Origin of the sequence: Streptosporangium sp. NPDC004379, assembly GCF_042873875.1 — a bacterium.
GTDB lineage: Bacteria > Actinomycetota > Actinomycetes > Streptosporangiales > Streptosporangiaceae > Streptosporangium.
This window is the reverse complement of sequence record NZ_JBIAMC010000016.1, coordinates 57,672-114,554: the sequence shown is the minus strand read 5'-3', so window position 1 is coordinate 114,554 and position 56,883 is coordinate 57,672. Positions and strand designations below refer to the sequence as shown.

Here is a 56,883-nt window from a genome sequence, read left to right as displayed (position 1 = left end):
CGAACCTCCGCGAGCCGGAAAAGAAACCCTCGGAGTCTGCTCCCCCGCGCCTTTGGTTTCGCTGAGAGGCGCTGAGAACCTCCTCAGCCGCCTCGGGCACCGCATGCGGAGGCGGGCCTGCCCGCCTCCGGACAGGGCCGTGGTCACCGTTGAACCCACCGGTGATCCCTTCTCCAGAACGGGCCGCGCCGCCGGGGCCGGACGAGTGGGTCCGATCCCGGCGACGCGGCGGGGTTCAGGCGGGCGTCAGTACCGGCGTCAGTACTGAACCTTCAGGGTGGCTCCGCTGAAGGTCTGCGCCGCGTGGAGGCTGATGTAGACGTAGCCGGCGGGCGGGTTGTTGACGGTCAGGGTCTCGGCGTTGCCCGCGTTGGCGGACCGGGCCGTGTAGTTCGCGGTGGTGGCCCAGGAGGCGGGGCTGTAGTAGAGGTCGGCGTTCCCGGTGCCCCCGGAGGAGGTGATGGTCAGCTTCGTGGTGCCCGCGGGGACGTTGAGGTAGAAGTAGGCGTAGTCGCCGGCGGTCGCCGACACGTTGCTGCGCTGGCAGTTCCTGCCCAGCTCGTCGGTCCGGGGGGCGGTGCACTCCGGGGTGCTGCTTCCGCCGGTGGTCACCGTGACCTGCTGCGTGCTGGTCCCGGTGGCGCCCGCGTTGTCGGTGACGGTGAGCTTCACCGGGTAGGTGCCCGCGGCGGCGTAGGTGTGCGAGGGGTTGGCCGAGGTCGCCGTCGTCCCGTCACCGAACTCCCAGCGGCGGGAGGCGATGGTCCCGTCGGGGTCGGAGGAGGTGTCGGTGAAGTTCACGGCGAGGCCGGTGGCGGTGAAGGTGAAGCTCGCGCTCGGCGTCTGGTTGCCGCTGCCGCCGCCCGCGCAGGAGCCGGACGCGCAGGCCGCCAGCCACGTCTGCCAGTCGCTGTCGTAGCGGCTGCCGATGGTGCCGGTCAGGAAGGTGCGGGCGGCGTTCCAGTTGCCGGTGCGGTAGTAGCCGAGGACGGTGGTGACGTCGGCGGGGTGCCTTTCGAACATGTACCGCACGGCGAGGTAGCCCCAGCGGTAGATGCGGGTGGTGTCGTGGGAGTAGGTGGTGTTCCACAGTGTGCTGAGCGCGTAGGTGCGCCTGGCCGCCTCGGTGATCGCGGCGTCGTAGACGACCCCGCGGTAGGAGTAGGAGACGTACTCGGCGAAGCCCTCGATCCACCAGATGGTCGGCGTGGTGACATTGGCGTTGAAGTCGCCGTACATGTCGAACCGGCCGTCGAGGTAGTGGGTGTACTCGTGGTTGAGGTTCCAGATCTCGAAGGCGGGCCGCACCCATTCGGCCTCGTAGGCGATGAACCTCGGCTGGTTGCCTGCGGCGGACGGGTCGCCCTCCAGGTACATGCCGCCGTTGTTGGTGTCGATGCCGAACATCGCGCCGGCGTAGGTCTGGTAGTCGGTGCTGGAGTCGAAGACGCAGACCTCGATGGTGGTGTTGTTGTCGCCGGAGACCGGGCGGTTGCCGTCCTTGACGAGGTTGTGGAAGTAGGCGTCCTGGCTGGTGAGGCTGCGGCAGCTGTCGGCGAGCTGGGTGGACGTCATGTCCTGGGCCCGGATCTTGATGCTGGAGCTGCAGGTGTAGTTGATGGTCAGGACGTTGACCGCCAGGGTCTGCGCCAGGTTGCAGGTGCCGTAGGAGGAGCAGTTGGCCTTGTCGTAGGAGTCGGTCATCTCGGCCACGCCGACCCAGAGCGGGGCGGTGGGGCCGGTGATCCGGCTGCGGGAGAGCAGGTCCTTGGCCATCGGCCGGACCTTGGCCTGCAGGGCGGTGTGCTGCAGGAAGCGGCCGAGCTCGCGGCCGGCGTTGGAGGTGAGGTAGCTGCGGTCGGTGCCGAGCAGGGAGAGGTGGCTCGTCGCGAAGGCGTTGAGGGTGTCCAGGACGCTCGGGTCGGCCTGGACCGCGGTGACGAACGCCGGGACCTGGTGGCCGCGGAAGAGCACCGTGTAGACGTTGTTGACCGCGTTGAGCATCCACCAGTGGGCGTCGTAGGAGCTGTCGTAGCCGTTGAGCAGGCGCTTGATGACCCCGAGGTAGCGGTCGTTCTGCTGGGCGCTGTCGATCAGGGTGACCGCCTCGGCGAGGACCTCGCCGTTGGCGTCGCTGACCGTGAAGGCCCTGGAGTTGCCGAAGAAGCCGTCGAGGCCGGAGCGGATGGCGGTCTGCAGCGTGGGGCCGTAGGTGCCCACGGTGGCGGAGTCGTACCACTGCACGTAGTAGCCGGCGCGCAGGTACAGCACGAGCTGGGCGGTGCCGGTGCTGTTGTCACCGGGGTAGTTGACGGCGTTGTCGCGCAGCGCGTACGCGACGCTGGCCATCTGCGACTCGCGGAAGGCGTAGTAGGCGTCACCGCCGGTCAGGCTGAACAGCGTGTTGACGCAGTCGGTGGTCGAGGACTTGATCTGCTGGACGAGGGCGCTGCCGGATCTGCTGGTGAAGTCGCTCGCGTTGCACGCCGCCGCGGCTGCCGCCGTCTTCGACGACTTCGCCGAGGGGCGCGGATGCTCCGACGTGCGGGCGGGCTTGTCGACGGTGCGCCGCAGCGCGTCGTCCGACGCGGGCCGCGGAGGGCGTGCCTCGACCTTCCGTGAGGACGCGTCCGCGTGCCGGGCGTCGTCGGCCGCGTCCACGCCGACGGGCGGGGGCTTGTCGACGGTGCGGGGGGCGGGGGCGGCGATCGCGGGAACCGGGGCCGCGGCGGAGGCGGGGGACGCCGCCAGCGGCTGGAGGACGATTCCCAGGGCGAACACGGGTGTGAGGAGCGACCGCAGACGCTTCCCGAGTTCGCCGGGGGGTGGTTTGATCGACAACTGAACCTCCGGGGGGGTGTTCACGAGGGCGCGCGAGATCGGCTCGGTCAGCCGGGGCGAGGTGGTGAGGGGCAGGCGGCCCACGGGGTCGGGGGGGTCGCCGTCCTTTCGGGGGGTTCCGCTCCCGGAAGGGACCGGGGAGCACGTCTCCCGTGGCCTCGTGACCGGGCGCGGGCCGTCGCCGCAGGACGGCGTCGGCTCCCCGCTATGGGGTCCCGCGTCCCGGTGCATTCACCGGTTCGCGCGCTTATGTCGCAGTTTGCTTGGGAAGTTCATGCGATGGTCATCAGCCGTCACATAATTCTTGGCTATGGAGCTCGACATCAGGCATCTCCGTACGATCTGTGCGATAGCGGAGATGGGAAGCGTCACCCGCGCCGCCGCCCGGCTGGGCCTGTCCCAGCCGGCCATGACCAACCAGCTACGCCGGGTCGAGGAGATCGTCGGCGGGGCGCTGTTCGTGCGCAGCCACTCCGGGGTGCAGCCGACCCCGCTGGGCTGGCAGGTCGTCGCCCGCGCCCGCATCGTGCTGACGGAGGTGGACGCGCTCTTCGGCGACCTGCGCGTCCCCACCGCGGTGCAGACCCTCCGGCTGGGCTGCGCGCACCTGTCCTGCGTGGGGAGCATCGTCGACCGGATCGGTGAGCGGCTTCCCGGGCACGAGATCTCGCTGCGCATCGAACCCTCGGCGACGGTGCTGGCCACGGCGCTCGCGCAGGGGCAGCTCGACGTGGCGCTGCTCGGCATCGTCGAGGGGTTCGACGTCACGCTGACCGCGCCGGTCACCGGCCGTACGCTCGTCCCCCGGTATCCGATATTCGTCGCCCTGTCGGCGGACCACCGGCTGGCCGGACGGGAGGAGGTACGGCTCGCCGACCTGCGGGACGAGCACTGGATCAGCCCGCCGGGCGCCGACGACGGCTCGCTCGCCGCGCTGCGCGCCGCCTGCCGCGCGGCCGGGTTCGAGCCCGACGTGCGCTACGACGCCCCGAGCGGCGCGGGCCGGCCGCTGGTGGCGGCGGGCCTCGGGGTCCGCCTGGTCGATCCCACCTGGCCCGCCGCGCCCGGTACGGTCGTCCGCCCGCTCGCCGGTCAGCCGCAGACCGCCAAGCTGACCGTGGCCTGGCGCCGGGACCGGCTCGGCACCGAGCAGGCGGCGGAGCTGTACCGCGGCCTGGCCGACGCCTACACCGACCACGTGGACGACAACCCGCTGTTCCGGCGCTGGTGGGACGCCCATCCCGAGGTGCATCCGCTCATCTGACGGCCGGACCGGGGCCGTCCGGCCGGGGGCCGGAAGCCACCGGGCGGAGACCGGGGAAACCGCGGAACCGGAGGGCGGGAAAGCCGCCGGACGGGACCGGAGAGGTCGCGGATCCCGGGAGCGGGAAAGCCGCCGGTCGGGACCGGGGAAACGGAGGGAACACCGGGTCGGGCGAATTACGGATCGGTAACGCACTATTGCCGGTAATATTTCACATTACTATGTTACGTGTCACTCGCGCTCTCCCCCCACAACGACGTGGAGTGACACATGTCCGTGAAGACCACGGCGGCCCCCTGCCTTCTCGCGCTGGCGGTGCTGCTCGGCACGGCGGCCTGCGGCAGCGGCGGGACGCCCGCCGCCGGGCGTTCCGGGAACGGCTCTCAGCCCCCGGCCGGTGAGGCCACCAGGGGCGGGACGCTCACGATCCTGTCCAACCAGGACTTCTCCCACCTCGACCCGACCCGCAACTGGACGATGCCGGAGATGGACTTCGGCCTGCGCTACCTCTACCGCTCCCTCGTCACCTACAGGTCCGAGCCGGGACCGGCCAGCCTGCAGATCGTCCCGGACCTCGCCACCACCGTCGGCGAGATGTCCGACAGCGGCATGACCTGGACCTTCACCCTCAAGGACGGCCTCAAGTACGAGGACGGCTCCCCCATCGTGGCCGCCGACGTCAAGTACAACGTGGAGCGGTCCTTCGCCCCCGAGCTGCCCGGCGGCCCCAACTACGCCCGCCTGGTCCTGACCGGCGGCGAGAAGTACCGGGGCCCCTACCGGGACGGCCCGCTGAAGTCGATCGAGACGCCCGACGACAAGACGATCGTCTTCCACCTCAACCGCCCCGTCGCCGAGTTCCCGTACTACGCCACCCTGCCGACCTTCGCGCCGGTGCCCCGGAGCAGGGACACCAAGGCGCGGTACGACAACCGCGTCTTCTCCTCGGGACCGTACAAGATCGACACCTACGACCGGGGCAAGCAGCTCGTGCTCAGCCGGAACGAGCACTGGGACCCCGCCACCGACCCGGTCCGCAAGGCGCTGCCGGACAAGGTCGTCGTCAGGCAGGGCCTGCGGCAGAGCGTGATCGTGGACCGGCTCATCGCCGACCAGGGCGAGGACCGGACCGCGGTCACCTACGCCGACGTCAACGGCGAGAGCTTCGCCAAGATCCTCACAAACCCCAAGGTCAAGGCGCGCTTCCACAACGAGATCCGGGGCTGCACCGACACCCTGGCCATGAACACCGCCAAGGCGCCCTTCGACGACCCGAGGTTCCGCCTGGCCCTGCAGTACGCGATCGACAAGGAGGCGTACCAGACCGTCAAGGGCGGACCGGCCGCCGGCACGGTCGCCACCGCCTACCTGCCGCCGTCGCTGTCCGCGGGCGTCCCGCAGGACACCCTGAAGATCCCGCCGACCGGTGACGTGGCGAAGGCCAAGGCGCTGATCGCCGAGTCCGGCGTGGCGACGCCGGTCAGGATCACGCTGTACGCCTCCACCGGCGACAAGGGGGCCGCCACCGCGATCCAGGAGTCGCTCAAGCGCGTCGGCGTCGAGACCGAGATCAGCACCTTCGACCCGTCGGTCTACTACGACACCATCGGCGACACCGCCAAGTTCGACGGGCTGGCCCTCTACGGCTGGTGCCAGGACTACCCGTCCGGATCCTCGTTCATCCCGATGCTCTTCGACGGCCGCACCATCACCGACAAGGGCAACAGCGGCAACGTGTCCCTGTTCCGGGACAAGGAGACCATGGACGGGATCGACGGGATCCGGGCCATGACCGACCTCAAGGCCGCCGACCGCGCCTGGGTCGGCCTGGACGCCGAGATCATGAAGAAGGCTCCGATGATCCCGCTGCTCTGGATCCGCAAGCCGCTGCTCACCGGCTCCAAGGTCGGCGGCGCGTTCGGCCACCTGATCTGGTCAGGCCAGTTCGACTACGCCACCCTCGGGATCAGGAAGTGACCACCGCCGCGCCGCAGGGGGTCGCGACGGCCGTCGCGGCCCCCGCCGTCCGGGGCCGCTCCCCCGGGCGCATCGCCTACGAGCGGCTCCGGCGCGACCCGGCCGCGCTCCTCGGCCTCGCCATCGTGACGGTCTTCGTCGTGGCGGCGCTCGCCGCCCCGCTGCTGACCGGGCTGAACGGCTGGCAGCCCGAGACCTTCGACAAGAACGCGATCGACCAGGCGCTCGGCGGGGTGCCCAAGGGCGACTTCGGCGGGATCGGCGCCGAGCACTGGCTCGGCGTCGAGCCGGGCAACGGGCGCGACGTCTTCAGCCGCGTCGTGTACGGCGCGCGGGTGTCGCTGCTGATCGCGGTCGCCGCGACGGCCGTCACCGTGCTCGCCGGCACCGCGGTCGGCCTGGTCGCCGGGTACCTCGGCGGCAGGGTCGACACCGTGCTCAGCCGGATCATGGACCTGGTGATGTCCTTCCCGAGCCTGATCTTCATGCTGGCCCTGCTGTCCATCGCGCCGGGCACCGACCGCGTGCTGCTGCTCGTGCTGATCATGAGCGTGTTCAGCTGGCCGTACGTGGGGCGCATCGTGCGCGGGCAGACGATGAGCGTCCGGCACCGGGAGTTCGTGGACGCCGCGCGGGTCAACGGAGCGATGGGACCGCACATCCTGCTGAGGGAGATCCTGCCCAACATCGCCGCGCCGATCCTCGTCTACACGACGCTGGCGATCCCGGCCAACATCGGCACCGAGGCCGCGCTGTCCTTCCTCGGCGTCGGCGTGCGGCCGCCCACCCCCTCGTGGGGTCAGATGATCGACAACGGGCTGCTCTGGTACCAGGTCGCGCCGACGTACTTCATGATCCCCTGCGTCTGCCTGTTCCTGACCGTGCTGGCCTTCACCCTGCTGGGCGACGCGCTGCGCGACGCCCTCGACCCGAAGGGAGGCGGCCGATGACCCGCTACCTGCTGCGGCGGCTCGCCGCGGTGGCGGGCGTGCTGCTCGTCATCTGCGCGGTGACCTTCGCCGTCTTCTACGTGCTGCCCTCCGACCCGGCCACCCACGCCTGCGGCAAGACCTGCACCCCGGAGCAGGTGGCGCTGGTGCGGACGCAGATGGGCCTGGACCGGCCGGTGTACGAGCAGTTCGGCGGCTACGTGGCCGGGATCTTCACCGGCCGGACGCTGGGCGACGGCCCGGCCGCGCTGGAGTGCTCGGTCCCCTGCTTCGGCTACTCCTACCAGAACGCGCTGCCCGTCTGGGACCTGCTGACCGACCGCCTGCCGGTGAGCGCCTCGCTGGCCCTCGGCTCGGCCGTGCTCTGGCTGGCCGGCGGCCTGGCCGTCGGGCTGGTCGCGGCCCTGCGCCGGGGGACCACGCTCGACCGCTCGCTCATGGCCGCCACGCTGGCCTCCGCATCCGCGCCGGTCTACTTCACCGCGATGATGCTGCTGCTGATCCTGGTCCAGCGGCTCGAATGGCTGCCCTACCCCGACTACCGGCCGTTCGCCGAGGGCCCGGCCGCCTGGGCGGGCAACCTGCTGCTGCCCTGGATGACGCTCGCCAGCCTGTACGCCGCCATGTACGCCCGGCTCACCCGGGCCTCGATGATCGAGACGATGGCGGAGCCGTACATCAGGACGGCCCGCGCCAAGGGCCTGTACGAGCGGACCGTCGTCACCAAGCACGGTCTGCGCTCGGCGCTCACCCCCATAGTGACGATCTTCGGCATGGACCTGGGCGGGCTGCTCGCCGGGGCCGTCATCACCGAGCACGTCTTCGGCCTGCCCGGCGTCGGCCAGCTCACCTACGACGCGATCTTCAAGGCCGACCAGCCCGTCGTGCTCGGCGTGACGCTGCTGGCGGCGTTCTTCATCACCCTGGCCAACCTCGGCGTGGACCTCGTCTACGCGGTGATCGACCCCCGTGTGAGGTACGCGTGATCCTGCGAGTGAGAGACCTGCGGGTCGCCTTCCCCGCCGGGACCGCGGTGGACGGGATCGGCTTCGACCTGGACCGGGGCCGCACGCTCGGCGTCGTCGGCGAGTCCGGCTCCGGCAAGTCGGTGTCGTCGCTGGCCATCATGGGCCTGCACCGCGAGGCGGCCGTCTCCGGCTCGATCGTCTTCGACGGCGAGGAGCTGGTGGGCGCGCCCGCCTCCCGCCTCCGCGAGCTGCGCGGCCGGCGGATGGCGATGATCTTCCAGGATCCGCTGTCGTCCCTGCACCCCTTCTACACCGTCGGCGAGCAGATCGCCGAGGCGTACCGGCTGCACCTGCGCGTCCCACGCCGGGTGGCGCGGGAACGCGCGGTGGAGATGCTGGCCGAGGTGGGCATCCCCGAGCCGAGGCGCCGCGCGGGCGAGCACCCCCATCGTTTCTCCGGCGGCATGCGGCAGCGCGTGATGATCGCGATGGCCCTGTCCTGCGAGCCGGACCTGCTCATCGCCGACGAGCCCACCACCGCCCTGGACGTGACCGTGCAGGCGCAGATCCTCGAACTGATCGGGAGGATCCAGCGGGACCGCGGCATCGCCGTCATGATGATCACCCATGACCTGGGCGTCGTGGCGCGGGTCGCCGACGAGGTCCTGGTGATGTACGGCGGCCGCACCGTCGAGCACGCCCCGGTGCGGGAGATCTTCAGGTCTCCCCGGCACCCCTACACGCAGGGGCTGCTCGCCTCCGCTCCCCGTCTGCCGGCCGGAGGCGCGGAGGGCTCTCCGGATCCGGCGGCCGAGGGCTCTCCGGGCCCGGCGGGCGAGGGTACGGCGGGCGGAGGCGTGCCGGGCGGAGGCGTGGCGGGACCGGCGGCCAAGGGGCGGCTGAGGGCCATCCCCGGCAGCCCGCCGTCGCTGCTCGCGCCGCCGTCCGGCTGCCGGTTCCATCCCCGCTGCGCCCGCTACGCCGCGACCCCCGACGACGCCTGCGTCACCGAGGCGCCCGAGCTCCGCGAGCTCCGCGAGCTCCATGGGATCCGTGAACTTCACGAGGTCCGTGCGGGCCGCGCGCTCCGGCTGGTGGACCCGGAAGGCTCCCCGGCCGGGCCGGTCCACCGTACGGCCTGCCACCTGGACGAAACCCCTGGAGGCCCGCGATGACCGGGACGTCGCCCGTCCGGCCGGCCGACGCGCCGGGCGCCGTACCCGACGCGGCGCCGGAGGCCGGGCCCCGGTCCACGCCGCTGCTGTCCGTGCGGGACCTGCGGATGACCTTCGGGAGGCGGAACGGGGTCAGGGCCGTGGACGGCGTCACCTTCGACGTGTGGCCGGGAGAGACCCTCGGCCTCGTCGGGGAGTCCGGTTGCGGCAAGTCCACCACCGGCCGGATGATCGTCCGGCTGCTGGAGCCGACCGGCGGCACCGTCGCCTTCGACGGCCACGACATCACCCGGCTCGGCCCGCGCGGCATGCGCCCGTTCCGCCGCGACATCCAGATGATCTTCCAGGATCCGTTCGCGTCGCTGAACCCCCGCCAGACCGTCGAGCGGATCGTCTCCGGTCCGACGCGGCTGCTGGACCGGCGCGGCGTGATCGAGCTTCTGGAGATGGTCGGCCTGGGCGCCGAGCACGCCGACCGCTACCCGCACGAGTTCTCCGGCGGCCAGGCCCAGCGCGTCGGCATCGCCCGCGCGCTGGCGTCCCGGCCCAGGCTGATCGTCTGCGACGAGCCGGTCTCGGCGCTGGACGTGTCGATCCAGGCGCAGATCGTCAACCTGCTGGCCGACCTCCAGCGGGAGCTGGGCCTGGCGTACCTGTTCATCGCCCACGACCTGTCGGTGGTGCGGCACGTCTGCGACCGGGTCGCGGTGATGTATCTCGGCCGCGTCGTGGAGATCGGCTCACGCGACGCCGTCTACACCGCCCCGGCCCACCCCTACACCAGGGCGCTGCTGTCGGCCGTACCGGTCCCCGACCCGGAGGTGGAGCTCGCCCGCGAGCGGATCGTCCTGCCGGGCGACCCGCCCAGCCCCGCCGACCCGCCTCCGGGCTGCTCCTTCAACCCGCGCTGCGTCATGGCCCAGGACGTCTGCCGGACCGAGGCCCCTCCCCTCGAGGTCCACGGCCCGGGAGACGCGGGAGACGCGGCGGAGAGGAAGGCGGCCTGCCACTTCGCCGGCTGACGGCGTCGCGCGCTTCCGTGCGTCCGGGGTCGCCGGGCGCACGGATGCGGGGGTTCCGGACCCGGAGCGCACGGAAGCCTCGGACCCGGAACGCGAGGGAGCGCGCGACCGCGGTCGCGCGCTCCCTCCGGCCCGGTGCCCCGGCCGGCCGTCAGCCGGTCATCCGGGCTGATCGCCCGAGCTGATCACCCGGGCCGGTCGCCCCGCCGGTCAGTAGACGACCGGCACGTCCACGGAGACGGACGTCGGACCGGGCAGGGGCGTGCCGCCTCCGCCGCCGGGCCCCGTGGGGCCGGGGGTGATCGTCACCGTGGCGCGGACCGTGGACCCGGAGGCCACGGTCGCGGTGACGCCCTCGACGGTGAAGACGTTGTTCCAGATGCTCAGCGCCCGGCGCCCGGAGCCGAGAAGGGGACCGCCGACGATCGCGCCGGAGACCTCCGCGCCGACGTCACGGGGGTTGACCGGCGGCTCGGAGATGCCGAGGGCGCCGACGATCCCGTACACACGTACCTGGTCGCCGGTGACGTCCGCGCACGCCTTGACGTTCAGGCCCTGGATCGGTCCCGAGACGCTGCACGTGGTCGTCGTCGTGAGGGTCGCGGCCGACGCGGGGGCGGTCGTGGCGAGCCCCCCGGCCACGACCGTCCCCGCCGCCAGGAACGCGAGACCACGCTTGGCGATCTGGTTCATCGATTTCCTCCCATGGAACGGTGCCCGGCCCCGTGCCGAGCGCCCGCAAGGAAAAGATGTCATATGTGAAATTGCACATAAAGATCTTCAAGCCGAAGAGCAGGAAAACAGCCTGGAACGATCCCGCGACGCCGCGATGACACGGCATCGCGCAACAGAACGGCGACCCCGGCCGCGTGAATCGTGAGTTCCCCTTCCTGTCGGGCGGCACCGGTTCACACCGAGCAGGTCCGCGGGGCGGGTGGATTCGGAAGGGCGCCGTGGCCGGGTCGGCGGTTTGGAGTTCGTATGGGCAGGAAGGGGCATTTTCGTCCGGCCGGATCGCGATGGAGGGAGACGCGGGATGTTCGAGGGGTTCGCCGAGGAGCGGATCGGCACCGGTGAGGCGGAGCTGTTCGTCCGGCACGGCGGCTCCGGGCCGCCGCTGCTGCTCCTGCACGGCCATCCCCGCACCCACGCGACCTGGCATCGGGTCGCGCCGCTGCTCACGGACGGCTTCACCGTGGTCTGCCCCGACCTGCGCGGCTACGGCCGCTCGTCGAAGCCGCCGACCACCCCAGACCACGAGCCGTACTCCAAGCGGGCGATGGCCCGCGACTGCGCGGCGCTGATGCGCGCGCTGGGCCACGAGCGATTCGCCGTCGCCGGCCACGACCGGGGCGCCTACGTGGCGCAGCGGGTGGCGATGGACCACCCGGACGCCGTGACCCGCCTCGTCGTGATGGACGCGGTGCCGATCGGCGAGGCGCTCGACCGGGCCGACGCCCGGTTCGCCGCCGCGTGGTGGCACTGGTTCTTCCTGGGGCAGACCGCCAAGCCCGCCGAGCGGGTGATCAACGCCGACCCCGACGCCTGGTACCGGGCGACGCCCGAGCAGATGGGCGCCGAGGCGTACGAGGACTACCGGCGGGCGATCCACGACCCGGCCGTCGTCCACGCGATGTGCGAGGACTACCGCGCGGGACTCGGCGTCGACCGGGCCGCCGACGACGCCGACCGCCGGGCGGGCCGCAGGATCACCTGCCCGGTCCTGTTCCTGTGGGCCGAGCGGGACGACATGGAGGACCTCTACGGCGACCCGCTGGCGATCTGGCGCGACTGGGCCGACGACGTCCGCGGCGCATCGATCGACTCCGGCCACCACATGGCCGAGGACGCCCCGGCGGAGCTGGCCGCCGAGCTCCGCCGCTTCCTCGGCGCGCCACCGGCCTGAGGCTCGCAGGGTCCCCCGTCAATCCTGGAGCACCTCGCGCAGCCGGGCGGCGAACGCCTCGGGGACCGCGCCGAAGCCCCCGTGGTCGCCGGGGAACACCTCGGGCCGCCCGCCCAGCCGCTCGGCCAGGGCGAGGGCCGCCCGGTGCGGCGGCTCGCCCTCCGACGCCTCGCCCACGGCCGTCACCACCCGCGTCCCGGACGCGTGGAGCGCGTCGAGGTCGGGGGTGTATCCGGAGAACGACGGAACCTCGTAGCCGATGAAGAACTCCATGTTCCGCCCCATCCGCGCCATCATCTCCAGCGTCTCCGCGTCGGGCTCGCCCTGCGGCGCGTCGGCTCCCCCGGGGATGCGCTCCCGCTCACCGCCGCCGTCGGCGTCGGCGGCGGCGGCGGCGTTCCGTGTCGTCCCCGCGTCCGCCGCGTCTGCGGTCTCCCCCGGCGCCGCGGTGCCCGCCGCATCTTCCATGGCCCCGGCGTTGGCCGCGTATCCGGCCTCGAAGACCCGGCCCGCCGCCTCGGCCCCCTCGGCGCGGAAGGCGTCAGCCACGTCGCGGGCGAGGGCACGCCAGCGGTCGCGCTCCGGCAGCAGCTCGAAGACGGGCGGTTCATGGGCGACCAGCGTGTGAACCCGCCCGGGGTGGCGGGCGGCCAGCTCCAGCCCGATCATCGCGCCGGAGCTGTTGCCGAAGACGCGGGCCGGCTCGTCCCCGGTGACGCCCATGGCCGTCAGCAGGCGGTACGCGTCGTCGCCGTGGACGGCGATGCTCTGCGGCTCCGGCGGCCCGTCGAGAGGGCTGCGCGAGTTGCCGCGCCGGTCGTAGGTCACCACCGTGTACCGGTCGGCGAGCCGGTCCGCCAGGGCGGCGTACCCGGCGGCGTCGTAGACGCCGCCGCAGATCAGCAGCAGGACGGGGCCGGAGCCGCGGACCTCGTAGTGGAGGTTCGCACCCGGGACCGGCAGACTGTCCGTCTTCACGTTCTTCACGTCGTCACTCCAAGGATCATGCGTCGCCGTCCCGCTCGGTCCGGCCGGTACATCCGTGAGTCGTAGCCGAGGCCGCCGCCTTGACACGCCCGGCGGAGGAATCCGGAGAGACTTCCAGGTCTCCGCGCGGGACCACGGGGTGAGCCGCGCCGCGCCGCCGTACGGTCCCTGGGCGGCTCGCGCCGTACTCACCCGCGGAGCTTTCCGGACAGGTCGCGCGTGACGCGGCTTCGGCCCGGCCCGTGCCGGGGCGGCCGTGCCGTACGGCGCCCCGGCGGCGGGTCAGTCGCGGCCCTGCCAGGTCGTCACGCACGCCTCGTTGCCCTCGGCGTCGGCCAGGACCCAGAAGGCGGGCGCCTCGGAGGCGTACGCCAGCACTCCCCCGGCGGCCAGCGCGGCCCGGATGCGGTGCGGCGCCTCGTCATGGGGGACGGAGACGTCGAGGTGGATCCGGTTGCGCTGGGGCCGCGGGGCGTCCATCTGCTGGAACCAGATCGCCGGGCCCTGGCCTACCGGGTCGACGAGCGCGTCCTCGGGGCCGCTCGCGCCGGCCTCGTCGACGTAGCCCATGACGGCCTTCCAGAACGGGCGGATCGCGGCGATGTCGAGCGCGTCGACGGCGATCTCGACGAGCTGCACGGACCGCGATCCCCGCCCGGCGACCTCAGGATCGGTGCGTAGGCCCAGTTCGCTCACGGCGACCGAGATCCTGCGGGCCAGGTCGATCTCCAGCGGCGTCACCCGGGCGGCGGCAAGCGACTGCAGGGTGAGGACCACCCGGTCGGCGCGGATGTCCATCCGCAGGCTTCCGTCGGCGTCGGCACCGGCTATGGCGGCGGCGCGGACGGCGACCTCCACCGCCCGGGCCGTCGACGGCACGGGCACGGACGCGCGCACGGCTCCGAGGACGTAGCGCCAGCCGATGTCGCCGACGGCATCGGATATCTCCTGTCGGGTCGGCGTCGTGCCGGTGCCCGCGACTCCCTGTGTCATCCCGTCATGGTCGCAGGCTTCCGGCCTATGGCAACAGCGCGAAAGAGATCGGCGATCTAGGACGTACCACAGCGAAGTGGCGTCGGTCGAGAGTGGCGATGGCATCCGCACCGAGTCGCTCGGCGATCGCGAAGACGGAGGCGTCCACCGCGCCGAGTGGGAAGTCTGCGTACTTTTCCACCAACTCGACCATTCGGTCGACATCTGCGCGGGTCAACGGGATGAGGCTGATCTGTCCGGCGCTGATGGATCGCAGGAAAGCGGCCTCCGCACGCGTCCCCTGCTCCCGCTCCAGCAGGTAACAGACTTCCGTGAGAACGGGATACGGCACGATCAGAGGCCGGGGGGTATGCCGCATCAGCTCGACGCATCAAGCATGATATTGATCATCGGTATCGGCGGCGGCGATGAGCGCGCCGGTGTCCCAAATGATCATTCAGGCTTACGCCCCATCTCCTGGCGCAGGATCTCGCTCGATCGGGCGGCGAGATCTCCCTCGCCACTGGAAAGAGCACCGACGAAATCGGGGAGCGGCCATTCGTCACCGCCGTCCTCGGTCGGAGTGCTCTCACGAACGATGGCCGGGATCGGCGCCATCTGCGACTCGGGAAGCCGGTCGATGAGCTGGTGTAACTCTTCTCGCAAGGTACTCATAGAGCCCAGGATACGGACCACGGGGCGGATACGGGCAGGACTCACGAGACCCACCAGGTCGGCGTCGTACCGGTACTCGCGATTCCCTATCGGCGGCCTGCTCCTGCTCGCCGGTCACGAGACCACCGCCGGCACACTGGCGCGGATGGTGGGACGGGCCGGGCGATCGCCCGGTTCTGCGGGGACGATCGCCCGGCCCGTCGGAGGCCGTCGCGCGAGGTCCCACCGCCGGGTGACGGCGGGTCGGCTTCAGGCCGTCGCCGACAGGCGCAGCGCCTCGGCGGCGACGGCGTGGCGCAGGTCGCGGATGCCGGCGCGGCCCCGGAGCGGGTGGACGTTGTTGGTCAGCAGGACCGCCGTCAACGCCCTGTCCGGATCCACCACCACCGACGTGCCGGTGAAGCCGGAGTGGCCGTAGGCGTCGGCGAGCGGGCCGACGATGGCCGGGTCGCCGATGCGCACCCCGAGCCCGTGGCGGAAGGCCGCGCCGCGCACCCCCTGGTCGCGGGTCATCTCGGCGACCGACTCGGACCGCAGGATCGGGGCGCCGCCGGTGCGCAGGGTTTCGGCGAACCGCAGCACGTCGTCGGCGGTGGCGAAGATCCCGGCGTGCCCGGCGACGCCGCCGAGGTCGTAGGCGGTCTCGTCGTGGACCTCGCCGCGCACGCATCCGCCGCCGGGGCGGCCGGGTGTGTCCTCGGTGGCGGCGATCCGGTCGCGCAGTGACGCCGCGGGCCGGTAGCCGGTGTCGGCCAGGCCGAGCGGCCCGGTGACCCGGGCGCGGAGCAGCTCGTCCAGGGGCGCTCCCCCGGCGATCTCCGCGATCCGGCCCGCCGTGATCATGCCGACGTCGGAGTAGACGTAGCCGTGACCGAGGGGGTGCGGCGGCGGGGTGGTCAGGACGTGGTCGAGGTGCGCGGCGCGGAAGGCGGCTCCCATGCCGATGGCCTCGTGGCCGGGTGCCCGGCTGGGCGGGAAGCCCGCGGTGTGGGTGAGCAGGTGCCGCATGGTGAGCCCGGCGCGTGCGCCGGGCAGCCGGGCGGCGACCGGCTCGTCCAGGCCGAGCAGGCCGTCCTCGGCGAGAGACAGGATGACGGCCGTGACGAAGAGCTTGGTGACGGACGCCAGGTCGAAGATCGAGTCGCGGCGGGCGGGCGGGCGGTCGTCGACGAGTTTCCCGGAGGCGTCGGCGTAGCGGACCAGTTCCCCGGCCGCCGCGGCGGCCACCACGTCGCCGCCGACGGCGATCACGGCGACCGCCGCCGAGCAGGCGTCCGGTACGGCCGCCGTCAGGATGCCGTCGAGCCGGTCAGGCACGCCGCACGTCCTCGGTGGCCCGCTCCCCCGCCGGCACGCCGGCCGGCCGCGCTCCGTCGGCCCGGTCGCCGCGGTCGCCGTCGGCCCGGCTGCCGTCCACCCGCGCCCCGTCGGCCCGCGCCCCGTCCACCCGGGCACCGTCCACCCGGGCACCGCCGCCCCGGGGATCCCCGGCGGCCGGGCGCGCCTCTCGGGCGTCCTCCAGCCGGTCACCGTGTACGGCGAGCAGGTCCCGGGCCGCGTCGGCGCCGATCCCGTGCTCGATCACCAGCACCGCGATCTTGACGTTCCACTCCGCCTCCTCCAGCGCGGCGCGGGCGGCGGCGTGGTCGGCGCCGGTGAGATCGGAGACCATGCGGGTGGCCCGGCCCTCCAGCTTGGAGTTCATCGCCGACACCTCGATCATGGTGTTCCCGTAGGTGCGGCCCAGCTTGACCATGGTGATGGTGGACACCATGTTCAGGACCAGCTTCTGCGCGGTCCCGGCCTTGAGGCGGGTCGAGCCGGTCACCACCTCCGGGCCGACGACGACCTCGATCGGGTGCGCGGCGGCCGCGGACAGGGGCGTGCCGGCGTTGCACGACATGCCGACGGTCAGCGCGCCGCGGCGTTCCGCCTCTCCGAGCGCGCCGATCACGAATGGCGCCCGGCCGCTGGCGGAGACCCCCATCACCGAGTCGAGCGGGCCCACCTCCAGGCCGGCGACGGCGGCGATGCCGGCGGCCTCGTCGTCCTCGGCGCCCTCGACCGAGCGGGTCAGCGCGGGCTCGCCCCCGGCGATGACGCCCTGCACCAGCTCGGGATCGGTGCCGAAGGTCGGCGGGCACTCGGAGGCGTCCAGCACGGCCAGCCGGCCGGAGGTCCCCGCACCCACGTAGATCAGACGTCCGCCCTGCCGCATCCGGTCGGCGACGGCGTCGATGGCGGCCGAGATCGCCGGTACGGCGGTGGCCACGGCGGCGGGCACCGTGGCGTCGGCCGCGTTCATCAGCCTGGCCACCTGCTCGGTCGAGAGCCTGTCGATCTGGCCGTAGCGCGGATCGCTCTGCTCGGTTGACAGGTCGGCGAGTGGATCAATCATGACGCCCCATGTCGCTAATTTTCACCGAAGTCTTCTATTCTGCAAATTATCTTCTATGAATGGAGCGATGTCACTCGTGCGGACCGGAATCGAACGAGTTGTTCACGACCCCGCCCTCCTCGGCGGCGGACGGATCGGCCTCGTCACCAACCCCACCGGAGTGCTGCCCGACCTCACCCCGGGCGTGACCGCCCTGCTGTCGGCGGGCGTTCCGGTGACCGCGCTGCTCAGCCCGGAGCACGGGGTGCGCGGAGCCGCCCAGGACGGTTACGGCGAGGAGGCGGGCACCGACCCGGCCACCGGCCTGCCGGTCCTCGACACCTACGGCGCCGCGGGCGAGGCCCTGGACGAGCTGGTGGCGGCCTCGGGGGCCGACACCCTCGTCTTCGACATCGCCGACATCGGGACGCGGTTCTACACCTACGTCTGGACGATGTACGACCTCATGGCCTCCGCCGCCCGGCTCGGGGTGCGCTTCGCCGTACTGGACCGGCCCAACCCGCTCGGCGGGACCGTCGCGGAGGGGCCGCTCCTCGACCCCGCCTTCGCCAGCTTCGTGGGCCGCGCGGCGATCCCGCTGCGGCACGGGCTGACCGCGGGCGAGCTGGCGCGGCACGTCAACCGTTCCATCGGCGCCGACCTGCTGGTCGTCGAGGCCGAGGGGTGGCGGCGCGACATGCCGTACGCGGCCACCGGCCTGCCCTGGGTGATGCCCTCGGCGAACATGCCGACCCCGGACACCGCGCTGGTCTACCCCGGCACCGGCCTGTTCGAGGGCACGAACCTGTCGGAGGGCCGCGGCACGACCCGCCCCTTCGAGCTCGTCGGCGCCCCCTACCTCGACGAGCGGTTCGCCGCCGGGCTGAACGCCCTGGACCTGCCGGGGGTGCGGTTCCGCGACGCGTGGTTCACCCCGGCCTTCCGCAAGCACGCGGGGCGGGCCGTACGGGGCGTGCAGCTCCACGTGCACGACGCCGAGGCGTTCCGGCCGGTGCTGACGGGGGTCTCGATGTTGCACCTGGCGCGCTCGCTGCACCCGGAGGAGTTCGGCTGGCGCCGCGGGGACGCCGTGCCCGAGGAGGAGGCCGGGCAGGGCGGGGACGGCGCCGCACCGGAGCGGAGGACCGCCCGGCCGTACTTCGCCGACCTGCTGTGGGGGTCGGACACGCTGCGCCGGACCCTGGACGCCGGGCAGGACCCACGCGGGCTGTGCCCGGCCCCGGCCCACCCGGAGGCCTGGACGGGCGGCGAGCCGCTCCTGTACGGCTGAGCCCCCCGCACCGGCCGGGTCCCGCGACGCGGCGGAGCACCCGGCCGGGTGCGCGGCGCACCGGTCCCGGGCCGGGCTCGCGGCGTACGCCGCGGCCCCGGCCCGGGAGGCGGGCCGCCGGCTCAGCCGGCTCATCGGCACCCGGGACGCCGGCATCCGGCCGTCACCGCAGGGCGCGCCGGTAGAGCCAGAAGACCCGTTCGGCGCGCGCCCCCGCCGCCCGGGAGTAGAACCTGAGCGGTCCCACCCAGCCGATCTCCGCGTTCTCCTGGCCCGCGGCCCGCTGGTCGGCCAGGCAGCGGCGCAGCAGGACCCGGCCGACGCCCAGCCCGCGCGCGGCCGGGGCGGTGCCCATCGGGCCGAACCAGGCGGGCCTGGCGCCCCAGGCGGCGAAGCCGAGGATCTCCGAGCCGCGGGCGGCGTAGTGGCAGCCGCCCGCATGCTCGGCCTCCCACGCCCAGTTGTCGTTCCAGTGCTCCCGGATGAAGGCGAGCACCGTGTCGAGCCCCGCGCGGTCGCCGGGGCCGGCGGCGTGGACGGTGACGCCCGCCTCCGCCAGCCGTGCGACGTCGGCGTCGGTCGACAGGTCGGTGTCGGCGCCGAGGGAGGCGGTCATGTTCCAGGCGACGTCGTGGCGCTCGTAGCCGAGGCTCTCGGCCAGCGCCGCCGCCGCGGTGTAGCGGACGTCGATCCCGGGCCAGGCGTAGCAGGGCGGGTTCCCCGCGAAGCGCGCCTCGGCGGCACCCTCGGCCCGCAGCCAGTCCTCGGCGGCGGCGACCAGCGCGCGGCCCCGCCCCGCGTCCCGCGCCTCCGGGCGTACGGCGAGCAGGTCGATGTGCCCGACGGAGGGGTCGCGCTGGGACACGGACGCGAAGACGACACCGCCGAGGTCGGCGGTGACCAGCGCGGTCCACCTGCGCCCCGCCGGAGGCGACGACAGGCTCGCCACCAGCTCCGGGGCCTCGGGGGCGTCCAGGGTGAGGGCGGCGGCGGCGATCTCGCGCAGCGCCGCCGCGTCCGCCGGGCCGGCCGTACGGACCACGATGCCTGAGGCCCCGGCGGCCGGAGCGTTCCCTGCGTCCGGGGCGGAGGCGGCGTGCTGTCCCATGGGGTTCGTCCTCATCCGATCGGGGTGGCGATGACGTCGCGTCGCTCGGGGTGGAAGCAGGCGTACTCCTGGGGGAAGCCCTCTCCCCGGCCGAGCAGCGGCAGCTCGTTCTCGCAGCGGTCGGTGCGGAACGGGCAGCGCCGCGCGAACAGGCAGCCCGCGTCGTGGTGGCTCTCGTTCAGCGCCTCGGTCGGCACCACGGGCTGCTCGCCCGGCTTCTCCAGCCCGTGCAGCACCGGGATGGCCGACAGCAGCGACTGCGTGTAGGGGTGCACCGGGTCGGCGATGATCGTCTCCACGTGGCCCCGCTCGACGACCTGGCCGCGGTAGATGACGTACAGCTCGCCGTCGTCGCCGATGTAGCGGGCGGTCGCCACGTCGTGCGTGATGAACAGCACGCTGACGCCGAGCCGCTCGCGCAGGTCCTTCAGCAGCGCCAGGATGCCCAGCCGGAGCGACACGTCGATCATGGAGACGGCCTCGTCGGCGACGAGCATCTCCGGGTCGACGGTGAGCGCGCGGGCGATGACCACGCGCTGGCGCATGCCGCCCGACAGCTGGTGGGGGTAGCGCGGCAGCACGTAGCCCGGGTCCAGCCCGACGAGGGCGAGCAGTTCCTCGGCCCGTTCGTCGGTCCACGCGCGGGAGCGGCCGGTCTGCTTGGCCCGCAGGGACAGCGGCGCGTCCAGCGTCTGGTGGATCGTGCGGGTCGGGTTGAGCGCCGAGTACGGGTCCTGGTGGATCATCTGGATCCGCCGGAAGTACGGCTGGCGCTGCCGGTGCCGCAGCGACGACATGGCGGTGCCGTCGATGACGATCTCACCGGCGTCGTAGCCCTCCAGCCCGGCGATGATCCGTCCCAGCGTCGTCTTGCCGCAGCCGGACTCGCCGATGAAGGACGCCGCGCCTCCCTTGGGGATCGCGAAGTCGACGCCGCGCAGGGCCTTCACCTCGCGGCCGGCGAGCACGCCGCCCCGCTGCTTGAAGGTCCTGGTGATGCCCGTTCCGGTGATCATGCCTGCTCCCCCGATGCTCCCGGCGTCCCGGCGGTCTCCCGCGCTCCCACGGTCTGCCGCGCCGCGGCCTCTCCCGTCTCCCCGGCCCGGTCCGCGGCGCGGTCCTCCGCCTGGACCTCGACCCGGTCCGCGGCGCGGTCCTCGGCCTCGACCGCGTGGCAGGCCACGATGGACGTCCCCCGGACGACGACCGGCGGCTCCACCGTCTCGCAGACGTCCATGCGCAGCGGGCAGCGGTCCCGGAACACGCATCCCTGCTTCGGGATGGTGCCCAGCGTCGGGGGGCGGCCCGGCAGGGCGCTGGCCTCGCCGATGTCGCCCACCAGGCGCGGGATGGCCCGCAACAGGCCCTGGGTGTAGGGGTGGCGTGCCGCCCTCAGCACGTCCATGGTGGGGCCCTGCTCGACGATCTGCCCGCCGTACATGACGGCCAGCCGGTCGGCGACCTCGGCGACGACGCCGAGGTCGTGGGTGATGATCATCGTGGTGAGGCCGCGTTCGGCGTGGACCTCGCGGACGATCCGCAGGATGTTCGCCTGTGTGATCATGTCGAGGGCGGTGGTGGGCTCGTCCAGCACCACCAGGTGGGCGTTGAGCACCAGCGCCAGCATGATGCCGACCCGCTGGCGCATGCCGCCGGACAGCTCGTGCTGGTGGGAGTCGAGGACCCGCGCGCCGTCCAGGCCCATCCGGCCCAGCAGTTCCCTGGCGTCGGCCACGAGGCCGCGCAGGTCCTCGACGCCGTGCGAGCGGCCCAGGTCCAGCAGCTGCTTGCCGACGGTCTTGAGCGGGTTGAGGGAGTTCTGGGCGGCCTGGAAGACGTAGCCGATGTGCCGGCCGCGCGCCTTGCGCAGGTCCTCGCCACGCAGCGTCACGACGTCGCCGAGACCGTCGATCTCCACGCTGCCCTCGCTGATCCTCCCCGGAGGCTGGACGGCGTTGAGCAGCGACAGCGCCAGTGTGGACTTGCCGGAACCCGACTCGCCGACCACGCCGGTGATGGTGCCGGGCGGCAGCTCCAGGTCGATCCCGCGGATGGCGGGCAGTTCCCCGGACGGTGTCCGGTAGACGACGGTCAGGCCGCTGACGCGCACCCCCGGCGTCGCCCTGCCGGTGTTCTTGTCGGTGGTGGGCACCCGTCACTCCTCACGCAGGCGGGGGTTGAAGATCTCGTCCATCGCGTCGACGACGAGCACGATGCCCAGGGTGAGCAGCAGGATCGCCAGCAGCGGCGCCATGAGGTACGGCAGCGCGGCCGGCGACGACATCGCGCCTCCGCCGAACACGGCGAGGTTGAGCATCACGCCCCAGTTGTTGGCCTCGAACGGCAGGACGCCCAGGAAGAACAGGCCCACCTGCGCGTAGACCGCGCCGGTGACGGCGATGAGCATGTTCATCGCGATGAAGGGGGCCATGCTGGGCAGCAGCTCCTTGCCGACGATGTGCGTCGTGGACAGCCCCAGACCGCGGGCGGCCTCGATGAAGCCGCGCTCACGCAGCGACAGCGTCTGCGCGCGCACGGCCCGCGCCACGCCGCCCCAGCCCAGCAGGCCGAGCACCAGGCCCATCTCCAGGGCGCTGTTGAACTTCCAGATCGTCGACAGCACCAGCAGCAGCGGCAGGCCGGGGATGGTGAGCTTCATGTCGGTGATCCGCATGAGCACGGTGTCCCAGCGTCCGCGCCGGAACCCGGCGAACAGCCCGATGCCGGTGCCGAGGACCACCGTGATGACGGCGGTGACCAGGGCGGTCAGCAGGACGTACCGGGAGCCGGTGACCAGCAGCGACAGGACGTCGGTGCCCTCGAAGTCAGTGCCGAAGGGGTGTGCCCAGCTCGGCGGCGCGTACAGGGCGCTGGTGTCGCGGGGCAGGTGCTCGGGGTAGAACATCGGCCCGAAGATTCCCATGAACGCGAACCCGGCCACGATGACCGCGCCGAGCATGCGGCTGGGCTTGCGCTTGAGCACGCGCCAGACGCCGCGCCAGAAGTTGCGCCGCAGGGCGGCTCTGCCGCCGCCCACCGGGCCGCCGGCGGTGGCGCCGCCGGCCGCGGTGATGGTCTGCGCCGTCATGCGGCCCCCTCTCCACTGCGCACCCGCGGGTCGATCACGGTGTAGAACAGGTCGGCCGCGATGTTCGCGATGATGATCGCCCCGGTGATCAGCAGGAACGCGCCGCCCATCAGGGCGTAGTCGCGCTCGGTGATGCTGTTGATGAGCATCAGCCCCAGGCCGGGGTAGTTGAAGATCCGCTCGATGAAGATCGCGCCGCCGAACAGCAGCCCCAGCGACAACGCCAGGATGGTGAACAGCGGCAGGATCGCGTTGCGGGCCACGTAGCGGAAGATGAAGCCGCGTTTGAGGCCGCGCAACTCGGCGGCGAGGATGAAGTCGTCGCCGAGGACGGTGACCACGCTCGACTTCATCGCCAGGATCCAGCCGCCGTAGCTGGCCAGCGCGTAGGTCAGCACCGGCAGCGTGGCGTGCGAGATGAGCGAGCCGATGTACCCGGCGTTGAAGCCCGGCTCGAACATGATGTCGGCCGTGCCGCCCGCGGGCAGGATCGGGATGAGCGTGGTGAACACGGCGCCCAGCAGCAGCGCGAGCACGTACTGGGGGACGCCGTGCAGCAGCGACCCGGAGATCGCAAGGATGTCGCCGAGCTTGCCCGAGCGCCTGATGGCGGCGTAGACCCCCATGATGACGCCGATCAGGAAGCTCAGCAGCGTGCCCACCAGCACGGGCAGGATGGTCCACTTGGCGGCGGAGAACAGCACGGTCGACACGCCCACGCCCGGCACGGTCAGCGACTGGCCGAGGTCTAGGCGGAGCAGGCCGCTCATGTAGTCGACGTACTGCTGCCACATGCCGCCGGTCGGGGCGAAGCCGTAGAGGACCTCGACGGACTGCTGCGCCGCCTCGGGCGACATGCCCTGCTCGACGAGCTTCTCGTACTTGGCGGCCATCGGGTCACCGGGGATGCTCCTGATGACGAAGAAGCTGACCGTGGTGACTATCAGAACCATGACGAGCCCGCGGGCCAGGTGGCCCGCGAGCTTTCTTGCGATCATCGTCATACGCTGCTACTTCTTCTTGACCATGCCGAGCTGGATCCACACGCCCGACGTCTGGCGGAGCAGGTCGCTGTCGTTCTGCGGGAATCCGGTGAAGCGGTTGGTGTTGATGAACTGGGTGTTCACGTAGTCCCAGAGCTGGATGACCGGGAGGTCCTGGTTGGCCGCCTTGGCGAGCTGGCCGACGATGGCCTTCTGCTCGTCCTCGGGGGCGGAGTTGAGCTTGGCGGTGAGCTCACCGGGGTTGATCTTCTGGCCGTCGACCTCGATGGTCTCCGGGCCGCCCATCCAGTTGCCGTTCTTGCCGGGCGCGGAGTGCTTGACCTTGCCGCCCAGGTTGGCCCAGCCGTTGGAGGCGCCGTAGAGGCGCTGGTAGATGTTGTACGGCGCGGGGCCGAGCGCGGTCAGCCAGAACCCGACGTCGTACTTGCCCGCCGCGATCTCCTCAAGGTAGATCGGGTAGTCGGCGACGGTCAGCACCTCGGCGTCGATCCCGGCCGCGTTGAGCTGGCTGGTGATCGCCTTGGCGCCGGAGACCCAGTCGGAGAACGGCGCCGGGACGTTGATGGAGAACTTCCACGGCGTGCCGTCGGGCAGCGTCCACTTGCCGCCCTCCTTCTTGAGGCCGGCCTCCTTGAACTCCTGCTCGGCCTTGGCCACATCCAGCTTGTACGGCTCCAGCTTGCCCAGCTCGTCGCCGAGCCACTCGGCGGCGGGCTGCTGGTGGATGCCGGTGGTGGTGACCGACGCGACGCCGCCCTCGGGCGAGGCGATCTTGGTGATCTCGGCGCGGTCGATCAGGTAGGCCAGGCCGCGGCGGACGTGCACGTTGTCGTAGGGCTTCTTGGACTGGTTGAACGCCAGGCCCAGCGCCACCGGGGAGAAGCCCTTGACGACGGCGTTGCCCGGGGTGGCCGCGATGCGCTTCATCACGTCGGCGGGCACCGCGGTGAACGGCGCGTTGTCGAGCTTGCCGGCGATGAGGTAGTTCCAGATCTGCTCGTTGCCGGTGTAGTTGAGCAGCTTGACCTGGTCGGGACCGACGTTGGCGGCGTTGTAGAAGTTCTTGTTCTTGACCAGCAGCGCCTCGCCGGGGTTCATCCGCTCCAGCGTGTACGGGCCGGCGGAGACGTCCTTGGGCGGGGCGAAGGCGATGACCTTCTCGGCCAGCGCGGTGATCTCCTCGCGGGCCTTGTCGGCGTCGGCGCCCTCGCCGCGGGCGGCCTTCAGCTTGTCCCAGAAGTCGGCGGGCAGCACGCTCTCCCAGACGTGCTTGGGCACGACCGCGCTGTCCATGACGCCGCGCACGAACGTGACGCTGGGGTTCTTCATGTCCTGGGAGATCTTGACGGTCTTGTCGTCGACCACCTCGACCTCGGAGGCGGCGCCGGCCGCGCCCGGGGTGATCGCGAAGGCCGTGCTGCCCTGGGTGTAGGCGAGGGCGATGGAGAACTTGACGTCCTCGGCGGTGACGGGCTTGCCGTCGGACCACTTGTTGTTCGGCTGCAGGTGCAGCGTGATCGAGGAGTTGTCCGGCGCGATGTCCCAGCTCGCCGCGATGCCCGGGTAGAACTGGTTCGGGTCGGTCAGGTGGTTCTTCGCCCAGCCGAGCTTCATGACGTTGTAGCCGGAGAACGCGTTGCCCTTGGGGCTCCACGGGTTGATCGGGCCGTTGACGTCGAGGCCCGGCTTGGTGCCGTCGATCGTGGTGTAGAGACCACCGCCGCCACCCGTGCCGCCCGCGGCGGACTTGTTGTCGGTGTTGCCGCTGCACGCCGTGACGGCGGCGAGGCCGAGCAGTGCCGCTACGGCCGCTAGTCGCTTCATGAACCACTCCGTTGGGGCTTACGTGGCCGGGTTAGCCGGGGTTGACCGGACCCTATGTTCGGCCTGCGAGGGACGTCAATAATCTCCAGACGTTGTGAGAATCCTGTAACTTTCCTTCATCGTCCTCCGGGGGGCATGGAGAGCCGTCCTTCGGTACGGCACGCCCGCTCCGGTCGCACGACGTGCCCGCCCGTACGGTTCCGCCCCTCATCGCGCAGCGGTCCCACCCGGTCGTACGGGATGCCCAGGGAGGCTACCCGGCAATAGGTCATGCAGTGGCAAAAACCCCATCAAGGACGTGAACGGCGCCCCAGGACGCGGCATGATGCCCGCTCGTGACCGAGACGGAACGCAGTTCACCGGAAAGGGGCCGGCCGTGGCGCAGAAGGTGATCCTGGTCGACGACCTCGACCACTCCGAGGGCGCGGATGTGACGAGGCGGGAGTTCTCCCTGCTGAACCGGACCTTCGCCATCGACCTGTCCGACGACAACCAGCGGCGGCTGTGCGAGGCCCTCGGCCTGATCGAGAAGGTCCTGGAGAGCTCCCGGGAGGTCAGGCAGGCGTCGCGGTCGCGGCGGCCCGCCGACGCCCCCGTCCGCCTGCGCGGGCACACCACCACCGACGTCCGCGAGTGGGCCCGTGAGCAGGGGCTGGAGGTGCCGGTCAGGGGCCGCGTCCCGGAGGAGGTGCTCGAACGGTTCCTCACCGCCCACCCCGGCGCCGCACCGGACCGGGCGGAGGCGGAGTAGGCGGAGACGGAGCGGACGGCCGAGGCGGCGGAGACGGCGGAGGAGAGACCCGCGCCGCAGACCCGCGCTACCCTCCTTCGAGGGGGTGAGCGCGCTGGCCACGGAGGTCTCCGGCACGGGCGGGGAAGGCGGCCTCGACGTGCGCGAACTGCGCGACGCCGGGGAGTTCGAGGACGTCGTGCGGCTGTTCGACGCGATCTGGCGTCCCGACCCGGGCAACCGGCCGATCACGGCAGAGCTGATGCGGGCGCTGTCGCACGCGGGCAACTACGTCGCCGGCGCCTACGAGGGCGGGCGCCTGGCGGGGGCGTCGGTGGCGTTCCTGGCCGCTCCGATCGGCCGGGCGCTGCACTCCCACGTCACCGGCGCCCTTCCCGGCCGCGGCGCCGGGCTCGCCCTGAAGCTGCACCAGCGCGCCTGGGCGCTGGAGCGGGGCCTGGACCGCGTCACCTGGACCTACGACCCGCTGGTCCGCCGCAACGCCCACTTCAACCTCGTCAAGCTCGGCGCCCGCGCCGAGGAGTACCTGCCGTCGTTCTACGGGGCCATGGACGACGCGATCAACGCCGGGGACGAGTCGGACCGGCTGCTCGCCGTGTGGCACCTGCCGGAGCCGCGGGTGGTGGCGGCCGCGCGGGGCGAGCCGTACGTCCCGGAGGTGCCCGCGGACGCGGTGACCGGCCTGGCCTCCCTGGGCGGTCTGCCGTCGCCGGGCCCGGCGGAGAGCTGGGGTGGGGCCCGGACGGTGCTGGTGGCCGTGCCCGGGGACATCGAGGCGCTGCGCCGGACCGACCCGGAGGCGGCGCGGGCGTGGCGGCGCGCCGTACGGGAGGTGCTGGGCGGGCTGCTGGCGGAGGGCGCCCGGGTCACCGGCTTCGACCGCCGGGCCGGCTACGTCGTGGAACGGCCCGGCCCATGAGGGCGGGTCACGTCGTGGAACGGCCCCGGCCGCGAACGGCGTGAGCGCACGAGTGACATGAGTGAAGGGAGAGGCGGCGCGGGCCGCACACCATGAAGATCACCGGAATCGAGCTGCGGCGGATCGCGATGCCGCTGGTGGCGCCGTTCCGCACCTCGTTCGGCACCGAGACCGAGCGCGACGTGCTGATCGTGCGGGTCGTCACCCCCGACGCCGAGGGCTGGGGCGAGTGCGTGGCCATGTCGGAGCCGCTGTACTCCTCCGAGTACGTGGACGGCGCCGCCGACGCGCTGCGCCGCTTCCTGATCCCCGCCCTGCCCGCGCACGCCGACGCCGAGTCCGTGAACAGGGCGATGGAGCCGTTCAAGGGCCACCGCATGGCCAAGGCCGCCCTGGAGACCGCCGTGCTGGACGCGTCGCTCCGCGCCTCGGGACGCTCCCTCGGCGCGTTCCTCGGCGCCTCCCGCGACCGGGTGCCCTGTGGCGTGTCGGTCGGCATCATGGACTCGGTCCCCGAGCTGCTCGACGCCGTGGAGGGCTACCTGGACGAGGGGTACGTCCGGGTCAAGCTGAAGATCCAGCCGGGCTGGGACGTGGAGCCGGTGCGGGCCGTACGCGAGCGGTTCGGCCCGGACCTGCTCCTTCAGGTCGACGCCAACGCCGCCTACACCCTCGGCGACGCCCCCCGGCTGGCCGCGCTCGACGCCTTCGGCCTGCTGCTCGTCGAGCAGCCGCTGGCCGACGACGACATGGTGCAGCACGCCCGGCTCGCCCGGCGGATCGCCACCCCGATCTGCCTGGACGAGTCGATCGAGTCGGCCCGGCACGCCGCCGCCGCCATCTCCCTGGGCGCGTGCTCGATCATCAACGTCAAGCCCGGCCGGGTGGGCGGCTACCTCGAGGCGCGCCGCATCCACGACCTGGCCCGCGCCCACGGAGTGACGCTGTGGTGCGGCGGGATGCTGGAGACCGGCGTCGGCCGCGCCGCCAACCTCGCCCTGGCCGCGCTGCCCGGCTTCACCCTGCCGGGCGACACCTCCGCCTCGCGCCGTTACTTCGCGACCGACGTCACCGCCCCGTTCGAGCTGCGCGACGGCCACCTCGACGTCCCCACCGGCCCGGGCATCGGCGTCGACCCGCTCCCCGGCGTCCTGGACGAGGTCACCGTCTCCACGGAGTGGATCCCGCTCTGACCCGGGCCGCGCGCCGCGGCACGGGGCTCGGCAGAGGCCCCTTCCGGAGCTCCGTGGAGCCTCAGTGCTTCGGTGTTCCGACGCCCATGTCCGGGACGAACTGGGTCATGCACCCCATGGGGTCGTCCGCCGTGCCGCAGAGGACCGGCCAGCTGAGGAACGGCCCGTACTTGAGCTGCCGGTTGACCCTGGAGATGGGGCCGAACGCGCTGTCCGGGCCGTACTTGCTGCGCGTGCCGAACCTGTCGGTGAAGGGGACCTCCGCGCGGGTGTCGGCCCGGACCTCGCCCGCCCGGTCCGGCGCGGCCGCGTTCTCCGCCTGCCCGGAGGAGGGGGCCGCCTGCGTCTGCCCCTGCCTCGACGGAGCCTGCCCGCCTCGCTCCGGCCGCTCCGCGCGCCTCGACGCCGTCGGCCGTCCCAGCCGGCTGCGGTTCGTGGCCTCCCGCCCGGCGAACCGTCCCCGCCCCTTGCCCGCCGCCTCCTCGGAGGAGGACGCGTCCTCGCCCTGCGCCGGCGCGGCGGCCTGCCGCCCCGGTACGGCGTGCCGCCGCGCCGCGTCCCGCCGCTCGGCCGAGGCCCCGCCCCGCCGCTCGGAGAGGGTCTCACCCTGCCGTCCGGGGACCGCCCTGTCCTGCCGGAACCCGGCGTCGTCCCGTCGTGCGCCGGAGTCCCGCCGTACACCGGAGTCCCGCCGTACACCGGAGCCGCGGGCGCCGGGGTCGCGGGCGCTCGACCGCCGGACGCCGGGGCCGTGGACGCCGGGCGCCCGGACGCCGGTGACCGGATCCCCGGCAGTGGAGCCGGAGGCGAACCCGAAGGCGGACCCGGAGGTGTCCGCCTGGCAGACGCCCCCCGGCACGGCGAGGAGGGCGGTGCCCAGGGCGGCGAGCGAAAGCTTCGCCATTGTGCCCACCGAAGAACTCATAATTAGCCCTTTCCGGACATTTCATCCTATTAATGCGCCACACATCTTCTAAACCGCCGGTCACCAGATACCCGGTCACTTTCTGCGATAACGAGAAATAGTTAATCGTGGCATTTGATTTATGGATGGAGCCGGAAATTTACCGGTGGAATCAACGGCGATACCGCGCTGTGGCCGTCGCCCTCCGACGCCCAAGGCCGCGCAACGCGCCGGAAGCGGCCCGCCCAAGGCCGCACGGCACCACGGAGACGGCCCGTCCTTCGGCCTCCCCCTCGAAGGCGGCGTGCTTCAGCCCTTCAGCGCGGCGGGAAGCCGCTCCAGCAGGCCCTTCAGGTCGTTGGCGTGCTCCTCCTCCTGGGCGAGGAGGTCCTCGAAGACGCGGCGGGTCGTCACGTCTCGGTCGCCGAGCCACTGGACGATCTCGGTGTAGGAGGCGATGGCGACCCGCTCGGCCACCAGGTCCTCCTTGATCATCTCGACGAGGTCGAGGCTGTCGTCGTACTCGGCGTGCGAGCGCAGGGTCAGCGTCTCGGGGTTGAAGTCCGGTTCGCCGCCGAGCTGCGTGATGCGCTCGGCGAGGCGGTCGGCGTGCTCCTGCTCCTCCGCCGCGTGCTCCAGGAACTCCGCGGCCACCGGCTCCGCGTGGATCCCGGTGGCGGTGTAGTAGTGCCGCTTGTACCGGAGTACGCAGACCAGCTCCGTGGCCAGCGCCTCGTTGCACACCTGGATCACCCGCGGAAGGTCGGCGCCGTAGGCCGACGTGATCGGCCCCTTGTCGATCTCCTGGCGGGCCCGGGCGCGGATCTCCTTGATGTCGGTGAGAAATTCAGCCATGGGCTTCCTCTAACCGGTATCGCACCTTTCATTCGGATTTTTACTATTATCCGGGCGGCTCCTGACCCGGAACGGCGACCCCGCCCCGGCACCCGCGGCCCGGCATCCGAGCCGTGTTCCGGACACCGAAGCGACGGCCCGGACGTCCCGGGCGCCGGCCTCCGGCCCTCCCCGCGGGTTCCCCCGGCGGTGTCAGGACCGTTACCGGCGGGCCGGTTCGCCGTACGGCTCCCCGGGTAGTCGAACCCGACCATGGGAACAGCGACGGAAGTGCCGCAGACACGGAGCATGAGCGGTGAGGAACTGTCGGCCGACCACGCCTGGGTCACCCTGCGCAGGTACGGCCGCTGGCACCTCGTGCGCGACTCCTTCGCCAGGTTCAGGTACGGCGAGGGCATGACGAACTCACGGGCGCTGGCCTTCCAGGTCTGCCTGTCGATCATCCCCGGCGCCATCGCGCTGGTGGGCCTGAGCTCGGTGGTCAACCAGGAGCACCTCGGCCAGGTGCTGGAGCTCACCCTGAGCCGGATCGCACCCGGGGCCGGGGCGGACGCGGTCCGGGACGTGCTCGCCGACAGCCACCGGAAGGCCGGCCAGGCCGGGGGCACCCTGGCGCTGTGGCTCGGACTGGGCACCGCGCTGGTCTCGCTGACCAGCGCCATGGCCCAGGTGGAACGGGGCGCCAACCGCATCTACGGCGTGGAGCGCGACCGCCCGTTCTTCCGCAAGTACGGCAGGGCCCTGGTGATGGCGCTGACCGCGGGCGCCTTCATGACCGCGGGCTTCGTGGTGATGGTGGGCGGCGGCGCGATCGGCCGGGCGCTCGCCCAGGTCTACGGCTGGAGCGAGGCCGGGCTGGAGGCGTTCACGCTGGTGCGCTGGCCGGTGGGGTTCCTGCTGGCGGTCATGTCGGCCTCGGTGCTGTTCCGCGCCGCGCCGCGGCGCAGGCAGCCGGGCCACACCTGGCTCGCGTTCGGCGCGCTGGTCTCGATCGTCCTGTGGACCGCCCTGACGCTGCTGCTGGCGTTCTACGTCGAGGGCAGCGGCACCTTCGGCTCCACCTACGGCCCGCTCACCGCCGTCATGGCGCTGATGCTGTGGTCGTTCCTCAGCTCGATGGCGCTCTTCCTCGGGCTGGCCTTCGCCGCGCAGATGGAGGCGTGCCGGGCCGGGAACGCCCGGCCGACCGGGCCGGACCCCGGGCCCACGGCCGAGGAGGAGCGCGAGCCGCTGGTGGGCGCCGCCGGGACCGCCGTGGCGGACACCGTACGGCGGGTCACCGGGCTGCTGCGGGAGACCGTGGAGAGCGGGGCCCCGAAGAAGTCCGGGCGGCGCGCGTCCCGGGGATGAGACCCCGGACGCCCTCGGGCCGCACATGCCCCGGAGACGCCGGAGAACGGGACCCGGACCGCCCCGGACCGCGCCTCCCGGGGATGGGTCCACGGCTCAGCCGGGTCCCGCCGCGTCGTCCCCGCGCAGGAGCGACCACACCGTCTGAGGGGTGAGCGGGGTGGTGGCGACCCCGGCGGCGATCCCGGGCACGGCCGCCGCCACCGCGTTGCCGATCGCCGCGGGCGGGCCGATCGTGCCGGCCTCCCCCGCGCCCTTCATCCCGCCCGGCGTGATCGGCGAGGGCGTCTGGGTCAGGACGACCTCGATGTCCGGCACCTCCCGCGTCGTCGGCGGGAAGTAGTCGGCGGCCGGCTGCCCGTCGGCGGAGTACACGACCTCCTCGGTCAGCGCCATGCCGATCCCCTGGGCGATCGCGCCGCGCAGCTGGCCCTCGACGATCGCCGGGTTGACCAGCGTCCCGGAGTCGCCGACCGCCCAGTACCCCTCGACCTCGATCTCGCCGGTCTCCACGTCGACGGCCACCGCCGCCGCGTGCGCCCCGTAGGCGTAGGTGTAGTCGGCCGGGTCGTGGGTGACGCGCTCCTCCAGCCCCGGCGGCACGCCCTCGGGCAGGTCCCAGCCGCGCCACGCCGACAGGGCGATCTCCCGCAGGGTCAGGCGCGAGGCCGGGTCGCCCTTCACCCGGACGGCCCCGTCGGCGATCTCCAGGTCCTCGCCGGAGACCTCCAGCCGGTGGGCGGCGATGGCGACGATCCGGTCGCGCAGCAGCCGGGCGGCGCGGTTCAGGGCGCCGCCGCCGACCACCAGGGAGCGGCTGGCGATGGAGCCGATCGAGGAGTACGGCGTGGCCGCGGTGTCGCCGAGGACCACCTGGACCCGGTCCAGCGGCACGCCCACGCCGTCCGCGGCGAGCTGGGCCAGCGTCGTCTCGATGCCCTGCCCCATCCCCGCCACCCCGGCGTGCACGACGAGGGAGGCGTCGGGCTCCATCCGCACGATCGCGGTCTCGAACCCGCCCGCGGCCTGACCCGCCGCCTTGAGCCCCATGGACGGCCCCATGCCGGTGGCCTCCACGTGGCAGGAGAACCCGACGCCGCGCCTGCGCCCGTCGCGCGGCGACCCGACGCGCGCCAGCTCCCGCACCCGGCGCAGGGCGGCGGGGTAGTCGCCGCTGTCGTAGGTCTGCCAGGTGCGGGTGGCGGCGGGCAGCTCGCCGGGGCCGATCATGTTGCGCAGCCGCAGCTCGACGGGGTCCTCGCCCAGCAGCCGGGCCGCCTCGTCCACCAGCCGCTCCCTGGTCCAGGTCGCCTCGGGCTGGCCGAAGCCCCGGTAGGAGCCGGTCGGCGTGGTGGTGGTGACGGCGGCCCGCACCCTCGCGCCGGCCCGCTCGAACCGGTAGGGGCCGGGCAGCATGATGGCGGTCACGGCGAGCGGGCTGATCCCGACGTTCGACGGGTGGGCTCCCAGGTCGCCGAGGATGTCGCAGTGCAGGGCGACGAACCGGCCGTCCGCGGTGAACGCGAGGCGTCCCCGGTGGACGGCGTCGCGGGCCGGCAGGGTGGCGGACAGGTGCTCGGCACGCGTCTCCGACCACCGCACCGGGCGGCCGATCCGCAGGGCGGCCAGGCAGACGAGCGCCTCGTCGGGGTAGAGGTGCTCCTTGCCGCCGAACCCTCCCCCGACGTCGCAGCCGATCACCCGCACCGCGTTGAGGGGCAGTCCCAGGGCCTCTGCCGCGTGGTCGCGCACGTGGTGCGGGGCCTGCGTCGCGGCCCAGACCGTGAGCGTGCCGTCGGAGAAGCCGGCCACGATCCCACGCGGCTCGACCGGGCTCGGCGCGGCCCGGCCCAGGCGGAACGTCATCTCCACGACGTGGTCGGCGGCGGCGATCGCCTCCTCGCAGTCGGGGTCGCCGACCTCGAAATCGGTCACCACGTTGGTGCCCCAGCCGGGGTACAGCAGCGGGGCGCCGTCACGGGCGGCGTTCTCCACGCCGACCACGGCGGGCAGTTCCTCGAAGGTGAGGCGGATCAGGTCGGCGGCGTCCCTGGCCGCCTCCGGGGTCCGCGCCACGACGGCGGCGAGCGGCTGCCCGGCGTAGCGGATCTCCTCGTCCAGTACCGGGTAGGAGGACTCGCGCTGCCCCGGAGCGACCGTCACGCACGGCAGTCGCGCGCCCGCCGCGTCGGCGGGGACGATGACGTCGAGCACCCCCGCGGCGGAGCGGGCGGCTCCGGTGTCGCACCTGGTGAGCCGCCCGTGCGCGACGGGGCTGCGCACGATCACCGCGTGGGCGGCGTCCGGCGGACCGACGCCGCCGACGTACCTTCCGCGCCCGGTGAGCAGCCGCCCGTCCTCGCGGCGGGGGGCCCGCGCTCCGACGTAGGGATGACGATCGGTCATGGACCCGATTCTGCGCGCCGCCCGCCCCCTCGCCAAGACCGCCCTGCCGTACGGCGGCGCGTTCACCCTTCGGCGGCGGGACGTCCGGCGGTCAGCCGGCGGGACTGTCGGTCTGGCGGCCCACCTGCGTGGCCAGCTTCTCCAGGCTCTCGTCGAGGGCGCGGTCGATCTCCCCGGCGGGCGGGGCGTGCTCCTCGTCGAAGAACGACAGGTGGATGGTCACCTCGCTCCCCCCGGCACCGCTGTCGGCGACCTGGAGCCAGCCACTGTAGCTGGCGTCGTCGCGGGTGCCCCACTCCAGCCGGAGCTGCTCCGGGACGGCCCGGAACAGGCCCCGGGAGTCCTGCCCGGTGTCGTCCTCGTGGACCGTCACGGCCGGCGGCTCCTCAGCACGCACGTGCAGCTCGCGCGGCAGCCAGTCGTCGAGCCGGTCCAGGTCGCTCACCTGGTCGAACACGATCTCCGAGGTCGCGGGCATGGTGCGGGAACGCTCGTACTCACTCATCGCAATCGTCACTCCCTGTCACGGAAACATCGAACGGCCCTTACCCGTCGGCGGCCCGTCCATCCCTGGACCGCCCCTCCCCCGCGGTCTCCGTCCCAGGGGTCTCCGGGCCGCGCCGCCCGTCCGGGGCATGGCGCGCCGTGGGCGCCGGATCCCCGGGGTGGCGATCGGGAGCGGATACCGCGATCATGGGCCTTTCCGACGGCGCAGACGGCGAGGTTGACGATGACGGCGGAGCAGGCACCCCCCGGAGTGAATCCGCAGATCCCGAACGCGGCCCGGATGTACGACTACTTCCTCGGCGGGAAGGACAACTTCCAGGCCGACCGGGAACTCGCCGAGCTGGTCCTCTCGGTGCTGCCCGAGACCAGGCAGGGCACCAGGGAGAACCGGCTGCTGATCGGCCGGATCGTGGAGTACCTCGCCAAGCGGGGGATCACCCAGTTCCTCGACCTCGGCTCGGGGTTGCCGGCCCAGCAGAACGTGCACGAGGTGGCCCTGCGGTTCGCCCCGGACGCCCGGGTCGCCTACGTCGACAGCGACCCGGTGGTCTGCGCGCACGGCAATGCCCTGCTGGCCAAACACGACAACGTGATCATGGCGCGGGCGGACGCGACCGACCCGCGGAGCGTCCTCGCCGACCCGCGGATACGGAGGCTCATCGACTTCGACCGGCCGGTCGCGGTCCTGATGATGTTCTTCCTGCACCTGGTCCCCGAGGAGGCCGGCCCCCAGGGGTTCGTCGCGGCCTACCGCGACGCGCTGCCGTCCGGCGGTCACCTGGCGATCTCGCATGTCGCCGGGGACGCCGCCCCCGAACGCACCGCCCAGGTCGCCGAGCTGTACCGGCGGTCGAACGCGGCGTTCGTCCCCCGGTCGCGCGAGGAGGTCGCCCGGTTCTTCGGTGACTTCGAACTGGTCCCGCCCGGCCTGGCCGACGGCGTCAACGCGGTGGGCGTGTGGCCGTTCTCCGATCCGGACGTGCCGCCGTCGGCCTACGCCGACATGGCGGGCCTGGCGTACGTGGGCATCGGCCGCAAGCCCTGACGCACCCGGAACGCGTCCGGAATCGCGCCCGGAACGCGTTCTGAACTCGGGGGCGCGGGGCGTGTAACGGACGGCGCGGTCGCGGAACGGTACAGGTGCGGGCGGTACGGGCGGAGCCGGCGGGGCCTCGCCGGCTCCGTACCGGTCCCCGCGGCACCGGCGGGCGTCGTCCTCCGGCCGCGCCCGGCAGGTGTCGGCTCCGCCGGGGACGGGAATCCTCCTGTCCGGGTCGTTCGCTCTCTTCGGAAGAACGCCTCGGACGCCGGAGCGGGAGGAGAGGGTCGTGGAGTCCTTCGCGGACGGCGGGCTGCCTCCCGACGACGTGATGGTGGCGGCGCTGCGGGCCGGGGACGAGGCGATGTTCGCGGCGCTGCTGGACACCTGGTCACGCGGGATGCTGTGGCTGGCCCGCTCGCACGTGTCCACCAACGACTCGGCGCAGGAGGTCGTCCAGGACACCTGGCTGGCGGTCATCCGGGGCATCGACGCCTTCGAGGGCCGCTCGTCGGTCAAGACGTGGGTCTACCGGATCCTGGTCAACACGGCCAGGAAGCGCGGCGTCCGGGAGAACCGCGTGGTCCCGTGGAGCAGCGCGTTCGAGCACGAGAGCCCGACCGTCGAGCACGCGCGCTTCCAGGGCGCCGACGACCCCTTCCCCGGTTTCTGGAAGGAGGCCCCGGCTGCCTGGCCCACCCCCGAGGGCGAGGCCCTGGCCGCCGAGGTGCGCGGCCTGATCGGCAAGGCCCTGGCGGAGCTGCCTCCCCGGCAGCGGGTCGTGATCACCCTTCGCGACGTCGAGGGGTGCACCTCCGAGGAGGTGTGCGAGATCCTGGGGATCTCCCCCGCCAACCAGCGGGTCCTGTTGCACCGCGCCCGGGCGGCCGTGCGCGGGCGGCTGGAGGAGTATTTCGAGACGGCGGGACGGTCGGCGTAGTGAAAACGGTTCAGGTTCGAGACGGTGAGGCGGTCGGCGCTGTGAAGCGGTTCAGCTGCGACGAGGTGGTGGAACTCGTCACCGCCTACCTGGAGGGCGAGCTCGACGAGACCACTCGGAGCCTGTTCTCCGAGCACCTGTCCGGGTGCGAGGGCTGCACGCGCTACCTCGGCCAGATCCGCGCCACCGTGGGCGTCCTGGGCTCCCTCGGCGCCTCCGGTCCCGGCTCCGAGCCGCCCCGCGCACCGTCCGACGGGCTTCCGGAGAGCACGCGCGAGCGGCTGCTGGCGGCCTTCCGCGAGCACCGGCGCCCCTGACTCCACGAACACCGGTGGATCCTCCGCGAGCGACGGCGTTCTGAGATTTTCCGCGTTCCCGGTGTAACGTCCGCGCCCCTGCCGGGTCTGTAGTCCCGTACCCGTCAGGCGGGAGGGGCGGCCGATGAACGGTGTGGTGACCGGGGAGACCCCGATCCGGGACGCCGCGGAGGTGGAGGACTTCGCGCGCCGATGCTTCGGCGCCGGCCCCGGCGACCGGCTGGGGATAGAGCTGGAGTTCCTGGTCTTCGACCTCCGGGACCCCGTACGCCAGGTCCCCCTGGACAGGGTCGCCGCCGCGTTGCCGCCGATGCCCGGCGGGAGCAGGGTGACGTTCGAGCCGGGCGGGCAGCTGGAGCTCTCCGGACCGACGGGCCCGCTGCCGGAGGCCGTCGCCCGGGTGGCCGCGGACGTCGACGCGGCGCGCGGGGCGCTGCGGGAGGCCGGCCTGGCGCTGGCCGGGGCGGGCCTCGACCCGGTACGGCCCGCCCGGCGGCAGCTCCGACTGCCCCGCTACGACGCGATGGCCGCGTTCTTCGGCTCGCCGTACGGGCCGCTGATGATGTGCTCGACGGCGTCGGTCCAGGTGAATGTGGACCTGGGCGAGCGGCCGGGGGAGCGCTGGCAGCGGGCGCACCTGCTGGGGCCGGTCCTGACGGCGTCCTTCGCCAACTCGCCGCTGCTGGAGGGCGGGCCGTGCGGGTGGATGTCGGGCCGCCAGGTGGTGTGGGAGCGCCTCGACCCGACGCGGACGGCACCCGTCCCCTGGCGGGGGGATCCGGTGGCGGCGTGGCGGGACTACCTCCTCGACGCCCGGGTCATGCTCGTCCGCGAGGAAGCCGGGGAAGGCGGGGAACGCGGGGACGGCGCGGAGGGCGGGGACGGCGGGCGGTGCCGCCCGGTCCACGACGGGTCATCCCTGCGCGACTGGCTGGCCGCGGCCCCCGCCGTCCACGCCCGCCCGCCACTGGTCGCCCAGCCCCGTCCCGCGCCCGGGTCGCCGGGCCCGGCGCGTGACCTGCCCGCGCGCCCGCCCACCCTGGCGGACCTGGCCTACCACGCCACCACGGTCTTCCCCCCGGTCAGGCCGCGCGGCTGGCTGGAGATCCGCTACCTCGACGCGCAGCACCCGGCGTGGTGGCCGGTGTGCGCGGCGGTGACCCACGCGCTCGTGACGGACGACCGGGCGGCCGGCGCGGCGCTGGCCGCGGTGGAGCCGTACGCGGCGAGCTGGGCGCGGGCTGCGCGGCACGGCCTGGCGGACCCGGGGCTGCGCGCGGCGGCCGACGCCTGCTTCCGGGCCGCCCTCGGCGCGCTGCCCCGGCTGGGCGCGCCGCCCGCGCTGGTCCGCAGGACGGAGGCGTTCGCCGACCGGTACGTGACGCCCGGCAGGTCTCCGGCCGCCGACCTGCTCGACCTGTTCGGGGCGGCCGGTACGGCGGGCCGGGCGGTGGAGCCGGAGCGGCGCCTGGCGGCCTGGCTGGCCGGCCAGGAGGGGTAGGCGCGCGCACGGCATGACGGCCGGAGCCACGAGCGCGCACGGGCGGCGCGGGCCGCCGTACGGGCGGCCACGCGGCACGGACGGCGAGGAGGACGCGGAGTGACGAAGGGAATGAGCGGGTTGAGCGAGATGATCGTCGACGGGACCGATGCGGACCGCCTCAAGGAGCGGATCGCCGCCGAGCTGATCGCGGTGCGGGGCCGGTCGCTGGCCTACACCGACGCCGAGGACGACCTCCTGGTGCGGCAGCACTCGCCGCTGATGTCGCCGCTGGTGTGGGACCTGGCGCACGTCGGCAACTACGAGGAGCTGTGGGTGCTGCGCGAGGCCGGCGGGATCACCCCGCTGCGGCCGGAGATCGACGACCTGTACGACGCGTTCAGGCATCCGCGCCGGGACCGGCCGTCCCTGCCGATCCTGGGGCCGGCCGAGGCGCGCCGCTACATCGAGGGCGTGCGCGGCCGGGTGCTGGACGTCCTGGACGGCTTCGACCCGCACGACCCCGACCCGCTGCGCCGCGACGGCTTCGTCTTCGGCCTGGTCATCCAGCACGAGCACCAGCACGACGAGACGATGCTCGCCACCCTCCAGCTCTCCGGCGAGCCGGGCCTGGTGCGCGACGCCGAGCTGCCGCCCGGCCGCGCCGGCGGGCCGCAGGAGGTGTTCGTGCCCGCGGGCCCCTTCCTGATGGGCACCTCCACGCTGCCGTGGGCCTACGACAACGAGCGGCCCGCCCACCCGGTGGACCTGCCCGCCTACTGGATCGACCGGTTCCCCGTCGGCAACGCCGCCTACGCCGCGTTCGTCGAGGACGGCGGCTACGACGACCCCCGGTGGTGGAGCGAGGAGGGCGTGCGCTGGCTGCGGGAGAGCCGGGCCCGCGCGCCGCTGTTCTGGGTCCGGGACGGCGGCGCCTGGTGGCGTACCCGCTTCGGCCGGACCGAGCCGGTCCCCATGGACGAGCCGGTGCAGCACGTGTGCTGGTACGAGGCCGAGGCGTACGCCCGCTGGGCCGGCAGGAGGCTGCCCACCGAGGCCGAGTGGGAGAAGGCGTGCGGGTGGGACCCGGCGGCCGGGCGGGCGCGGACCTACCCGTGGGGCGACGACGATCCGGGAGCCGGCCGGACGAACCTGGGGCACCGGGCGGCGCGACCGGCGCCGCTGGGGGCCTACCCCGCGGGGGCGAGCGCGTACGGCGCCGAGCAGATGGTCGGGGACGTGTGGGAGTGGACCGCCTCGCACTTCCTGCCCTACCCGGGTTTCCGCAGCTTCCCCTACCGGGAGTACAGCGAGGTCTTCTTCGGTCCCGGCCACCGGGTGCTGCGCGGCGGCTCCTGGGCGGCCGACCCGGCGGCGGTCCGCACCACGTTCCGCAACTGGGATCTGCCGATCCGGCGGCAGATCTTCTCCGGGTTCCGCTGCGCCCGGTCGGCGTCCCCCGAGGAGTCCTGACATGGCGGCGCGAGTCCCCGGGGCGTCCCCGCCGCGAAGGAGTACTTACATGCCGGATATTTCGGCATACGTCCGCGGAGCGGGCCCGACCCGCCGGCCCACGGCCCTGGAGGACGCCTGATGTGCCGGCACGCGGCCTGGCTGGGCGCCCCCCGGTCCCTGGCCTCGCTGATCCACGAGCCGGAGCACGGGCTGCTCCGGCAGTCCTACGCGCCCCGCATGCAACGCCACGGCCGGGTCAACGCCGACGGCTTCGGAATGGGCTGGTACGACGGGTCCCTTCCCGAACCGGTCCGCTACCGCCGCGCCGTCCCGATGTGGACCGACGCCAACCTGCCCGCCCTGGCCCGGGCCGCCCGTTCGGGGTGCCTGCTGGCCGCGGTGCGCACGGCCACCGTGGGCATGCCGATCGAGGAGACCGCGACCGCGCCCTTCACCGACGGGCGGTGGCTGCTCAGCCACAACGGCCGCGTCGCCCGGGACGCCCTGCGGGACCTGGCCGACGACGCGCCGAGCTCCTGCGACTCCGCCTGGGTGGCCGCGGCGGTGTTCACCCGGAGGCGGGAGGGCCGGCCGCTCGGCGAGTCCCTCGCGGAGGTCGTCGTCCACGCCGGGGCCAAGGACCCCGGGGCCCGCCTGAACCTGCTGGCCTGCGACGGCGCCGTACTCGCCGCGACCACCTGGGGGGACACGCTCTTCCTGCGCACGGATCCGCCCGGCCCGGACCTCGCCGCCCCGGACTCGCCGCGGGCCCCCTCTCTCCCGGGTTCCCCGCGCGCCGGAGAGGGCTCCCCGCACGCCGGAGGGGGCGTGCTCGTGGCGAGCGAGCCGCTGGACGACCGCCCCGGCTGGCGGGCCGTACCGGACCGGCACCTCCTCCTCGTCTCCGCCGGCGGCGTGGAACTCCAGCCGCTGTGACCGGCGTCCGGTACGGCCGGCACACCGGCCGGCCGCCGTAGCCGCGTCCCGGAGACCCGGCCCCCGGCCCCGGACCCGGACCCCGAAGCCCGGAAACCCGGAACCCGACGACCGCCACCCCGTCCACCGAACCAGGGAGGTTCCCGTGACAGTCACCCGGCACGCCGTGGAGCTGATCGACCATCTCGACCGCGGCTACCTGCGCCAATCCCTCGAGCACGACGTCCGCACCGGCCTGACGGCCTCGGCCAAGTGGCTGCCGCCCAAGTGGTTCTACGACGCGGCGGGCAGCGAGCTGTTCTCGCGCATCACCCGGCTGCCGGAGTACTACCCCACGCGCCGGGAGCTGGCCATCCTGCGTGGGCACGCCGACGAGATCGCCCGGCTGAGCGGGGCCGACACGCTGGTCGAGCTGGGCTCGGGCACCAGTGAGAAGACGGTCCTGCTGCTGGACGCCATGGAGCGGGCGGGCGCGCTGCGCGCCTACACGCCGGTGGACGTGGACGCCGTCACGCTGGGCGACGCCGCGCGCCGGCTCGCCACCCGCTACCCGGGGGTGACGGTGCGGCCGGTGCGCGCCGACTTCGAGCGGCACCTGGCGCTGCTGCCCAGGGCCGGGCGGCGGATGACGGCCTTCCTCGGCGGCACGATCGGCAACCTCGACCCGGTGGCGCGCGAGGCGTTCCTCACCGGGCTGCGCGCCACGCTGGCGCCGGGCGACACCCTGCTGCTCGGGGCCGACCTGGTCAAGGACGCCGGGAGGCTGGTGCGCGCCTACGACGACGCGGCCGGGGTGACGGCCGCCTTCAACCGCAACGTGCTGCACGTGCTCAACCGGGAGCTGGGGGCGGACTTCGACCCGGAGGCGTTCGCCCACGTCGCCCTCTACGACGCGCGCAACGACTGGATCGAGATGCGGCTGCGCGCGACCCGCGACATGCTGGTGCGGGTCGGCGACCTCGGCCTGTCGGTCCCCTTCACCGCGGGTGAGGAGACCCGCACCGAGATCAGCGCCAAGTTCCGCCCGGACGGCCTGCGCCGGGAGCTGTCCCGGGCCGGGTTCACGGTGACCCGCTTCCTGACCGACCCGGACGGGGACTTCGCCCTGGTGCTGGCCGGGGTCTGAGCCCCACGGCCGTACCGTCCCAGGCCTCGGGCCGTGCCGGCCTGAGCCTCATGACCGTACCGGCCCGAGCCTCATGACCGTACCGGCCCGAGCCTCACGGCCGTACCGGCCCGAGGCCGCGCGGCCGTACCGGCCGGGGCGGGTCTCGGCCGTCCCCCCGGAGCGGGGAGGCGGCTGGACACATCACCGCCCCGGCGTCCCCCGCCGGGCGAAACGTCCAGGGTGGGTTGCGTGAGCCCGGCGGAGCGGCACGATGCTGAGACGTGAACGACAGCGATCTCCTCAATCTCGACGGCCGCAGGTTCGTCATGGTCAGCTCGACGGCGAGCGAGGTGGACCCGGCCGGGCCCACCGAGTTCTCCTACCGGGAGTCCGGTGGGGTCATCTGGGGCGACTACACCGGTGACACGGTGGTCCACGGGCGGTTCGTCGGCACCCGGGACGGCGACCGGATCGAAATCTCCTACGTCCACCTGCTCAAGAGCGGGGAACGCGCCGGCGGGCGCAGCGGCAGCCGCATCGAGCCCCGCGAGGGCGGCCGCCTGCGCCTGGTGGAGGAGTTCACGTTCGCCGGGGAGGACACGGTGCACGTGAGCGTGTGCGACGAGGTCGTCTGACCGGTCAGCCGTCCTGCTGGAGCCGGCCGCGGCCCTCGGCCGCGCCCACGAAGCGCATCTTGCCCAGCGGCACCTCGCTTCCCGGACCCGCGGCGCTCCCGGAACCCGCGGAGACCCCGGAGCCCGCGGGCCCGGCCGGCTCCGGGGCCGCGCGGCGGGGGACGGCCCGCCCGCCCGCCCGGTCCCCCGGCAGCACATAGGGCCGCCTGATCACCTCGTCCAGGATGAAGACCGTCTCGGTCGCCTTGACCGCCGGGATGCCCGCCAGCCGTTCGGTCACCATGGCGTGCACGGCGGCGACGTCGGCCATCCGCACCTGGATCATGGCGTCGTGCTGGCCGGTGGTGATCGCGCAGTACTCCACCTCGGGCATCGCCGCGAGCTCGGCGCGGAACTGGCGCCACATCTGCTGCCGGACGGTCACGAAGATCAGCGCGGTGATGCCCAGCCCCGTGCGGACGTGGTCGATCTCGGCGGTGAACCGTCTGATCGCGCCGTCGGCGCGCAGCGCCTCGAACCGGGTGTAGGCGTTCGCCCGCGAGATGCCGACGCGCTCGGCGAGGGCCGCGACGGAGATCCTGCCGTTCTCCCGCAGCACCTCGAGGATCTTCAGGTGCGTGGCGTCGAGCTCCAGGCCGATGCCGATCCGTCCAGACTGGGCGCCTCCGCGAGCCGGATTGCTTGATGTTTCGGTCATGCCCATACCTCTCGGCCGAGATTCGTCTCGGCTTTCCGCCTCGTGCTGGACTTTCTGCCGGACAATACTGGACGATCGGCGACTAAACGTCCATATGGACCAATTTCGGAGGACATAAAATGGCGACCCGTTCTCGGCGCCCGGGGGCGAAGGCGGCCCTGCTGCCGGTGCTGCTCACCGGCGCCCTCGCCCTCGCCGCCTGCTCAGGCGGCGGCTCGTCTTCGGCCCCCGCGTCGGGAGGCGGCGGAGGCGCCGGTTCCAGGACGCTGGTGATCGACACCTCCTTCGACCTGAAGACGGCCGACCCCGGGCGCACCTACGAGCCCACCGGCCTGATCGTCGGCAAGGCGGCCTACGAGACCCTGCTCACCTTCGAGGGCTCCGACGTCACCAAGCCGGTGCCGGCCCTCGCGGAGTCGTTCGAGCTGTCCGACGACGGCAAGAAGCTCACCCTGAAGCTCCGCAAGGACGCCACGTTCGCCGACGGGTCCCCGGTGACCGCCGACGACGTCGTCTTCTCCCTGAACCGGGTGCGCGACATGAAGGGCACGCCGTCCTTCCTGCTCGACGGCGTCGAGGTCGCCAAGACCGACGACACGACGATCACCCTGACCTCGGAGAAGGCCAACCCGGCGCTGCCGTACATCCTGCCCAACCCCGCGCTGGGCATCCTCAACTCCAAGGTCGCCAAGGAGCACGGCGCCACCGCCGACCCGGGCGACAAGGCCGAGCAGTACCTCAACTCCGCGTCGGCGGGCTCCGGGCCGTACACCATCGAGTCGTTCAACGTCAGCAGCCAGGTGGTGCTGCGGGCCAACGCGAAGTACTGGGGCCAGGCCAAGCCGGTCTACGACAAGGTCGTGATCCGCAACGTCGAGGCGGCGACCCAGAAGCTCAACATCTCCCGCGGCGACAGCCAGGTGGCGCTGAACCTCTCCGGCGACCAGGTCGCCGGCATCACCGGCGACCTGCAGGTCACGAGGACGGCGTCGGCCAACGTCATCTTCCTGCTGGCCAACCGGGACCCCGCGGTCAGCAAGGTCACCTCCGACCCCAAGTTCGCCGAGGCCGTCCGCAAGGGCGTCGACTACGCGGGCCTGCTGGAGCTGGCCGGCGAGGGCTCGGTGCAGGCGCCCGGCGTCATCCCGTCGATGCTGCTCGGCGCGCTCCCGCCGGAGGCCGCCGCCGGCCGCGACGTCGAGGGCGCCAAGGCCGCCCTGAAGGAGAGCGGCCTGGCGAACCCGACGGTCAAGCTGGAGTACCCCAGCGAGCTGACCGTCAACGGCCTGTCCTTCCAGCCCTTCGCCGAGCGGATCCAGGCCAACCTCAAGGAGGTCGGCATCACGGTGGACCTGGCCCCCGCGCCGGTCACCACCGCCCTGGACAACTACCGCAACGGCAAGGAGGAGCTGGGCCTGTGGTACTGGGGCCCCGACTACCCCGACCCCAGCGACTACCTGTCGTTCCTGCCCGGCAAGCTGGTGGGCCTGCGGGCCGGATGGAAGGCGGGCGCCGACAAGGAGCTGGAGGCGGCGGGCGAGAAGGCCGCCGCCGCGACCGGCGACGACGCGCGCAAGCAGGCGTACTCCGACGTCCAGACGAAGCTGAACGCCTCCGGCCCGTTCATCCCGCTCATCCAGCCCGGTCAGAACATCGTGACGGCCGCCTCCGTCACCGGCCTGAAGTTCAACCCGGTGTGGACCGTCGACGTCGCCGGTCTCGGCGTCAAGTAGGGACCGTCAGTGCCGATCAAGCGTCCACCGGCGGCGGGCGACCGTCCGAGGGCGGCCCGGCGGGAGCCGGGCCGCCGCGGCGCCCGTAGCCCGCTGGCCCGCTTCCTGGTCCGCAGGGTGCTCACCGCGCTGCTGCTGGCGGTGGGCATCACGCTGGTCACCTTCGTGCTGACCAACCTGGTCCCCGGCGATCCCGTCGCGGCCAACCTCGGCCAGCGCGCCCTGGGCGACCCGGCGATCGTCGCCCAGTGGCGGGCCGAGCACGGGCTGGACAAGCCTCTCCCCGAGCAGTATCTGCTGCATCTCCAGGGGGTCGTCCAGGGCGATCTCGGGACGAGCCAGCAGAGCCACCGCCCGGTCATGGACGACCTGGCCGAGTCGGTGCCGGCCACGCTGGAGCTGGCCGGCGCCGCGATCCTGATCTCCATCGTCGTGGGCGTGGCGTTCGGCGTCGTCGCGGCGCTGCGCCGCGACCGGTTCTCCGACCACCTGCTGCGCGTCCTCAGCCTGTTCGGCATCTCGGTGCCCACGTTCTGGCTGGCGCTGACGGCGTTCTACGTCCTCTTCTACCGGCTGCGGATCGCCCCCGGCAGCGGCCGCATCGACCCGGGCCTGACCCCGCCGCCGCACGTCACCGGCCTCTACACCCTCGACGCCGCTCTGGCGGGCCAGTGGGACGTGTTCTCCTCTGCCGTCGGTCACCTCGCCACCCCGGCGCTGGTGCTCGCCCTGTACACGATCGGCCTGCTGACCCGGTTCACCCGGTCGGCCGTGCTGGAGGTGCTGGGCCAGGACCACGTGCGCGCCGGGCGGGCCAAGGGCCTGCCGCCGCGGGTGATCCTGTTCCGCTACGTGCTGCGCCCGGCGCTGGTGCCGGTCATCACGGTCGCGGGCCTGGCCTTCGGCAGCCTGCTGTCAGGCACCGTCCTGGTCGAGGCGATCTTCGCCTGGCCAGGCGTGGGGCAGTACGCCTACAAGAGCGCGACCACCCTGGACCTGCCCGCCGTGATGGGTGTCGGCCTGGTCGTGGGCGGGGTCTACCTCGTCATCAACCTGATCGTCGACGTCCTGTACGGCGTCATCGACCCCCGAGTGAGACTGTCGTGACCCCTTCCCTCTCCGGCGCCGTCTCCAGCGCCGTCCCCGGCGTCGCCCTCGACGGCCGGGGCGCCCCGCGGAGGCCGCGGTGAAGCTCCCCCGCGCGTGGCGGCAGCCGCTGGCGATCACCGGCGGGATCGTCGCGCTCGCCTGGTTCGTGATCGCGCTGTCCGCTCCGCTGCTGGCCCCGCACGACCCGCTCGCCCAGGAGCTGCCGCGGCTGGCGCCGCCGGGCCCCGGCCACTGGTTCGGCACCGACCAGCTCGGCCGCGACATCCTCAGCAGGGTCATGTACGGCGCGCGGCTGTCGATCCCCCTGACGCTGCTGCTGGTCGCGCTGTCGGTGCTGGTGGGCGGCCTCCTCGGCGCCGTTTCCGGATATTTCGGTAAATGGGTGGATGAGACGATCATGCGGTTCGCCGACCTCGTCTTCGCCTTCCCCACCGTCATCCTGGCCATGGTCGTCGCCGCCGCGCTCGGCGCGAGCCTCACCAACGCCGTGCTGGCCGTCCTCGTCGTCGCCTGGCCCGCCTACGCCCGCGTCACCCGCGGCCTGGTCCTGGGCGTACGGCAGCGCGAGTTCGTGCTGAGCGGGCGGCTGCTGGGATTCTCCGCCTGGCGCTCCCTGCGCGTGGACGTGCTGCCGAACGTCACCGGGCCGATCCTGGTGCTGGCGACCCTGGACATCGGCACCGCGCTGCTCCTGCTGTCCGGCCTGTCCTTCCTCGGGCTCGGAGCGAAGCCGCCGTCCCCCGAGTGGGGCGCCATGGTCGCCTCCGGCGTGGAGGTCTTCGACAGCTGGTGGGTGGCGGCCTTCCCCGGCCTGGCCATCCTGACCGTGGTGCTCGCCTTCAACTTCCTGGGCGACACGCTGCGCGACGCCCTCGACCCGCGGACCGCCCGGGCCATCAAGGAGCGTGCGCTGTGACCCTCGCGATCTCCGACCTGAAGGTGACCCTCGGCGACAGGGAGATCCTGCGCGGCGTCGACCTCGAACTGCGCGCCGGCCGGGTGCACGGGCTGGCCGGCGAGAGCGGCTCGGGCAAGACGATGACGGGACTGGCCGTCCTCGGCCTGCTCCCGCACGGGGCCCGGGTGAGCGGCCGGATCGCCCTGGGCGAGCGCGACCTGCTCGCCATGACCCCCCGGCAGCTCAACGCGGTGCGCGGCGGCGAGGTCGCCATGGTCTTCCAGGACCCGGCGACCAGCCTGCACCCGATGCTCACGATCGGCCGCCAGCTCACCGAGCACATGCGCCACCACCTGCGCCTGGATCGGCGGCAGGCGCGGGCCAGGGCCGCCGACCTGCTGCGCCAGGTGCGCATCCCGGGCGTGGAGGAGGCCCTCGGCCGTTACCCGCACCAGTTCTCCGGGGGCATGCGCCAGCGCATCGCGATCGCGGTCGCGCTGGCCTGCTCGCCGAAGGTGCTCATCGCCGACGAGCCGACGACCGCGCTCGACGTGACCGTCCAGGCCGGGATCCTGCGGCTGCTGCGCGGCCTGTGCGACGACCTGGACCTGGCCGTGCTGCTCGTCACCCACGACCTCGGCGTGATGTCCGCGGTCGCCGACGAGGTGAGCGTGATGCGGGACGGCGTGGTCGTGGAGACCGGCCCGCGCGCGCAGGTGCTGCGCGACCCGGCCCACCCCTACACCCGCGCCCTGCTGGACTCGCTACCCGGGGAGACCTCATGACGCTGCTGAGCGTGAACGACCTCGTCGTCGAGCACCGCACCCCCGGCCGCCCCGTGGTGCGCGCCGTGGCGGGGGCCGGCCTGACCGTCGAGGCGGGCGAGGTCGTCGGCCTCGTCGGGGAGTCGGGATGCGGCAAGTCGACGCTGGCCCGCGCGGTGTGCGGGCTGGCCCCGGTGACCGAGGGGACGATCTCCTTCGACGGCCGTACGGTGACCCCGCTGGGCCTGCGCCGCAGGGACCGGTCGCTGACCGGGATCCAGATGGTCTTCCAGGACCCCTACTCCTCACTGAACCCGCGGCGGCGGGTGGGCGCGCAGATCGCCGACGGGCTGCGGGCGGCGGGCGACACCGCGACCACGCCCACCGACATGCTGGAGCGGGTGGGGCTGCCCGGCGACGTCGCCGGCCGTCACCCACACGAGTTCTCCGGCGGGCAGCGGCAGCGGATCGCGATCGCCCGGGCGCTCGCCGCCCGGCCATCGCTGCTGATCGGCGACGAGCCCATCTCGGCGCTCGACGCCTCCGCCCAGGCGCAGGTGGCCACGCTCATGCGGGACCTCGCGGTCTCCGCGGGCGCGGGACTGCTGTTCATCAGCCACGACCTGTCGGTGGTGCGGCTGATCGCCGACCGGATCGCGGTGATGTACCTCGGGAAGATCGTGGAGGTGGGCCGGACCGCGGAGGTCTGGCGCGACCCCCGCCACCCCTACACCCGGGCGCTGCTGGGCGCGGTCCCGGCGCCCGACGGCGCGGGGGTGCTGCCCGCGGAGCTGCCCGGGGACGTGCCGGACCCGGCCGACCCTCCGTCCGGCTGCCGGTTCCACCCGCGCTGCCCGGTCGCGATGGACGTCTGCCGGGAACGCGAACCGGCGTTCGGCCCGGTCGCCTGCTGGCTGCACGAACCCCGATGATCGATGAGGTGCGCCGCCGGATGGCCGAGGAGGGGATCGACGCCCTGGTGCTGCGCTCCTCCCCCGACTTCCGCTATCTGGGCGGCCGGGACGACGGCCACGACGGGTACCTCGTCCTGACCGGCGAGGGCCCGCCCGCCGCCGCGGCCGGCCCGCGGGAGGCGGCGGCGCTCGTCCCGGCCGCCGCCCGCCGCATCGGGGTGGACCCCGAGATGCGGGCCCGGGAGCTGTTCTCGTTGCGGGTGGACGCCGAGCTGGTGCTGGCGTCGTCCGTGCTCGCCCCCTTACGGCTCCGCCGGGGGCCGGCGGAGGTCGCGGCGACCGGGCGGGCCGCCGCGGCGGCGGACGCGGTGCTGCTCGCGGCCCGCGGGCTGGCGTGGTTCGGCGCCACCGAACGCGTGATGGCGCGGCGGCTGCGGGCCGCGCTGGCCGAGGCCGGATGTGAGGAGACGCTGTCGGTGCTCGTCGCCGCGGGCGAGCACACCGCGCTCCCCCGGCATGCGGCGTGCGACCGTGTGATCAATCCCGGTGACGCGCTGCTGGTGTCGGTGTGCGGCAGATGGGACGGCCACTGCGCGGAGGTGGGCCGCGTGTTCGCGGTGGCCGAGCCGCCGGAGGACTTCGAGGCGATGTACTCGGTCGTCCTGTCCGCGCAGCGGGCCGCCCTGGACGCGGTACGGCCCGGCGTGACGGCCGCGGAGGTCGGCCGGGCCGCCCGGGAGGTGATCGACGGCAGCGGCTACGGCGAGTACGCCGGGCGGCGGCCGGGGCGTGGTGTGGGACGGAGCCACGAGGAGGGCCCGTGGCTGGTCCCCGGCGACGGGACGGTGCTCGAACCCGGCACGACGGTCTGCCTGGAACCGGCGATCTACCTGCCGGAGCTGTTCGGCGCACGGGTGGCCGACGTCGTCGTCTGCGCCCCGGAGGGCGGCCGGCAGCTCGGCTCGCTCCCCTGGGAGCTGTGCGTCCTCGACCACTGAGGAGCACCGGGAACGGCGGCACCGGCCCGGACGAGTCCGGGGAACGGCGGTGCGGCCCGTGACGGGAGCCGGTGGCGTTCCCATGAGCACGGTCTCACGGTCTCTCCGGTGTCCCGGGGACGTCGTGCAGCAGGGCGGCCCCGAGATCGGTGATGGTGTGCAGGACCGCGCTGCCCACTCGGACGGTCGAGAGGAGTCCGGCGTCCCGCAGGACCTTCGTGTGCTGGCTCGCGGAGCCGAGGGAGACGCCGACCCGCCGCGCCAGGACGGTGGTCGTGACGGGGACGCGCACGCAGTCGAGGACCGCCGCCCTCGTACGGCCGAGCAGCGGGCCGAGGGGGTCCGCCGCCTCCGGGCGGATCGCCTCCCAGCGGTCCGCGGAGGGGACCGGGTAGATCAGCACGGCGGGCTCGCCGGGCCGCCGCACCAGGGTGGCCCCGGGTGCGAAGTACGACGGGAGCAGGATCAGCCCGTGTCCCCCCAGCGAGACATCGGCGTGGGTGACCGCCGGGACGCACAGCGTGGGCGGCCGCCAGGACCAGCCCGCGCCGAAGGACCTGAACAGGGCGGACACCCCGCCGCGAGACATCGCCTCCACACGGAGCGCGCGCTCGGCGGCGACGGTGGTCCGTATCCGCGGCCACAGCGATGTGAGGGAGGAGTCGAAGTACCCGCGCAGGTCCCGGACCAGGAGCCGTCGCGTCTCCGCGGCGCCGGCTTCGGGCTCCCGGCACCGGTTTCCCGCCCTCTGGGCGGGGGGCGGCGCCGCCGGGCCCGGAGCCCGCCGTGACGTCGGCGTCCGTCCGACCAGGTCGACCGCCGCGTCGAAATCGGCGACGTCGGGATGGAGAAGGAAGTCGGGGACCGGGCCCTCGTCTCGCGGAACGAGGGTGAGGAGCACTCCGGCGCGGTCCGCCAGCCCGTCGGCCGTCTCACGGCACCACCCGCTCAGCGCGGGCGGCGGGTCGATCCTGCCGGCGCGTGCGGCGTGGAGCCGGTGCACGCTCATCGCGGTCTCCAGCAGCCCGTTCGGAGCCGGGGCGATGGAGATCTTCTGGAGATCGGCGTCGTCGAAGCACAAACGGATCATGTTCCGCATTCTCAGACGCGCACCTTCACAGCATCTTTACATCACCTTCTTTCCATATTCAGCCATTCCGACAATTCCCCCTTAAGCCCACTTTCAGGACCTAAGGGCTCGTGACCGACGGGGCGCAGGCCGTGGGACGGACCGCGCCGCCCCGCAGCTCCCGCCGGAGGGCGCGGGCGTGGCACAGGTAGTCACGGGCCAGCCCGGTACGGCCCGCCGATCGATGCAGCTCCCCGAGCCGCTGGACCGCGGCGGCCTCCCCGCTGCGGTCGCCGAGCTGCTGGAAGATCTCCAGGGACCGCTGGAGCCGCTCCGAGGCGTGCGAGCGGTCGCCGCGCGCCACCTGCAGGCCGCCCAGGCTCTGCAGGGCGTAGGCGCCGCAGTGCCGGTCGCCGAGCCCCTCGAAGATGTCCAGGGCGTACCCCTGGAAGCGCATCGCCTCCTCGGCGTCGGCCGCCAGGTCGTGCAACCGCCCGAACTGCATCGACACGCACGCCTCCCGGTGCGGGTCGCCGATCTCCCTGGCCAGCCGCAGCGCCCCGCCCAGCCAGGCCGAGGCCCGGCCCAGATCGCGCAGGACCAGGCAGACTCGGCCGACCGCCTGCCGGACGTAGGCCTCGCCGCCACGGTCCTCCAGGGCGGTGAAGACCGCGAGCGCCCGCCGGAAGTGGCCGAGCGCCTCGACGTGACGGCCGCGGAAGTGGTTCACCGCCCCCAGCCCGCAGATGGAGGCCGCCTCCCCGCGCGCGTCGCCCAGTTCGTGGAAGATCGCCCGGGACCGGGTGAACATCTCCCCCGCCTCGGCGTAGCGGTCCTGGTAGAGACCGACCTGGGCCAGGCCGCGGAGCATGGCGGCCTCCCCGCCGCGGTCACCGGCCCGGTGGGCCGCCTCCAGCGCGGCCCGGTGCGTGCTCCGCCACTCGTCGAAGTGGCACCGCAGGTCGAAGTAGGGCACCAGGGCGGCGGCGAGGCCCCAGGCGGCCCCGGCGAGCCCGGCGTCGGCGGCCAGCCGTACGGCCTCAACCAGGGACTCCCGCTCGGCGTCGAACCACGGCAGCGGGTCGGCCGGCAGGCTCGCGGTGGTCTCACCGTCCGGCCGCCAGCGGGGCCCGCCCGCGGGGGCCAGGCTGAACAGGGTGGTCGGCAGCCGCTCCATGGCGCTCCCGGCCAGGGTCGTCCATCCGTCGAGCACCCGGGCGAGGGCGTCCGTGCCGTCCGGGCCGTCCCGGCCGCCGGCCAGCTCCCGGGCGCTGCACCGGGCGAGGCCGGGCAGCAGGTAGCGGGGCCGGCCGAGCGCGTCGGTCCCGGCGAGCCGCAGCAGGTTGGCGTCGACGAGGGCGTCGGTGACGTCGTCGGCCCGCTCCCGGCCGAGCACGGCCCCGACCACCCAGCCGGGCAGCGGCCTCGTCCCGAGGAGGCCGAGCGCCCCGAAGGCGCGGGCGGCGTCACCGGGCAGCGACCGGTAGCTGCGGTCGAAGCTGCCGCGCACCTCCAGGTCCCCGGCCCGCAGCTCGCCCAGGCGGTTCGTCTCATCCGCGAGCCGGCGCCGCAGCACGGCCAGCGGCCAGCCGGGCCGCGCGGCCAGCCGGGCCCCGGCGATCCTGACGGCGAGCGGCAGGTGGTCGCAGGACCGCAGGATCTCCGCGGCGGCCTCCCGTTCCCCGCGCACCCGGTCGGCGCCCGCGATCCTGCCCAGCAGTTCCTCGGCCTCCGCGGGGGTGAGGACGTCGAGGTCGACCTGGATCGCCCCGGGCAGCTCGGTGATGCGCCGGCGGCTCGTCACGACGACCGCGCAGCCGCTGCCGGGCAGCAGGGGCCGTACCTGCGCGGCGTCGGCGGCGTCGTCGAGCAGGACGAGCGCCTGCCGCCCGGCCAGCAGCGACCGGTACAGCGCCGAGCGCTCACGGGTGGTGGGCGGCAGGCCGGCCTCGCCGGTCCCCAGCGCGCGCAGCGCCTCGGCCAGCAGCTCGCCGGGGTCGGCGGGGCCGGACGCGGTGCCGCCGAGGTCGAGGTAGATCTGGCCCCCGGGGTAGGCGCGGCGTACGGCGTGCGCGCAGTGGACTGCCAGCGCCGTCTTGCCGGATCCGGGCGGACCGGCCACCACCGCGACGACCGGCGGCCCGTCCGGCAGCCCCTCCGGCGGTCCGTCCGGCGGCCTGCCCCCGCGGGTCAGCGCCCGCGTCAGGATCGAGACGGCTCCGTCCCGGCCGGTGAAGTCCGGGACGTCCGGGGGGAGCTGGCGGGGGACGGGGACCGGCGCATGGGAGGGGGGCGGAGCCGCCTCCGCCGCGGGCCGCCCGGCCAGGATCTCCATGTGCACCCGGCGCAGCTCCGCGCCGGGTTCGACGCCCAGCTCGGTGACCAGCTGCCGCCGGGCGGCGGCGTAGGCGTCCAGGGCCTCGGCCTGCCGTCCGCCGGCGTCCAGGGCGAGCATCAGCCGTCCCCAGAGATCCTCCCGGAAGGGGTGTTCCCTCAGCAGGCCGCGCAGCCCGGCGACCGCCTCGGCGTGCTGCCCGCGTTCCATCCGCAGGGCGGCCAGCCCCTCGGCGGCGGAGAGCCGGAGGCCGGCCAGCGACTCCAGCCGGGCGTCCCACAGGGGACTGCCGGGCAGGTCGGCCAGCGGCGCGCCGCGCCACAGCGCGAGCGCCCGGTCCAGCAGGCCGGCCGCGTCCTCCGCCCGGCCCGCCGTCTCCGGCCCGTCCCCCACCGCCGGCGCCGCGTCCCCGCGGGCCTCCGCGTGCTCCCCCGCCCGCGCCGCCGCCCGCGCCCCGGCCACGAAGTCCTCGAAGAGGAGGACGTCGAGCTGCCCGGCGGGCACCTCGAACAGGTAACCGGACGGCCGGGCCAGGATGCGGGCGCCGCCCGTCTCGCCGAGGACCATCCGCAGGGAGCTGACGTAGGTGCGGAGGTTGGCCAGGGCCGACCTCGGCCGGCTCGACGGCCACAGGATCTCGGCCAGGTGGTCCGCGGCGACCGCCCGGTTGGCGTCGAGCAGCAGCGACGCGAGCAGGATCCGGGACTTGGTGCCCGCGATGCGCAGGAGTCGTCCCGGGGGGCCGACCTCCAGGGGGCCGAGCACCCTGAACGCGGGCCGATCAACCGTCATGACCGCACCTACCTCTCGTGGGGAGGCGTCGCAACCATTCGTCGGCCGTATCTTCCCGAGCTCGACGGGTCTTTATAGGCATTTTGGATGTTTTATATGCGCCTCGTGCCGACGCTAGGTCCGCAGCGGGAGCCTTCCGGAAGATCCAACAGACAGTGCACGCCACCGGTCAAGGCTCTTCACCCCCCGCATCTCGCGGAAAGGATCGATATGCGACTCACAGGAGTGCTCAGCACGGGATTCGCCCTGCTGATCGGGTTCGCGGGCGCGACCGCGGCCGCGCCGGGCGCCGTCGCCGCGACGGGACTCACGTCCGTGACGGCCACCGCGGCCGTCACGAACGACGATCCGGAGCTCGAAGGAGCCGACCCGCCGAACGACCCGTCCGTCCAGCTGCCGCCGACGACGCTGGCGACGCCGAGCTTCCAGATGCCCTTCCCCTGCGGGCAGAGCTGGACCGGCAACTCCAGCGCGAGCAGCGCCCACCAGTCGTGGGAGATCGACTTCAACCGGGGTGGCACGGCCGACGCCGACAAGGGCGACACCGTCGTCGCCGCCGCCGCGGGCACCGTGGTGATCTCCGCCCACCAGGGATCGGCCAACGGCTACGGCAACCTGGTCAAGATCGACCACGGTGGCGGCTGGACCAGCTACTACGCGCACCTGGACACCCGGTCGGTCGGCGCGGGCGCCCAGGTCAGCCGGGGTCAGAAGATCGGCACGGTCGGCAACACCAGCAAGCCGGGCAACAACATCTCACCCCACCTGCACTACGAGGTGCGCCTCGGCACCAGCTACCCGTCCAATATCCAGAAGGCCGTCTTCAACGGCACCACGTTCGGCTACCCGGTCCAGACGCTGACGTCCAAGAACGGCTGCGGCGGGGCGACGAACCCGTACACCGCGCAGGAGGTCTGCGGCAGCGGCTACAGCGTGATCGACAGCGCCGCCCTCGGCACCGCCGGCACGGTCTACCTGCTCTACAACACCTCCAACGGCTACAACTGCGTGGCAACCCTCAAGAAGACCTCCCTGGGCACCGACACCGCGGTCAGCGCCTACCTGGAGGTCCAGGGCAAGACCCGCGTCACCGACTCCGGCAGCTACGGCTACTACGCCGGACCCGTACGGGCGGCCGCCGCCGGCAAGTGCGTCAAGTGGGGCGGCAAGGCAGGCTCCTCCACCTACGACAGCCCCTTCGAACACTGCGGCTGACGATCCTCCGCTGAGGGCCGGTCCGAGCCGGGAACGGCCCAGGACCGGGAAGCCCGGACGCCGCCGGGGAACCGGCGGCGCCGCCTGAACCCCGGCGGGCCTCCACCCGGAACACCACCGGGACGCCGCGGGAGGCCCGCCGGACGGACCGCCCCCGCCGCCCGTGGCCGGGGGCGGTCCTTTCACGTCGCCGGGGACACGTCCCGGGCCCGCCGTCGCGCCCGGCTCAGCCGGGCGGGACCCGCAGGCAGTACTCGTGGACCGGCCGTTGCAGCGGGGACATGCGAGCCGAGGCGTCCCGGGCCGCCGGATGACCCGCGGCCCCCAGCTTCGCGAGGAAGGGGTCGTCCGTCTCGGCGAGGCGGGCGAACGCCCCGGCCCAGGCCGCGTAGTAGTCGTCGCCCAGGAACAGGACCGCCTCGGCGGCCGTGACCCGCGCGCACGCCGAGCCCGCATCACGGGTCCCCGGCGGCCCGGGAGGCGGCACGGCCGAGGCGGAACTCGTGAGAGGACGGTTCTCCAGCCCGGGAGCACGACCGGTCTCGGCCAGCCACACCTGGACCATCACCGCCGCCCAGGCCACGGCGCACGCGGCGGCGATCAGCGAGGCGGACCGCCGGGCCCAGGCGGCCGCCGGACGGCCGGGCCGCGCCTCCCGCCGCCGGACCAGGGCGCGCACCCCGCCGGCCATCAGGGACGCGACGGCTCCGGCGGCCGTGCCGCCCGCGGTCACCGCCAGCAGCACGGTGCCTGCGCCGCGGAGCATGACCAGGGGGTCGCAGTCCGGTGCCCCCGGCACGCACGGCGGGGCCGGCCGCCCGGTGGCGCCGAAGGCCAGGACGGCGACGAGGACCGTGCCGGCGATCCCGGTCGCCAGCGCGGCGAGCATGCCGTGGGCGAGGCCGATGCCCGTTCCACCGCCGCCGGTCAGGGCCGCCACCACGAGCGCCACCAGGAACTGGACCGCCCAGAAGAGGACCAGCAGCGCCGCGACCTGCGCCAGGAGGACGTCGAAGGCGTCTCCGCGCACGGTTCCGCCCACTCGGAGGAGGCCGCCGGCGAGGAACCGGTCGAGATGGAGGAGACCGTTCACCGCGCCGAGGGCGAGCACCGCCGCGGCGGGCGCCAGGGCGAGCAGAGGCCGGATCCGCACGGGCGGCAGCGCCATCGCCTCACCGGCTCCCGGACGGATGTCCCGTCCGGGTCTCCTGTGCCGCAGCCACGCCCCCAGCGGGTGGAGCAGGGCCACCCAGAGGACGGTGAGCAGCGCCGCGTCGAAGAGGTGGGCGCCCAGCATGTAGAGCCCCGCGGGGAGGTCACCGGTCTCCAGGGCGACGGACGACGCGATGACCCAGGCACCGAGCCATGGCCCGAAGGCCGACGCGGCCGGGACGACGCCTCCGGCGAGAACGGGCAGCCACGTCCTCCCCCGGGCGACGGGCAGCCACGCCGCCGCGGCCACCGGGAGCCATCGGGTGAACGCCACGCACATCAGCAGCAGGACGGCCCCCGTCCCCGCGGCGGCGAACGGTTCCCGCACCACGGCCGCGGCCCAGGAGACGCGCATGGGAGACGGGGAGATCAGCCGGCCGAGCAGGATTCCCGCCGCCAGCGCCGCACCCTGGAGCGTTCCACGCGGACCGCGGTCCCCGGTGAGGAGCGTGAGGAGCGTCGCCCGGTAGGCGCCGGCCCCGACGACGGCCGCGGTCAGCAGCCCGTAGGGCAGCGCGGCGACGGGCAGGGCGTATCGCGAGTCGCCGCCCAGCCCCGGCCCGATGATCATCTGAAGGTGGGAGAGCCCGAGGCCGGTCACGATTCCCGCCCCCAACGCCTCCCCCGCCGCCCACCGCAGCAGGATGCCGGGGTTCCGGACGACCTCCGCCCGCCGGGAGTCGTCCGGGTGCATCGGCAGCAGTCTCTGGAGCGGCCCGGTACGGCCGCGGTCCCGGGTGACGGGCCCCCCGCCCGCGGCCGCGGCCCGCACGTCGGCGTAGTGTTCGCGCGACCTGAGCACGGCGGCCGCCAGCACCGCGATCAGCGCCGTGGCGATGAGCATCCGCAGGCCGGTGTCGAGGAGCCGTCCCGGGGCGTGCACGAGGGTGAACAGCAGCGAGGGCACGGCCACCGCGACGGG

The 56,883-nt window shown here is 73.4% G+C and carries 49 protein-coding genes (1 of these 49 cut by a window edge); 27 read left to right on the top strand and 22 right to left on the bottom strand.

The annotated features are described in order from the left end of the window. Positions 1-258: 258 nt before the first annotated feature. Positions 259-2,841: a collagenase gene (locus tag ACFYSC_RS29175; RefSeq protein ID WP_389968061.1), complete on the bottom strand. Its 2,583-nt coding sequence runs from the start codon at positions 2,839-2,841 to the stop codon at positions 259-261. Positions 2,842-3,151: 310 nt separating this feature from the next. Between ACFYSC_RS29175 and ACFYSC_RS29170 the strand changes: the two genes are divergently transcribed. The 6 genes from ACFYSC_RS29170 (at position 3,152) to ACFYSC_RS29145 (ending at position 10,197) form a co-directional block, all read left to right on the top strand. Continuing rightward, positions 3,152-4,105 (top strand): LysR family transcriptional regulator, encoded by a 954-nt coding sequence (locus ACFYSC_RS29170; protein WP_389968059.1) that lies wholly within the window; start codon positions 3,152-3,154, stop codon positions 4,103-4,105. A gap of 270 nt (positions 4,106-4,375) precedes the next feature. Beyond that, complete coding sequence (locus tag ACFYSC_RS29165; RefSeq protein WP_362938440.1) at positions 4,376-6,082, top strand: ABC transporter substrate-binding protein; 1,707 nt, start codon at positions 4,376-4,378, stop codon at positions 6,080-6,082. After that, positions 6,079-7,032: an ABC transporter permease gene (locus ACFYSC_RS29160; RefSeq protein ID WP_389968056.1), complete on the top strand. Its 954-nt coding sequence runs from the start codon at positions 6,079-6,081 to the stop codon at positions 7,030-7,032. The genes ACFYSC_RS29165 and ACFYSC_RS29160 overlap by 4 nt, the downstream gene beginning before the upstream one ends. Further along, positions 7,029-8,018 carry an ABC transporter permease gene (locus ACFYSC_RS29155; protein ID WP_362938446.1) on the top strand — a complete coding sequence of 330 codons (990 nt, stop codon included), beginning with the start codon at positions 7,029-7,031 and terminating at the stop codon, positions 8,016-8,018. The genes ACFYSC_RS29160 and ACFYSC_RS29155 overlap by 4 nt, the downstream gene beginning before the upstream one ends. Then, on the top strand, positions 8,015-9,175 hold the full coding sequence (locus ACFYSC_RS29150; RefSeq protein WP_389968054.1) for an ABC transporter ATP-binding protein: 1,161 nt from the start codon (positions 8,015-8,017) through the stop codon (positions 9,173-9,175). Before ACFYSC_RS29155 ends, ACFYSC_RS29150 begins: the two co-directional genes overlap by 4 nt. Beyond that, entirely contained in the window at positions 9,172-10,197 is a 1,026-nt protein-coding gene (locus tag ACFYSC_RS29145; RefSeq protein WP_389968052.1) for an ABC transporter ATP-binding protein, read from the top strand. Before ACFYSC_RS29150 ends, ACFYSC_RS29145 begins: the two co-directional genes overlap by 4 nt. Positions 10,198-10,407: 210 nt before the next feature. Here the strand turns inward: ACFYSC_RS29145 and ACFYSC_RS29140 are convergent, their stop codons facing one another. Further along, positions 10,408-10,890, bottom strand: coding sequence for a hypothetical protein (locus tag ACFYSC_RS29140; protein ID WP_389968050.1), 483 nt, complete (start codon positions 10,888-10,890; stop codon positions 10,408-10,410). A gap of 343 nt (positions 10,891-11,233) precedes the next feature. Here ACFYSC_RS29140 and ACFYSC_RS29135 point away from each other — a divergent pair, with 343 nt between their 5' ends. Further along, on the top strand, positions 11,234-12,103 hold the full coding sequence (locus ACFYSC_RS29135) for an alpha/beta fold hydrolase (RefSeq protein ID WP_389968048.1): 870 nt from the start codon (positions 11,234-11,236) through the stop codon (positions 12,101-12,103). An 18-nt stretch (positions 12,104-12,121) separates the two neighbouring features. On the opposite strand, the gene ACFYSC_RS29130 is transcribed toward ACFYSC_RS29135, so the two are convergent. From ACFYSC_RS29130 to murQ, 6 genes are all read right to left on the bottom strand, one after another. Then, complete coding sequence (locus ACFYSC_RS29130; protein ID WP_389968046.1) at positions 12,122-13,090, bottom strand: alpha/beta fold hydrolase; 969 nt, start codon at positions 13,088-13,090, stop codon at positions 12,122-12,124. 282 nt (positions 13,091-13,372) lie between these two features. Then, positions 13,373-14,083 (bottom strand): VOC family protein, encoded by a 711-nt coding sequence (locus ACFYSC_RS29125; protein WP_389968044.1) that lies wholly within the window; start codon positions 14,081-14,083, stop codon positions 13,373-13,375. Positions 14,084-14,108: 25 nt separating this feature from the next. Then, complete coding sequence (locus ACFYSC_RS29120; RefSeq protein ID WP_389968042.1) at positions 14,109-14,441, bottom strand: type II toxin-antitoxin system VapC family toxin; 333 nt, start codon at positions 14,439-14,441, stop codon at positions 14,109-14,111. A gap of 74 nt (positions 14,442-14,515) precedes the next feature. Next, positions 14,516-14,737 carry a hypothetical protein gene (locus tag ACFYSC_RS29115; RefSeq protein ID WP_389968040.1) on the bottom strand — a complete coding sequence of 74 codons (222 nt, stop codon included), beginning with the start codon at positions 14,735-14,737 and terminating at the stop codon, positions 14,516-14,518. 249 nt (positions 14,738-14,986) lie between these two features. Next, positions 14,987-16,054 carry a serine hydrolase domain-containing protein gene (locus ACFYSC_RS29110; protein ID WP_389968038.1) on the bottom strand — a complete coding sequence of 356 codons (1,068 nt, stop codon included), beginning with the start codon at positions 16,052-16,054 and terminating at the stop codon, positions 14,987-14,989. Then, positions 16,047-17,135, bottom strand: a complete 1,089-nt coding sequence (gene murQ, locus ACFYSC_RS29105) for an N-acetylmuramic acid 6-phosphate etherase (protein WP_389968036.1) — start codon at positions 17,133-17,135, stop codon at positions 16,047-16,049. The genes ACFYSC_RS29110 and murQ overlap by 8 nt, the downstream gene beginning before the upstream one ends. Before the next feature lie 67 nt (positions 17,136-17,202). Between murQ and ACFYSC_RS29100 the strand changes: the two genes are divergently transcribed. Then, complete coding sequence (locus ACFYSC_RS29100) at positions 17,203-18,405, top strand: exo-beta-N-acetylmuramidase NamZ domain-containing protein (RefSeq protein WP_389968034.1); 1,203 nt, start codon at positions 17,203-17,205, stop codon at positions 18,403-18,405. Between the two features lie 163 nt (positions 18,406-18,568). Here ACFYSC_RS29100 and ACFYSC_RS29095 read toward each other — a convergent pair whose 3' ends face one another. From ACFYSC_RS29095 to ACFYSC_RS29070, 6 genes are read right to left on the bottom strand one after another with little or no spacing between them, the layout of a single operon-like run. Beyond that, positions 18,569-19,513 carry a GNAT family N-acetyltransferase gene (locus ACFYSC_RS29095; RefSeq protein ID WP_389968032.1) on the bottom strand — a complete coding sequence of 315 codons (945 nt, stop codon included), beginning with the start codon at positions 19,511-19,513 and terminating at the stop codon, positions 18,569-18,571. 11 nt (positions 19,514-19,524) lie between these two features. Continuing rightward, entirely contained in the window at positions 19,525-20,529 is a 1,005-nt protein-coding gene (locus ACFYSC_RS29090) for an ABC transporter ATP-binding protein (protein WP_389968030.1), read from the bottom strand. Next, positions 20,526-21,665, bottom strand: coding sequence for an ABC transporter ATP-binding protein (locus ACFYSC_RS29085; RefSeq protein ID WP_389968028.1), 1,140 nt, complete (start codon positions 21,663-21,665; stop codon positions 20,526-20,528). The genes ACFYSC_RS29090 and ACFYSC_RS29085 overlap by 4 nt, the downstream gene beginning before the upstream one ends. Positions 21,666-21,668: 3 nt before the next feature. Further along, positions 21,669-22,601 (bottom strand): ABC transporter permease, encoded by a 933-nt coding sequence (locus ACFYSC_RS29080; RefSeq protein WP_389968027.1) that lies wholly within the window; start codon positions 22,599-22,601, stop codon positions 21,669-21,671. Then, entirely contained in the window at positions 22,598-23,599 is a 1,002-nt protein-coding gene (locus ACFYSC_RS29075; protein ID WP_389968025.1) for an ABC transporter permease, read from the bottom strand. The genes ACFYSC_RS29080 and ACFYSC_RS29075 overlap by 4 nt, the downstream gene beginning before the upstream one ends. A 12-nt stretch (positions 23,600-23,611) precedes the next feature. After that, entirely contained in the window at positions 23,612-25,429 is a 1,818-nt protein-coding gene (locus ACFYSC_RS29070) for an ABC transporter substrate-binding protein (protein WP_389968023.1), read from the bottom strand. 376 nt (positions 25,430-25,805) lie between these two features. Between ACFYSC_RS29070 and ACFYSC_RS29065 the strand changes: the two genes are divergently transcribed. From ACFYSC_RS29065 to menC, 3 genes are all read left to right on the top strand, one after another. After that, positions 25,806-26,180: an Lsr2 family protein gene (locus ACFYSC_RS29065; protein WP_389968021.1), complete on the top strand. Its 375-nt coding sequence runs from the start codon at positions 25,806-25,808 to the stop codon at positions 26,178-26,180. A gap of 85 nt (positions 26,181-26,265) precedes the next feature. After that, positions 26,266-27,099, top strand: a complete 834-nt coding sequence (locus ACFYSC_RS29060) for a GNAT family N-acetyltransferase (RefSeq protein ID WP_389968019.1) — start codon at positions 26,266-26,268, stop codon at positions 27,097-27,099. A 92-nt stretch (positions 27,100-27,191) separates the two neighbouring features. Further along, complete coding sequence (gene menC, locus ACFYSC_RS29055; protein ID WP_389968017.1) at positions 27,192-28,292, top strand: o-succinylbenzoate synthase; 1,101 nt, start codon at positions 27,192-27,194, stop codon at positions 28,290-28,292. A 61-nt stretch (positions 28,293-28,353) separates the two neighbouring features. Here the strand turns inward: menC and ACFYSC_RS29050 are convergent, their stop codons facing one another. Together ACFYSC_RS29050 and ACFYSC_RS29045 are read right to left on the bottom strand one after the other, a co-directional pair. Then, positions 28,354-29,196 (bottom strand): hypothetical protein, encoded by an 843-nt coding sequence (locus tag ACFYSC_RS29050; protein WP_389968015.1) that lies wholly within the window; start codon positions 29,194-29,196, stop codon positions 28,354-28,356. Positions 29,197-29,505: 309 nt separating this feature from the next. Beyond that, on the bottom strand, positions 29,506-30,051 hold the full coding sequence (locus ACFYSC_RS29045; protein ID WP_389968013.1) for a bacterioferritin: 546 nt from the start codon (positions 30,049-30,051) through the stop codon (positions 29,506-29,508). Between the two features lie 288 nt (positions 30,052-30,339). On the opposite strand from ACFYSC_RS29045, the gene ACFYSC_RS29040 reads away from it, so the two are divergent. Then, positions 30,340-31,401: a YihY/virulence factor BrkB family protein gene (locus ACFYSC_RS29040; protein WP_389968011.1), complete on the top strand. Its 1,062-nt coding sequence runs from the start codon at positions 30,340-30,342 to the stop codon at positions 31,399-31,401. A gap of 96 nt (positions 31,402-31,497) precedes the next feature. Here ACFYSC_RS29040 and ACFYSC_RS29035 read toward each other — a convergent pair whose 3' ends face one another. Both ACFYSC_RS29035 and ACFYSC_RS29030 read right to left on the bottom strand, forming a co-directional pair. Further along, positions 31,498-33,807, bottom strand: a complete 2,310-nt coding sequence (locus ACFYSC_RS29035; protein WP_389968009.1) for a xanthine dehydrogenase family protein molybdopterin-binding subunit — start codon at positions 33,805-33,807, stop codon at positions 31,498-31,500. 91 nt (positions 33,808-33,898) lie between these two features. Continuing rightward, positions 33,899-34,312, bottom strand: coding sequence for an SRPBCC family protein (locus tag ACFYSC_RS29030; RefSeq protein ID WP_362938530.1), 414 nt, complete (start codon positions 34,310-34,312; stop codon positions 33,899-33,901). A gap of 225 nt (positions 34,313-34,537) precedes the next feature. Between ACFYSC_RS29030 and ACFYSC_RS29025 the strand changes: the two genes are divergently transcribed. The 8 genes from ACFYSC_RS29025 to ACFYSC_RS28990 all read left to right on the top strand — a co-directional run bounded on the left by ACFYSC_RS29025 (position 34,538) and on the right by ACFYSC_RS28990 (position 42,224). Further along, on the top strand, positions 34,538-35,359 hold the full coding sequence (locus ACFYSC_RS29025; RefSeq protein WP_389968007.1) for an SAM-dependent methyltransferase: 822 nt from the start codon (positions 34,538-34,540) through the stop codon (positions 35,357-35,359). Between the two features lie 283 nt (positions 35,360-35,642). After that, the gene (locus ACFYSC_RS29020; RefSeq protein WP_362938536.1) at positions 35,643-36,293 is read left to right on the top strand and encodes a sigma-70 family RNA polymerase sigma factor; all 651 of its coding nucleotides are present in this window, start codon (positions 35,643-35,645) and stop codon (positions 36,291-36,293) included. Positions 36,294-36,334: 41 nt separating this feature from the next. Next, complete coding sequence (locus ACFYSC_RS29015; protein WP_389968005.1) at positions 36,335-36,610, top strand: anti-sigma factor family protein; 276 nt, start codon at positions 36,335-36,337, stop codon at positions 36,608-36,610. A 124-nt stretch (positions 36,611-36,734) separates the two neighbouring features. Then, positions 36,735-38,111, top strand: a complete 1,377-nt coding sequence (locus ACFYSC_RS29010; RefSeq protein WP_389968003.1) for a glutamate-cysteine ligase family protein — start codon at positions 36,735-36,737, stop codon at positions 38,109-38,111. A gap of 129 nt (positions 38,112-38,240) precedes the next feature. After that, a complete protein-coding gene (egtB, locus tag ACFYSC_RS29005; protein ID WP_389968156.1) occupies positions 38,241-39,563 on the top strand; it encodes an ergothioneine biosynthesis protein EgtB in 1,323 nt (440 codons plus the stop codon). A gap of 120 nt (positions 39,564-39,683) precedes the next feature. Next, entirely contained in the window at positions 39,684-40,481 is a 798-nt protein-coding gene (egtC, locus tag ACFYSC_RS29000; protein ID WP_389968001.1) for an ergothioneine biosynthesis protein EgtC, read from the top strand. 145 nt (positions 40,482-40,626) lie between these two features. After that, positions 40,627-41,607 (top strand): L-histidine N(alpha)-methyltransferase, encoded by a 981-nt coding sequence (egtD, locus tag ACFYSC_RS28995; RefSeq protein WP_389967999.1) that lies wholly within the window; start codon positions 40,627-40,629, stop codon positions 41,605-41,607. Between the two features lie 263 nt (positions 41,608-41,870). Then, positions 41,871-42,224: a hypothetical protein gene (locus ACFYSC_RS28990; protein ID WP_389967997.1), complete on the top strand. Its 354-nt coding sequence runs from the start codon at positions 41,871-41,873 to the stop codon at positions 42,222-42,224. Positions 42,225-42,228: 4 nt separating this feature from the next. On the opposite strand, the gene ACFYSC_RS28985 is transcribed toward ACFYSC_RS28990, so the two are convergent. After that, a complete protein-coding gene (locus ACFYSC_RS28985; RefSeq protein WP_389967995.1) occupies positions 42,229-42,921 on the bottom strand; it encodes an Lrp/AsnC family transcriptional regulator in 693 nt (230 codons plus the stop codon). Between the two features lie 119 nt (positions 42,922-43,040). Here ACFYSC_RS28985 and ACFYSC_RS28980 point away from each other — a divergent pair, with 119 nt between their 5' ends. The 6 genes from ACFYSC_RS28980 (at position 43,041) to ACFYSC_RS28955 (ending at position 49,338) form a co-directional block, all read left to right on the top strand. After that, positions 43,041-44,654, top strand: coding sequence for an ABC transporter substrate-binding protein (locus tag ACFYSC_RS28980; protein WP_389967993.1), 1,614 nt, complete (start codon positions 43,041-43,043; stop codon positions 44,652-44,654). 9 nt (positions 44,655-44,663) lie between these two features. Then, the gene (locus tag ACFYSC_RS28975; protein ID WP_389967991.1) at positions 44,664-45,761 is read left to right on the top strand and encodes an ABC transporter permease; all 1,098 of its coding nucleotides are present in this window, start codon (positions 44,664-44,666) and stop codon (positions 45,759-45,761) included. 79 nt (positions 45,762-45,840) lie between these two features. After that, positions 45,841-46,680: an ABC transporter permease gene (locus ACFYSC_RS28970; protein ID WP_389967989.1), complete on the top strand. Its 840-nt coding sequence runs from the start codon at positions 45,841-45,843 to the stop codon at positions 46,678-46,680. After that, positions 46,677-47,447 carry an ABC transporter ATP-binding protein gene (locus ACFYSC_RS28965; RefSeq protein WP_389967987.1) on the top strand — a complete coding sequence of 257 codons (771 nt, stop codon included), beginning with the start codon at positions 46,677-46,679 and terminating at the stop codon, positions 47,445-47,447. Before ACFYSC_RS28970 ends, ACFYSC_RS28965 begins: the two co-directional genes overlap by 4 nt. Continuing rightward, positions 47,444-48,358 (top strand): ABC transporter ATP-binding protein, encoded by a 915-nt coding sequence (locus ACFYSC_RS28960; RefSeq protein WP_362938571.1) that lies wholly within the window; start codon positions 47,444-47,446, stop codon positions 48,356-48,358. The genes ACFYSC_RS28965 and ACFYSC_RS28960 overlap by 4 nt, the downstream gene beginning before the upstream one ends. After that, a complete protein-coding gene (locus ACFYSC_RS28955) occupies positions 48,355-49,338 on the top strand; it encodes a M24 family metallopeptidase (protein ID WP_389967984.1) in 984 nt (327 codons plus the stop codon). Before ACFYSC_RS28960 ends, ACFYSC_RS28955 begins: the two co-directional genes overlap by 4 nt. Positions 49,339-49,432: 94 nt before the next feature. Here ACFYSC_RS28955 and ACFYSC_RS28950 read toward each other — a convergent pair whose 3' ends face one another. Next, entirely contained in the window at positions 49,433-50,428 is a 996-nt protein-coding gene (locus tag ACFYSC_RS28950; protein ID WP_389967982.1) for a helix-turn-helix domain-containing protein, read from the bottom strand. A gap of 100 nt (positions 50,429-50,528) precedes the next feature. Then, entirely contained in the window at positions 50,529-53,534 is a 3,006-nt protein-coding gene (locus ACFYSC_RS28945) for a BTAD domain-containing putative transcriptional regulator (RefSeq protein ID WP_389967980.1), read from the bottom strand. A gap of 210 nt (positions 53,535-53,744) precedes the next feature. Here ACFYSC_RS28945 and ACFYSC_RS28940 point away from each other — a divergent pair, with 210 nt between their 5' ends. Further along, complete coding sequence (locus tag ACFYSC_RS28940) at positions 53,745-54,749, top strand: M23 family metallopeptidase (RefSeq protein ID WP_389967978.1); 1,005 nt, start codon at positions 53,745-53,747, stop codon at positions 54,747-54,749. Positions 54,750-54,975: 226 nt separating this feature from the next. Here the strand turns inward: ACFYSC_RS28940 and ACFYSC_RS28935 are convergent, their stop codons facing one another. Beyond that, positions 54,976-56,883, bottom strand: the 3' portion of a protein-coding gene (locus ACFYSC_RS28935) for a M48 family metalloprotease (protein ID WP_389967976.1). 717 nt of this gene lie beyond the right edge of the window; the window shows 1,908 of its 2,625 coding nt (coding positions 718-2,625); its start codon lies off the right edge, out of view — the gene reads right to left on this strand; the stop codon is at positions 54,976-54,978.

Coding starts and splice junctions, on each gene's coding strand:
- ACFYSC_RS29035 (WP_389968009.1), bottom strand. CDS start 33,807: ATGACCGATCGTCATCCCTACGTCGGAGCGCGGGCCCCCCGCCGCGAG.
- ACFYSC_RS29125 (WP_389968044.1), bottom strand. CDS start 14,083: ATGACACAGGGAGTCGCGGGCACCGGCACGACGCCGACCCGACAGGAG.
- egtB (WP_389968156.1), top strand. CDS start 38,241: ATGATCGTCGACGGGACCGATGCGGACCGCCTCAAGGAGCGGATCGCC.
- ACFYSC_RS28955 (WP_389967984.1), top strand. CDS start 48,355: ATGATCGATGAGGTGCGCCGCCGGATGGCCGAGGAGGGGATCGACGCC.
- ACFYSC_RS29120 (WP_389968042.1), bottom strand. CDS start 14,441: ATGCGGCATACCCCCCGGCCTCTGATCGTGCCGTATCCCGTTCTCACG.
- ACFYSC_RS29070 (WP_389968023.1), bottom strand. CDS start 25,429: ATGAAGCGACTAGCGGCCGTAGCGGCACTGCTCGGCCTCGCCGCCGTC.
- ACFYSC_RS29090 (WP_389968030.1), bottom strand. CDS start 20,529: ATGATCACCGGAACGGGCATCACCAGGACCTTCAAGCAGCGGGGCGGC.
- murQ (WP_389968036.1), bottom strand. CDS start 17,135: ATGATTGATCCACTCGCCGACCTGTCAACCGAGCAGAGCGATCCGCGC.
- ACFYSC_RS29075 (WP_389968025.1), bottom strand. CDS start 23,599: ATGATCGCAAGAAAGCTCGCGGGCCACCTGGCCCGCGGGCTCGTCATG.
- ACFYSC_RS29030 (WP_362938530.1), bottom strand. CDS start 34,312: ATGAGTGAGTACGAGCGTTCCCGCACCATGCCCGCGACCTCGGAGATC.
- ACFYSC_RS29145 (WP_389968052.1), top strand. CDS start 9,172: ATGACCGGGACGTCGCCCGTCCGGCCGGCCGACGCGCCGGGCGCCGTA.
- ACFYSC_RS28940 (WP_389967978.1), top strand. CDS start 53,745: ATGCGACTCACAGGAGTGCTCAGCACGGGATTCGCCCTGCTGATCGGG.
- egtC (WP_389968001.1), top strand. CDS start 39,684: ATGTGCCGGCACGCGGCCTGGCTGGGCGCCCCCCGGTCCCTGGCCTCG.
- ACFYSC_RS29040 (WP_389968011.1), top strand. CDS start 30,340: ATGAGCGGTGAGGAACTGTCGGCCGACCACGCCTGGGTCACCCTGCGC.
- ACFYSC_RS29170 (WP_389968059.1), top strand. CDS start 3,152: ATGGAGCTCGACATCAGGCATCTCCGTACGATCTGTGCGATAGCGGAG.
- ACFYSC_RS28980 (WP_389967993.1), top strand. CDS start 43,041: ATGGCGACCCGTTCTCGGCGCCCGGGGGCGAAGGCGGCCCTGCTGCCG.
- ACFYSC_RS29010 (WP_389968003.1), top strand. CDS start 36,735: ATGAACGGTGTGGTGACCGGGGAGACCCCGATCCGGGACGCCGCGGAG.
- ACFYSC_RS29140 (WP_389968050.1), bottom strand. CDS start 10,890: ATGAACCAGATCGCCAAGCGTGGTCTCGCGTTCCTGGCGGCGGGGACG.
- ACFYSC_RS28950 (WP_389967982.1), bottom strand. CDS start 50,428: ATGATCCGTTTGTGCTTCGACGACGCCGATCTCCAGAAGATCTCCATC.
- ACFYSC_RS29155 (WP_362938446.1), top strand. CDS start 7,029: ATGACCCGCTACCTGCTGCGGCGGCTCGCCGCGGTGGCGGGCGTGCTG.
- ACFYSC_RS29045 (WP_389968013.1), bottom strand. CDS start 30,051: ATGGCTGAATTTCTCACCGACATCAAGGAGATCCGCGCCCGGGCCCGC.
- ACFYSC_RS29095 (WP_389968032.1), bottom strand. CDS start 19,513: ATGGGACAGCACGCCGCCTCCGCCCCGGACGCAGGGAACGCTCCGGCC.
- ACFYSC_RS29100 (WP_389968034.1), top strand. CDS start 17,203: ATGTCACTCGTGCGGACCGGAATCGAACGAGTTGTTCACGACCCCGCC.
- ACFYSC_RS29165 (WP_362938440.1), top strand. CDS start 4,376: ATGTCCGTGAAGACCACGGCGGCCCCCTGCCTTCTCGCGCTGGCGGTG.
- ACFYSC_RS28945 (WP_389967980.1), bottom strand. CDS start 53,534: ATGACGGTTGATCGGCCCGCGTTCAGGGTGCTCGGCCCCCTGGAGGTC.
- ACFYSC_RS28985 (WP_389967995.1), bottom strand. CDS start 42,921: ATGACCGAAACATCAAGCAATCCGGCTCGCGGAGGCGCCCAGTCTGGA.
- ACFYSC_RS29115 (WP_389968040.1), bottom strand. CDS start 14,737: ATGAGTACCTTGCGAGAAGAGTTACACCAGCTCATCGACCGGCTTCCC.
- menC (WP_389968017.1), top strand. CDS start 27,192: ATGAAGATCACCGGAATCGAGCTGCGGCGGATCGCGATGCCGCTGGTG.
- ACFYSC_RS29080 (WP_389968027.1), bottom strand. CDS start 22,601: ATGACGGCGCAGACCATCACCGCGGCCGGCGGCGCCACCGCCGGCGGC.
- ACFYSC_RS29135 (WP_389968048.1), top strand. CDS start 11,234: ATGTTCGAGGGGTTCGCCGAGGAGCGGATCGGCACCGGTGAGGCGGAG.
- ACFYSC_RS28960 (WP_362938571.1), top strand. CDS start 47,444: ATGACGCTGCTGAGCGTGAACGACCTCGTCGTCGAGCACCGCACCCCC.
- ACFYSC_RS29050 (WP_389968015.1), bottom strand. CDS start 29,196: ATGGCGAAGCTTTCGCTCGCCGCCCTGGGCACCGCCCTCCTCGCCGTG.
- ACFYSC_RS29025 (WP_389968007.1), top strand. CDS start 34,538: ATGACGGCGGAGCAGGCACCCCCCGGAGTGAATCCGCAGATCCCGAAC.